Origin of the sequence: Aeriscardovia aeriphila (assembly GCF_002259595.1) — a bacterium.
Taxonomy (GTDB): Bacteria; Actinomycetota; Actinomycetes; order Actinomycetales; family Bifidobacteriaceae; genus Aeriscardovia; species Aeriscardovia aeriphila.
In genome coordinates this window covers 1-57,671 of sequence record NZ_MWWU01000003.1, presented here as the reverse complement: position 1 = coordinate 57,671, position 57,671 = coordinate 1, and the positions used below count along the sequence as shown (strand labels likewise).

The window sequence follows — 57,671 nt, the reverse complement described above, 5'->3', positions numbered from 1 at the left end:
CATCTGGCGAGCTTTCGTCTATAACTCACACACCGACTGGCGAGATCGTAGCGTAGACCGAGCTCGAGCAGCATTCGACAACTTCGCTGCACTCGACGGAAAGTTTGACGACAATGCTGTGCTCCAAGTGAAGTTTGGCCCTATCGATTTCCAAACGCGAGAGCCACTCAGCCCACTTCTGGCGCGCATGCAGAAAACAAACCTCATCATGGAGTTTGAAATTACTGCGGAATACCTCGGCCACCAGATCGATGTGAACTACGTACTGCCACAATGGATTGGTATGGCATCATGGCAAAGCCCAGAAGGAAGCATTCGTGAACGCTTACCACGTGTTGCCAGACAGCCGCAGTTCACTGGTTTTGCCGCCATCTCCAATGTGGGGATGGATGAGAATTGGACAGGAAATACCCTCGCCCAAGCAAACCTCTACGGTTATGCTCGCTTCTGCTGGAGCAAGAGCCTGACATCGCAGGAGATTGCCCATGAATGGGTAGGTTTGAGCTTCGAAAACTCGACAACAGCAACCAAGCAAGTGATCGAGTCGATCCTCAACCGCTCAAATAAGGCCTACGAAGATTACTGTGCTCCTCTGGGAGTGGGCTTCATGGTCAACCGAAACGGGCATTACGGGCCTGGACCTGACGATTATGAGTTTGACCGGTGGGGAACCTATCACTACGCCGACCGCGATGGAGTCGGCGTCGACCGCACGAGTGCAACAGGAACAGGGTTCGTCGGCCAATATCCATCCCTCTATTCCTCCTTGGAAAAGCCAGAAACAACTCCTGATGAACTTCTCCTCTTCTTCCACCACGTGAACTACACCTATCGCCTCCATTCTGGTGAAACAGTGATCCAACACATCTACAACACCCACTTCGCTGGTGTGGAAGAAGTCGAAAAATTCGTAGATGAGTGGAATAGCATCCAAGGCGATATAGAGCCACTAGACTGGGAAAACGTTGCTGAACGCCTTCGCAGACAGAAGGCGAACGCAATCAACTGGCGAGACCAGATCAACACCTTCTTCTGGAGACTCAGTGGCATCGCCGACGAACAAGGACGTTCTCTATACTCCTAAGGAGTAGCTATGTATATCCAGCCTCAATGGCTTGCCAATAATGCAATCATTCAACGAGACAAAGCGCTGATAATCTCAGGAAAAGCGCAAGCTGAACAAGAGATAGGCCTCTGGCTCGACGATGCCCTTGTTGACGACGTCATGAGCGATGAAGAAGGGCGTTTCTCACTCACCCTTCCTGCGCATGCAGCAGGAGGCCCTCACATCCTGCGGGTCGATAGCGGTGAAGAGAGCAGCGTTTACCGCGACATTCTCTTTGGTGATGTGTGGCTGCTCGGCGGTCAGTCAAATATGCAATTGTGGACTGGGAGATTAGAGTCGCGTTTCGGGGAGGAGTTCGAACAGGCGAGTGATTCTCAGGTTCGTTATTTGCGGATTGAGGAGGCTCAAGCTTGTGATGGGCCGAAGAGCTGCCTTCCACGCTGCCAGTGGGTGAGTGTAGGCAAGGATGATATTTCTCATGAGTCGGGTGTTGGTTTCTTTTTTGCGCAGTATATGAGGAAGGCCAGTGATGTTCCTCTTGCTCTGATTGAAACTGCGATTGGTGGGACGCCTGTGGAGACGTGGATTGATCGTGGCAGGTTGGAGCGTTTAGGTTATTTTCCTCAGTGGGCGGAGCAATATGCGCAGCCAGGTTATGCGAAAGCGTCTCATGAGGTGTATGAGAAGGCAAGTCGTGCATGGTTGGCATTGGTTGATCAGTATGACGCTGGGCTGAAGGAGGGGTGGAGTTCTGCTGACTGTGATGACTTCACGTGGAACAGTTCTGGGCTTGAAGCGCTCAATTGGCATAACCCTGAGTTTGCTGATGCGGGAGTTGTGTGGGTGAGAACGCAAGTCAGCATTCCTCAGCATGCTGTAGGGAAGCGGGGAATGCTTCACTTGGGTACGCTTGTTGATCAGGATGTTGTTTTCGTCAATGGGATCACAGTGGGAGAAACCGGGTATCGTTACCCTCCGCGTGATTATGGGATTGACAAGCTCGCGGAAACGATGACGATAGCTATTCGTTTGTGTATTGATGGTGAGCGTTGTGGTGGCTTTGCTGAGGGGAAAGAGCGAACTCTCAGCCTTGTTACTGACAGTGGGGAAGAGGTTCTCGTTGACCTGAATACTGTGCAGTGGAAGTACAAGCGCAGTGTGAGTGTTGAGCCTGCTCCTCAGCAGTTCTTCCTCTATAACGTTCCCTCTTCCTGCTATAACGCCATGATCGCACCTTTGCAGGGGATGAGCATTACAGGGATTGTGTATTACCAGGGTGAAACAAATGCCACTCGCACTCCTGAGGGGTATGCAGCGAAGATGATGCTGCTCGTGCAGAGTTGGAGAGAAGTTTTTGCTGATCCTTCTTGCCCCTTTATCGAGGTTCAATTGCCCAACATTGCTTTTGAGGCTGATGGGTGGGCACGTTTGCGTGATGAGCAGCGTCGCCTGTTGAGTATGGATCATACGGCTATGGTGACCTGTTATGACGTCGGTGAGAACAATGATCTTCACCCTGTGGATAAGAAGACGATTGGTTACCGTGCGGCGCGAGCAGCGTTGGCGATGAAGGATGTGAGTGGTGCAGAGGCGATGGGGCCTCTGGTTTCTCATGCTGAACTCACAGATGAGGGGATTCAGATTTTCTTTACTCATGTGGGGCAAGGGCTTGTTGCGAAGGCTGCTTTGAGTGTGGAGATTTGTCGCCCTGAAGGGTGGAAGAGGTTTGATGCAGCGGTTTCTTCTTCTTGCTCCTTGTATGTTGCTCTGCCTGCTGATTTTCACGTGAAACATGGGGATCTGCTGCGCTTTTTGTGGTCAGAAGCTCCGGGAATAGCGTTGGTAAATAGTGAGGGTTTGCTGGCAAGTCCTTTTGAAATTCGTGTGGATTGAGGTACATATGCGTCGGAACGTGCAATTGTGGGACCACTGGCAGGTTAAAGAAGAAGTGAGATGAGACGACCTCGTTCACACCAAGTGACCATGCTTTCTGCCATCGGCTACGGTTTGGGAGACTTCTATGCAGGAGGGCAGGGCGCTCTGGTTTCCACGTATTTATCCCTGTACTGGAACAAATTTTGTGGGCTGAATATTAGTTTTAGCCAGACAGTGCTGGGCTTGAGTGCTATTGTCAGCGCGTTTGTCGCTCTCGGCTTCGGTGTGCTCGACGATAACTTCTATCGCTTCGCCATCGGGCGCAGGTTTGGGCGTCGTCGTCTCTTTCTCTTTGTTACAGTGCCAGGGATTTTTATCGGAACCCTTTTGTGGATTCCTGGCTTATCTGCGTGGGCCTATGCCTGTGCTTATGTGCTGTGGATCGCACTCGTTCAGATTTTTGCCACTGCTTACGGTGCTCTTCCCGGAGAGATGACAGCTGATTTTAACGAGCGTACTCAGCTGTCAACTGCTCGGCTTTTCACAGCAACCGCAGCGAGTACGGGAATTCCTTTGCTTGGGGGTGTGGTACTGAGCTATGCCGGAGAGGAAAAGCCGGATGGCTACATGTGGTTTGCCATGGGTATGACTCTTGCTTTTGCTGTTGCTGTTTTCTTGTGTTGGAAAGCAACGTGGGAAATGACCCCTTCGCAAGCGGGGTTTTCAGCTTTTGAACACCCAGATTACGTCCCTATTCGCGTTGGCTTTTCCGGATGGGCGCGCCGATGTAGGAAAATGCTTCGCGAGTATGCTTCTACTGTGAAAATCGCGGAATTTCGCAAGCATCTCGTCACGTATGTGTTGTGTATGGTTTCGCAGGATACCTTCAGCCAGCTGTTCATGTTCTTCGTGATTTATAACTGGAATAAGACTGCTGCTTTCGGCTCGCTTCTGCTGTCGTGCACTATTATTTCCCTTCCACTTATGCCGGTTTTTGCTCGTATTATGGTCAAGCAAGGCCCGCGTAAGCTCTATGCGCTGAACTATTCGGCGAGTGTTATTGGCCTCATCTGGTTTGCTCTGTTGTGGGCAACGGCACAGTATTCACACACAGTGATATGGGTTATTTTTACGGTTGCTGGTTCGTTGTGGATGCTCTCTTGTAAAGCTTTGACCAACTACATTCCTTGGGCAGTTTTCCCCTATATGGCTGATATTGACCAGATTGTCACCATGAGATATCGGTCAGCAACGTTCTTGGGCGCGCAGACTTTTATCCGTCAATCGGCAGGCGGGCTGTGCTCTCTGCTGATCGGCGGGGTACTTTCTTTCAGTGGTTTTGATGCTACCCATCGCGTGCAAACTCAGAGTGCTCACATCGCGCTTGGGGCTCTCTTCCTCGGTATCTATGCCTTGTGCGTGCTAGTGGGCTGGCTCGCTTCTCGCACACTGGTGATTAACAGGAACACTGACAATCTGGTGCTTCAAGAAATTAAACGACGCCAAGAAGGTGGTGTTGCCACAGATATTGACCCTCAAGTGCGCCACACCATAGAAAAGATGACGGGTGTTGCCTACGAGCAGTGCTGGCAACAATAGGCAACCTTTCCGCCTTGTTGCCGCGTCCCGTGAATTCGTAGTTAGGCTGAAAGTAGCGAATACAGAGACGTACACACGAGTTGGGGTATACCATGCATCGACTAGCAGAAGGTTATGAGTTTGTGTGCAAAGTTGTGCTCACACTCTTCATCGCTCATATAGCTTTTCTCGTTCACACGCTGATGGGAGCTGTTGTTGTCGGTTTCTTCCCCTCGATTGCCGGTCTGTATTCTACTTTTCGCACGTGGGCTCTCGACGTGAGTGACCGGCACTGGACGGTGAAGCGCACGTGGAACACTTTCCATGAAGCATGGAAGCTCAATTTGAAGAGTGCTAACTTCGTCGGTTACCCGGTGTTTGCTGTTTGGCTGTTTCTTGTGTGGGAATACTGGATCGTCCAAAATAACCCGGTAGGTGTGGTAGGAATCGGTGTTTCCGGAGGCCTGCTGCTCGTCAATTTCCTTTATGGTATTTTTCTCAGTTTAGTGGGAGTGATCCAGGCGAACTTTGAGCAGTCGGCATGGTGGGTGATCAAGTATGCGGCCATGATGGCTGTGGTTCGGGTGAAGAATAGTTTTATTGTCCTTCTCATTTATGCTGCTACGTGGTGGTTTGCGTGGCAGTGGCCAGGTTTGATTCCTGCTTTTGGCTTCTCCATTCCTGTATTCCTCATTGTGCTGTCCACTTATTGTTATGGACGCATTCCTGGCATGGATGTTCATGTGAATGAGCCTGACATTGATGCGAAGAAAGCTCAGAAGAAAGATCAGAAGAAAGCAGCGAGGAAGAGTAGTGAGGGCTGGCCCCACAAGTGCTGAGGAGCAGTTTCGCCTTTCCTCAGTGTTCGCTTAGTTCTGAGGACGAGCAGTAGATTCGCGCTCTATCAAGCTGGTGGGGAGAACAACATGCATATCTGAATGCTCATGATTAGCACGGTTAATCACCATCTGTGTTGCAATTCCTGCCATCTGCTGAAGAGGCTGGCTGATGGTTGTCAACGGCGGATTCATGAAGGATGAGGTTTGCAAGTCGTCAAAGCCGACAACGGAGAGATCTTGAGGGATGCGTAATCCAACTTGACGAGCAGCTTCATACACTCCCATCGCTTGCAGGTCGTTGCCAGCGAAGATGGCTGTTGGTCTCTCTTGTGCAGGCAAATTCAGCAGTTCGAGGCCTTCTCTGAGGCCTGAAACCATGGTGAAGTCCCCTTCTCGTTTCAAGGCGGGATTAAAGCTGATGTTGCGGTCAGCGAGAGCGGCAATGAAGCCCTCTGTGCGAGCACGAGCGCTCAGCATTACTTCTGGCCCGGTGATCATGGCAATGCGCTGATGGCCGAGGTCAGCGAGGTGACGAGCAGCGAGCATGCCGCCATTCCAGTTGTCTGCTCGGACGGAGAAATCTTGCGGTTCTGGTTCACCGGAAGGGTCAAAGATGGAATAGAATATGTCGTTTTTGTCGAGTTCTTCTCGTTCTCGTGTGCTGAGGTGGGAGAAGACGAGCACTGCTCCGAGAGGGTGGCGGCGGACGAGGTCACTTGCCCAGTTTTCTGCGGGGTGGTTGCGGTCTCCCGATTCGGTGATGGTGATGCGAATATCATGCTGCGAAGCCGTGTTGAGAGCGCCTTTTACTACTTCGAAGGCCCAGAGGTTGGAGAAAGAGGAGAAGACGATATCAATAAACTCTTGGTGGCGGTGTTGGCGTGATTTGCGCCTATAGCCTGAAGCGGTGAGTACTGCATTAACTCTTTCTTTTGCTTCAGGAGAGATATCGCTTTGGTCATTGAGCACTTTGGAGACGGTAGAGATGGAATAGTTGGTCTGGCGGGCGATGTCGGCCAGAGTGAGATGTTGATTATGTGCGCTTGTCTGTTGAGCCATGATGTGCACTCCCGAAAGTTTCCGTTTCTGATTCGTGTGTGGTGAAGAAAAGCGTTGAGAAAGGGCTTCTTTGCGCCGTTCTGTGGAGTAATTCCGTTCGGCAACAATGGCAAACCGGAATTGCAGCAGTTCTTCAAATCAGATATCTTGATTATAGCGAAAGTTACTAAATGTTTCGTGAAAAAGGAACGAAACTTTCGTATTATTCGGCAAAGATGAAGGTAACGCAATGAAGCGTCAGGTTCGAATTCACTCCGGTATTGTGGAGGGTATTGCAGCCACAGACCCGGCTATCACCGTTTTCCGCGGAATCCCTTTTGCGCAACCTCCTGTAGGTGAATTACGCTGGCGAGCACCTCAACCTGTCACGCCATGGAAGGGAATTCTCGAAACTTTCGACTTTGCTCCTACTGCCATGCAACCTACTCCTGGCAACTCCAATGAGTTTTACGACAAAGAATGGGGAACAGACCCCAGTGTCGATATGAGCGAGGATTGCCTTTATGTGAATGTGTGGACTCCTGCACTGCGAGGTAACAGGCAGCAAGCTCACACTGTGGGAGAGAAAAAGCCGGTCATGGTGTGGATCTACGGCGGAGCCTACCAAACAGGAGGCACCTTCGAAAAAGAGTTTGATGGGCAACAGCTCGCTCGCCATGATGTTGTCGTCGTCAGTGTTGCGTATCGCTTAAACGTCTTCGGCTTCTTTGCCCACCCGCTACTCGGCAATGCAGCTAACTTTGGTTTCCTGGACCAGCAAGCAGGAATTCGATGGGTAAAAGAAAACATCGAAGCATTCGGTGGGGACCCCAATAACATCACTGTTTTCGGTCAATCTGCGGGCGCTGCAAGTGTGCTTGCTCAAATCTGTTCTCCAGGTAACACCGGTCTCTTCCACCATGCAATTATGCAGTCTGGCGGCGGCTTGGGTTACTTCAACGCTCATCTCGCTTCATTAGAAGAAATAGAAGCCAATGGGGTGAGGCTTTTCGACGCTCTCGGAGTGACCACCCTCGAAGAAGCGCGAGCAATCCCTGCTCGTCAGCTTCTCGAGGCTGCAGAAAACCTCCCTGTTCCACCAGAAAGTGGGCATGAAGGCGAATGGCCCATGCTCGTCAATTGGCAGCCGTGCATTGACGGCAATTTCCTGGATCGACAAGAACGGGACATTATTCGCTCTCATGATGCCGCAGATGTTGACGTCATCATCGGCAACACAACAGGAGAATTCCTAGAAACAGCGGATGATGGCACAGTTATCCCCGCTGGTCAGCTAGGAAACTTTGAGTTCATCGACGAGTGGATCGATGCCAAGTATCGTGCTCCCTACTACTACCACTTTGACATTTCCATGCCGGGAGATGACGCTGGGTCCTTCCACTCTTCCGACCTGTGGTTCGTATTTTCTACTTTGGGAAAATGCTGGCGTCCTTTCGAAGGCTGGCATTACGACGTCGCTCATGCCATGACGAGTTTCTGGGCTCGCTTTGCACATGATGGCAATCCTGATGTGCCAGCTCTACCAGAGTGGAAACATACAACTAAGCGTCATGAGTTTATGAATTTTGCTCGTCATATATCGATGAGCGCTGATCTTTCTCGCAAGAAGGAGGAGGAAGAATGATTATCAACCCGGTACTTCACGGCTTCAATCCTGATCCATCGTTTGTCCGCGTTGGTGATACGTACTATATTGCCAATTCTACATTCGAATGGTGGCCAGGAGTGCGCCTGCATCAGTCACAGGACCTCGTCCACTGGACGTTGCTCAACTCCCCGTTGACGCGGACGAGCCAAATCAACATGAGAGGCATCCCTTCCTCTGGAGGCGTGTGGGCACCCGACCTCAGTTACGCCGATGGCAAGTTCTGGCTGGTGTATTCCAACATTGAAGTGGTCAACGGTGCCTTTAAAGATGGCATCAATTATCTCATCACAGCTGATGACATTAATGGCCCTTGGTCGGAGCCTATTGAGCTGGATCGCACGGGTTTCGACGCAAGCCTGTTCCACGATGATGATGGACGTAAGTACCTTGTTCAACAAACCTGGGACTTCCGCCCCGGCCATCATGCTTTCGACGGTATTACCTTGACAGAGTATGACCCTGTCGAGCACAAGCTCCTTCCTTCCACCAGACGAACCTTGTGGCGTGGAACTGACGTCAAAATTGTAGAAGGCCCACACCTGCTCAAGAAGGATGGCTATTACTACCTCTTCTGCGCCGAGGGTGGAACTCAATATGAGCACCAAGAGTCTGTTGCGCGCTCGAAGAGCTTGGATGCACTCTCCTTTGAAGTGATGCCAGGAAACCCACTGATTACCAACTTTGATACACCAGATTTCCCCTTGCAAAAACAAGGACATGGACAGATTGTAGAAACCGCAGAAGGCGAGTGGTACTACGCCTCTCTCGTCTCTCGCCCATGGTGGCATGACTGGGACACTCGCCATGGTGTTCGCGGCTGGAGCACACTGGGACGCGAAACCTCTATTCAAAAGGTTGAATGGGATAGCGAAGGCTGGCCACGCATTGTCAGCGGACAAGCTGGCCAAGTTGAAGTCGAGCAGCCCAAGGATGCTCCACACATTGCAGATTCTGAAGAATTTGAGAATTCCGGCTACCAGCATGACACCTTCACTTCTCCTCAATTAGGCAAAGATTGGAATACTCTGCGTGTTCCCTTCTCTGAGAAAATGGGACGAGTGGGTGACGGCAAGCTCGTACTGAGAGGCCAAGGCTCTCTTGCTAATCTCTTCAATCTCTCCCTCGTCGCTCGTCGCTGGCAATCTCAAAACTTTGATGCAGAAGTCAGCTTGGAATTCGACCCGACGAACTACATGCAGATGGCCGGTTTGACGAATTACTACAACGATTTCAGTTGGTCGTGGATCTTCGTCACCTTTAACGAGAAAACGGGCAAACAAGAGCTGCAAGTCGCTGTAAACGATCGAAATGGCTATTCTGCTCCTGCGGCAAGTGTTGAACTGCCTGAAGGTGTTCACTCAGTTCGTTTGCGCACTCGAGTTCGTACACAAACCTACGCGTATGACTACTCTCTCGACGGTGGTTCCACGTGGAACACACTGGTTGAGGGACTCGACGCAGCACAATTCTCTGACGAATACATTGCAGCAAGCTATGGCGGCTTCTTCACAGGCGGTTTCGTTGGTTTGGCGTGCTGCGACGTATCCGGCTTCTATCAGGAAGCTACTTTTACTGATTTCCGCTATCAAGAAAGGTAATGCAATGACGCAATATCATGTTTCTCCTCAGGGCAAGGACAGCGCAGTAGGCGACGCCCAACACCCCTTCAAAACAATCTCGCGGGCAGCGCTGCTCGCGCAACCGGGCGATGAAGTGATCGTTCATGAAGGCACTTACCGGGAGAATGTTGACCCTGCACGCGGTGGTCTGGATGAAAACCATCGCATCACCTATCGCGCAGCAGCGGGTGAAGCTCGCCCTGTTGTCACTGGTTCTGAAGTTGTGACTGGCTGGGAGAAGGTAGAAGGTAACATTTACAAGCTCACCCTTCCTGATTCTTATTTTGGCGCTTTCAACCCGTTTACGACGAAGATCTTTGGTGATTGGCTTGCTCTGCCGCGTCCGGGTGTGGATGATCCGAAGCACATTGGTGAGGTGTTTATTAACGGTCACCAGCTCTATGAAGTGACGCGCAAAGACCAGCTTGATAATCCTGAGTTACGCGAAACGGTTGAAGACTACGTGACCAAGAAGCAGGTTCCTGTTTTCGATGCGAAGTATACCCAGTATGTGTGGATGTCTGAGCATGACGACGAAGCGGAAACGACAACTATTTTCGCGAACTTCAATGGCGAAGACCCCAACGAGCAGGTGACCGAGATTACCACTCGCCCCACATGCTTCTTCCCTTCGCATCATCACATCAACTTCATCACGGTAGAGGGCTTCGAGTTTAAGAATGTTGCCACTCAGTTCGCTCCGCCAACGGCTCATCAGGTGGGTGCAGTTGGCCCGAATTGGGCGTATAGCTGGCGTATAGTTAACAACGTCATTCACGATTCCAAGGCTGTGGGCATTAGCCTAGGAACCAGCGAAGAGACGGGCGATAACGAGTGGTACCGCACCGACCGCAAGCCGGGCTTCCAATACCAGTTTGAAGCAGTGTTCAAGGCTCTGCGCATCGGCTGGCGTAAGGGTGTGATCGGCTCGCATTACGTAGCAGGCAACACGATTTATGATTGCGGTCAAGCTGGTATTGCGGGCCATATGGGTGGCGCGTTCAGCTTGATTGAAAACAACCATATTTACCGTGCAGGCGCTCGTCGCGAGCTCTTCGGTTGGGAAGTTGCTGGAATTAAGTTGCATGCTGCCCTCGATACGCGCATTCGTCACAATTACATTCATGATTGCTCGCTGGGCATGTGGCTTGATTGGCAGGCGCAGGGTACGCGCGTGAGCTCGAACGTGTTTGAGAAGAATTGCCGTGACCTGATGGTGGAGGTGTCGCATGGGCCTCTGCTGGTGGATAACAACGCGTTCCTCTCACCATATACTTTCGAAGATTGGGCCGATGCTTCCGCCTTTGTCAACAACATTATTGGCGGTGTAATTCAGCCTCATCAGGTTCTCGATCGTTTCACGCCGAACCATTTCCCGCATACGACTGAGCCTGCGGGCGCGTCCTTCGTGTTCTCTGGTGACGATCGCTACATGAACAACGTTTTCCTCAACCCTGCTGGTGAGGAAGGCCAGATGGGCATGGCGGCCTATGAAACCTACCCGAGCAGTTTCGCAGAGTATCAGCAGCGCAACAGGGATGAGATTGCTTCTGGTAGGGTTCAAGGCGACCCTCGTCTGCCGGAGCCCATTGTTGCGGCTGGTAACGTTTTCACTGGTAATCTGCCGGTGTCCAAGCATGACAAGTCGGGCATCACTATGGCTGAGCACCTTGAGATTGCCACTGAGATGAAGGACGACGGTTTGCATATGCTCATCACCGTTCCTCAAGCTCTGGCTGAGTTTACGACGCCTCGTGTGGCAACTGTTGACTTGGGTGTGCCTCGTGTGGTGGAGGAGCGCTACGAGAACCCAGATGGTTCCGACATCGTCGTGGATACGGACCTTGCTGGCAAGCCGCGTCAGAAGCTGGATAATGCTGGCCCTCTGGCTGGTTTGCATGCTGGTGTCAACGACATTGTGGTATGGAAGAAGTAAGCGCTCAAGATTATCACCGCGCTTCTTCTCAGCGTTTTCTCTGTATTGCAGTGCTGTATGGTTTCCGGGTGTGAAACCTGGGGTGCTGGCACTCAAGATGAGTCAGAAAACTGAAGATGACTGAGAAAACTGAAGATAAAACGGAAGATGAGACTCATCGCATGAGTTGAAATAATGGCATCTGTTGAAGCTAGGCTTGGCGCTACCCTGAGGAAAGAGCGCTTGGCCAGGAGGCTTTCAGCAGATGCCATATTTTTCGAAGAGAACTTATTTCCCATTTTCGGAGAACATTCAGAAGGCTTTCAGGTTAAAGAGTTGAGATAATACCAGAACAAGAACGAGCGTAAGCGGCCGAGCAGGCCGCACACAACAGTGGCTCGCCAAGTCGCACATGAAACTGGCTTTGGCCATGAGAAACAACGGCTTTCCAAGCCACGTAAAGGAGAAACATGACGGATCAGAACATGAACGGGAAGAACCCGGATTTCTCGAATCCGGAGAATTCTTCTCACGAGCTTTTTAATGACAATTCTCAACTCAACACCAACAGCAACGACGAGAACGCTGCAACTGCCGATACCACGCAGACTCAGTCAACCAGTGTGCTGGCAACCGGCGAGCAAGCTACTGGCGAACAAGCTACTGAGCAGCTTTCCAACGAGCAGCCAACTGTTCCGCTGTCTACTTCTGGTGAGCAGGCTTCGGGTGAGCAGACTTCTGGCGAGCAATCTGGCAACTCTGGTCAGAGCGCTTATGGCCAGAGCGCTTATGGCCAGAATTCTTACGGCCAGGGTAGCTATGGTCAGAACGTCTACGGTCAGAATGGCTTGAGCAATCAGGGTGGCCAGAACTCTCAGAACGGCTACAACGCCAGCGGCTATGGCTATGGTGCGAACGGTTACAGCTCCAATGGTTATGGTTCCAATAGCTATGGCGCTGGCAATTACGGTTCGAACTATGGCGCTGGCAACTATGGTGCTAGTAACTATGGTTCCAGCAACAATGGCTCCAACGGCTATGGTGCAAATGGCTACAGCTCCAACGGCTACGGCTATGGTTCTTCCAACTCCAGCCGCAACCCTTACACACCAAGCTCGAGCTACACGCCCAATAACTCTGGTAGTGCAAACGACTCGGGCACGGAAAACGGCTCGAGCAGCGCAAACAGCGCAAATAGCCAAGGCACTGCGAGCACCCCTGGTACTTCCAATACACCAGGTAACTTCGGCTTCCGCGGCAACGCTGGAATGCCAGGTGCTCCAGCAGGCTCGCCAGTAGCAACCAAGAAGAAGAATGCCATGCCTCAGTGGGGTGTGGCTCTGCTGTCCGCAGGTGTGGCAGCAGCTCTGGCTGCAGGCTTGGTGTGGGGTGGAATCTCCTCCGGCTTCATCTCTGTTCCACGTGAAACGAGCATCAGCCAGCTGAGCTCTGGTAACGGCTCTGGCACCGCCAAGGTTCCTACCGGCAAGACCATCGACTGGCAAGCACTCAACAAGCAGGTCGCCGCATCGGTGGTCTCCGTCAAGGTCGCCGTGCAAAACGGCGTTGACCTCGGCTCCGGCGCCATCATCGATAAAGATGGCAACATCGTCACTAACAATCACGTGATTGAAGGTGCACAGAGCATCCAAGTCACGCTCAACAATGGCAAGGTTTACTCCGCCAAGCTCGTCGGTACCGACAAGACCACTGACCTCGCCGTCATCCGCTTGGAGAACCCTCCGCAAGACCTTCAGCCAGCCGATTTCGCTGACTCCGATCAGCTTGCCGTAGGCCAGCAAATTATGGCTATTGGTAATCCTTTGGGCTACGAAAATACTGCGACAACCGGCATCGTTTCGGCTTTGAACCGTCCAGTCGCTGTGTCGGATGAAAACAATAACAGTGAGATTGTCACCAACGCCATTCAGATTGACGCGGCCATTAACCCCGGTAACTCTGGTGGCCCGACCTTCGACGCGGCTGGCAAGATCATCGGCATCAACTCCTCGATCGCTACGGCTTCCCAGTCCAGTCAGTCTTCTGGCGGTTCTATTGGCATCGGCTTCGCCATTCCTGCCAATCTGGTGAAGCGAGTAGCCTCCGAGATTATCAAGGACGGCCATGCCACCCACGTGCAACTGGGCGTGACCATTTCCGACGGCTCGGCCAAGGTTGACGGCGCAACTGTCGAGGGTGCCAAGGTTGTGAAGGTGCTCAACGGTTCGGTCGGCGAAAAGGCAGGCTTGCAAACTGGTGATGTGATCGTTGGCTTCAACGGAAAGTCGGTCAGCTCGATGTACTCGGTGCTCGGCTCAGTTCGTGCAACGGCACTCAATGCGCAGGTCAAGCTCACTGTTGTTCGTAACGGCAAGACTTTGGAGCTCAACGCTACCTTCGACCAGAAGGAAGGCACGCTCAGCGACAACTCGAGCAGCAACAATGGCAACAATAATGGCAACAACGACCAGAACAATGGCAACGGCCAGAATGACCAGAACAACAACGGCAATAACGGAAACAATGGAAACAACGGCAACAATGATGGCAATGGCTTCGGCAATGGACTGATTGATCCATTCGGTCTCTTCGGTGGCTCTGGCTTCTGATCTGACTAGCCGGCCGGCTGACTGGCTGACGGATTGGGTTAATGGTTAACCGATCGGGTTAGCGGTTAACTGACCAGGTTAGCTTGCTCAGCTGTTGCCAGTTCGCTTATCAGTTCACTGAAATTGTGTGCACAGAGAGGGACTCTTCATCATGAAGAGCCCCTCTCTTTCGTGTGAATGCTGTCGTTATTAATGATTAATGCAACAAATTTTGCTCCAGAAGTCGAGAAAACTGAGTGAGTCCAACCCTCTGTAAATGAGTAATCTCATCCTTGATAGAGCGAGGTGGATGATTCTTTTCGCTGACTAATTCTTGGATGATGATGCTACTTTCTTCTGGGCTAGATTCAAAAAGATGGCATAAAAAGTTGTCGGGACTAATGGCTGCCACATGTTGTGTTGCAAGTTTTTCCTGAGGAAAGTGCTTTAAGTTATTAGTTACGATGAAGTTTGAATGTGACTGAATTGCTGCGGTAAGGACATGTTCATCATCTGGGTCTGGAAGAGAAATTGGGAATATCTGGTTAGCAGCAAGTGAGATGAGTGCTTCGGGGAAAGCCGAATTGATCGCTTGTAAAAATGCTGAGACTTTCTCTTTTGTAGCATGGCTCCATACTTCAGACAAGTGTTCTGTTACTTCAGCCATGATGACATTTGACCATACGGGTTGATAGAAATCTGCTTCGGCAAAGCTGAGAAGTGGATCAAGTGTCCACATGGAGAAGAAAAGGTTGGAGTCTAGGACTGCACGCATTGTCGTCCTCTACTTCTCGCTGTCATATCCGCCCATGCTGTCAGCCATGCTGCGAGCAGCGGAAAGGAGCTTGCGACGGTATTCAATCTTTTGTTGATAAGCCAGAATGTCGCGATATTTCACCATTCTATGGCCTGTGCCGTGGTTGCGATAAAAGGGAATCTGTCCTGCGTCGAGAAGACGAGCGACAGTTTTCCCACTGACATGGAGAATCTTTGCTGCCTCACCTGTAGTTAAGGTTCGTGAATCATCGGATATATTGTCGACGGCCTTCAATGCAGCAGTAAACTCTTCCTCGGTCAGCTCATAGGTTTTCCCATAACCTTGGATGGCGAAGCGGGAAGAAGTTGGAATTGTTTCTGAAGGGATTGCAAGTTTCATCTCAATTCTCCTCTCCGCGGTTGTCTTAGATTATCACAAACGGACAAAACGGACAAACTAATGAGAAAAAGAAGAACACAAAGCGCAGGATGATTATCATCCTGCGCTCAGGAGAAGAACATGCCCAGTAGTGAGCACCACGGCCAGCACCAGTCACATCTCTATCAAGCGTCAAAGCAGTGCCATCAGTGTTCTCATAACGCTGCCAAACTAAACGAGATGTTCCCAGCTTCTGCGTAGTGACAATCAAGCTTCTCAGCCATGTGCCTTTAGGCATGCTTTTCAATGAAGGTGAAAATCGTATCGAGTGTTTTCTGGCTCCAGAAGTCGTACTCATGGTCCGCGCCGCTCACGCGAACGAAACTGACGTCGACGCCTGCCTTCTTCATTGCCAGCGCCACCTTTTGCGACTGTTCATAGGGCACAAGGCCATCACTATCTCCATGGAGCAGCAAGAACGGCGGGTAAGTTCGCCCTTCGCTCTCGTGCTGCACAATGTGCATTGCGCTCAATTCGTTGATGCGGCTGGAGGCAAACGATGATTCAGAAAGGTCGCTAACCCCGAGCAGCTTGACCCAAATGCCGTTTAAATCTGCACTGAGATCCTCAGGGTGGGGAATCATATCGCGCGGTTCGCTGATGCCGAAGCAGTCAACGGCAAAGGCGACCTTATCGCTCATTTCGGCATGAGATCCGTCGTTATACATGTTGAGGCCTGAAGTGAGGCCCATGAGCAGAGAGGTGGTGCCGCCAGATGAGGTTCCCCATACGCCGATGCGCTCAGGGTCGATGAACATGTCGTCACTATGGGCGCGCAGGAATCGCAGTGCTGCTTTCACATCTTCCATGAAGGCGGGGAAGGGGTGGCCTTGCGTGCAATTGCGGTGGTTGACGGTGGCAATCACAAAGCCTCGGCGTGCGAGTTCGGCCAGCTGAGGGATTTCATAATTGCGGTCTGGGGTTTGGAAGGCAGAGCCTTGAATGAAGAGGACGGTCGGGAAGTGGGGATGTTCGCTGTTGGGCACTTGTGGCTGGAGAACATCCATCATGAGTTTTTCGCCGTCAATTTCCTTGTACACAATGCCGGGGTTGAGGCGCGCTAAGCCGGTGAGGCTCGGGTTGTGTTCGATTACTGTTGTCTGGATGATTTCGTCGAAGTGGGCGAGCTCGTCTGGGCTTATGGTTGAGCTTTCTGCGCTCGAGCTCTGCTCGTGGTTTGTTTCGTTCGTCATTCCTTCTCCTTGACGCTTCTTTGCGACAGTGGTGAGGCACGTGGTGCTCGCTTCTTTGTGTGCAGTCACTTCTATTCCAGCGCATCTTGCTGAATTTCTCCAGATTATCAGCCCCAAGCTACCCATTTCGAAACTTTAGAATTCCACGTGAAACAGTTTCACATAAAACAGTTTCACGTAAAACAACAGCGGAAGGTTCGCAACAATACCGACCAGGAAGGCAGCATCCGGTTTGCCAATCAGGAAGGCTGCATTCGATTTGCCAACCAGGAAGAGTACCCACACTGACAATCTGGAAAAGGCTAGTAGCGCGCCGCTGAGAAGAGTGACAATCTCACAGGCAAGAGAAGGAGAAACTAAACGAGGAGGGGAACGAGCCTACCCACCTGCTCGTCGCGCTCACCAACAGGAGCGACATTGCCTGCGTCTTTCTCCTGCTGCCAGGTCGTAATGCCACAAGCCAGGCGAAGCCACGTCCAATAATCCATCTCCAACACATCAGGAGGAGTGAGATTATGCGGATCAGAGTCGGGGCCAGGGAAAAGCTTAACCGCGGCGAAAGGCGGCACGCGAAGCTCAGTCGAGGGGCCAGGAACCGCGCGCTCCAGCACATTCAAGCTGTAACGAACCGCCATCGCAAGCACCGGGCGAGGCAGAAAATCAGGGTCAGCAGGGTCAGCAGGCCCCGTCAAGCCAGTGAGTGCAGAATTATCCGAGGTGCGCAAAGCTAAATGCTGCAACGCTTCCTGGCAGCGCAGAAAATCGCGACGGCCACGCTCGAGGTCTTTTTCTTTGATTGCAGGCATAGTGCCAGTTTAGCCTCGCTCGCCGTTCGCTTTTTGTAAATTCTACGGGAGTTGCAGTGTATGAGTTGCTCACATCGCGAAAGCCTCCCATAATGGAAGTAAGTGTCGCGATTTCCTAATATCGCGCGGCTGGACGTAGAGGAGCACAACCGTGCTCTGAGGCAAAGCAGCTTGCCGCCCACACGCTCATGACGGTGAAATGTCAGGGGCCAACGCGGGCGAAGGGTTCTTTGTCGGATGCGCTGGAAACGCATCCGCCCGGCTCAGTATCACAGAAAGAGCATATTGTGAGCGACGAAATCACTCGTGAGCAACTCAAGGACGAGATCATTGCTGCATTGCGTCATTCCCGCGGTGTGAGCCTCGCCGAGGCCAACAACGAGGATATGTATGTGGCGGTTTCTACCGTGGTGCGCAATCTTCTCGCTGACAAGTGGATTGAAACCCGTGAGGACACCCTGAAGGGCAACACCAAAGCTGTTGGCTACCTCTCTGCTGAGTACCTGCTCGGCACCCAGCTGCCAAACGCCATCCTCAACTCTGGTGTTCCTCAGAAGGTAGAAGCAGCTGTGAAGGAGCTCGGCTTCGACCTCAACGCTGTTGAAGATGTGGAAGTTGAGCCAGGCCTGGGCAACGGTGGCCTCGGCCGTCTCGCTGCCTGCTTCATCGACTCCTTGGCAACCAAGGCCGTTCCAGCAATCGGCTACGGCATTCGCTACACCTACGGCATCTTCCGCCAGGAGTTCGATAAGGACGGCAACCAGGTTGAGCGTCCAGACTACTGGCTGTACAAGGGCAGCCCATGGGAGCAGGCAAACTACCGCCGCGAACAGCGCGTTGGCATGGGCGGCGTTGTCGTCACCACTAAGGACGGCAAGCGCGAATGGAAGCCAGCATGGCAGTTCCGCGCCATTCCTTACGACTACATGGTTCCAGGCTATGAATCTGGCCGCGTCGGCACCCTGCGTTTGTGGAGCGCCAAGGCAGTCGACGAATTCGACCTGCTCACCTTCAACCGTTCCCAGTATGAGGACGCAGTCAAGGGCCAGACTTGGGCAGAATCCATCACCAAGGTTCTCTACCCAGAAGATTCCACCTACGTTGGCAAGCAGCTTCGCTTGGAGCAGCAGTACTTCTTCTCTGCAGCATCCCTGGCTGACGCCATCTCCCTGTTCTACCCAGGTGAAGAACACCCGGATATGACCACCTTCCCAGACAAGATCACCTTCCAGCTCAACGACACTCACCCGGTGATTGCCATCGCCGAGCTCATGCGCCTTCTGATCGATAAGTATGGTTACGACTGGGATACCGCATTCTCCATCACTCAGCGCACCTTCAACTACACCTGCCACACCCTGCTTCCAGAAGCACTCGAGGTGTGGGATGCCAAGCTGATGGGCGAACTGCTTCCTCGCCACCTCGAGATCATCGAGCAGATCAGCGACTGGGCAGCACACGACCAGGCCAAGCACGGCGCCAGCCCAGAGGCCATCGAGCGTATGCGCATCTACTCCAACGGCCGCGTGCGTATGGCTTACCTGGCAACCATGGCTGGCTCTCATGTCAACGGCGTTGCCGAGTTGCACTCTCAGCTGCTCAAGGACATCACTCTCAAGGACTTCGCAGACCTCTACCCAAGCAAGTTCACCAACGTCACCAACGGCGTCACCCCACGTCGCTTCATGCGTTTGGCAAACCCACGCCTGTCCGAACTGGTCACTAAGACTTTGGGCAGTGAAGAGTGGCTCAACGACCTCGAGCAGCTCAAGGGCCTCGAGAAGTATGCGGATGATCCACAGTTCTTGAAGAAGTTCGCCGAGGTCAAGCACCAGAACAAGGTGGACTTCGCCGACTGGCTCAAGCGCACTCAGGGTGTGGAAATTGATCCAAACTCCATGTTCGACACCATGATCAAGCGCTTGCACGAGTACAAGCGCCAGTCTATGAAGCTTCTGCAGGTCATCGCACTGTACAACCAGCTGAAGTCTGGCCAGAGGGATATCAACACCTTCCAGGCTCGTACCGTCATCTTCGGTGCAAAGGCTGCTCCTGGTTACGCTATGGCAAAGCTCACCATCAGGCTCATCAACAATGTTGCTCGTGTGGTGAACAACGACCCAGCATTGCAGGGCAAGCTGCGCGTGGTGTTCATTGAGAACTACAACGTCACCTCCGCTCAGCGCATCATTCCTGCCACCGACCTCGACGAGCAGATCTCGCTGGCTGGTAAGGAAGCTTCCGGTACCTCCAACATGAAGTTCGCCATCAACGGCGCTGTCACTGTGGGTACCTTGGATGGTGCAAACGTGGAGATCCGTGAGCGCGTTGGTGCTGAGAACTTCTTCCTCTTCGGCATGAAGGTCGAGGATGTCGAGAAGCTCGACGGCAACTACAACCCACGTAGCTATTATGAGAGCGACCCAGACCTCAAGGGTGCTATCGACGCTATTGCTTCCGGCATGTTCTCCTATGGTGATCCAAACACCTATAAGGAGTTCACGGAGAACCTCATCAACAAGGATCCATTCATGGCCCTTGCTGACTTCCGTGAGTACATGGACATTCAGGACAAGATCGAAGCTGCCTACCAGGATAAGCAGGCATGGACTCGCATGGGTGTTCTGAACACCGCGAACTCCGGCTTCTTCACTTCTGATCGCTCTATTCAGGATTACCTGGATCGCGTGTGGATGACGGGTTCTCTTCCTCAGCACAAGTGATCAGCGATAGTTGCTGAACTAGTAATCGCTTGAGATTATCAGTGCGATAAATAGCCTCCCATTGCTTGCAGTGGGAGGCTTTTGTTATAGGTCGAGACACACATACCTCAGGCTTGCAAGTGAGTAGCGCTTTCTTGCGTGAGAGTGCCATCCTGCAAAGAGAAAATTCTGTCGCAGTAGGGAAGAATACGCGGATCGTGCGTGGCAAGAATCAGCCCGTGGCGCTGAGAAGGATCGTGCGCCCAGTCACGCAGCAGGGTGATAATCTCATGCGCATTTTCATGGTCAAGCGCAGCAGTCGGCTCATCGGCGAGAATGATCGACGGCTCGTTGACCAGGCAGCGAGCGATTGCCACGCGCTGTTTTTGGCCGCCAGACAGTTGAGCGACGCGAACGTTTTCCTTACCTGCGAGGTTGACCTTGGCGAGAGCTTGCGAACACAATGCCTTCGCCTTGCGCCCATAGAGAGGCTTGGCGCGGTATTCCAGCGGTATCGCGACGTTTTGCCACACTTTATCGTGGTCGATGACGGCGTAATCTTGCCGAATATAGCCAAACACTTGGTTTCTCAAGCGCGCGCGGTGGGAAGAGGAAGAATCAGGAACTTTCCCGTTGACAACAACTTTTCCGTGGTCAGGCTGGAGAAGGAAGCCGCAAATGTTGAGTAGCGTCGTTTTTCCTCCTCCTGAAGGGCCCATAATGCACACTATTTCATGGGGGAGTAGCTCCAGATTAACAGTGTCGAGAGCGGTGATGACGCTATCGGCTTGATGGTAGCGGTGAGTGATTCGTTTGAGTTCCAAGAGTGGCTGATCCAGTGGCTGGTTCAGTGGCTGATCCATAGGAGTACTTTCTGGGTGTGAAGACGTGTTTTCGTGGAGCGAAGAGGTGATGTCTGGGAGTGAAGACGTGTTTTCAGTGGTCTTGAAAACGTTTGTGCTAATCATGAGATGCTCCTTTTAATAGTTCGCATGGTGGTGAGAGTGCATACCAGGAAAACGACCAGAGTGAAGGTGAGAATGATAATCCCGGGTATTGCAAATTGTTGTTGTGCTTGGTAGGCCAGGAGAGCTGAGGGAAGTACAGCCGGAACAACAAGAGAAAGCAGAAGGAAAGTAATCACTCGTATGCTCAAAGAGCCGAGAGTTGCTCCAAAGAAGTAGCGGATGCGCAGCTCGGTTAACTCTTCTCGTACCAAAGTTTTTCCTAAGGAGAAGAAGAGGAAGAAGACGAGGATAAGAAGAGCGAGAGAGGGAACAACATAACTGATAGTGAGTGCCACCACTTTCCGAAATTGTTCAGGAAGGCTCACTGATAGGTTTTGTGGGACGAGTGACATTCCCCAGCTGTAGCAAGAGTGCAAGAAGAGGGAGAGGTCGTCATCACTGATATGTGAAGGCTCTTTCATCAAGAAAATCGTGTTAAAAAGAGCGCGAGTCTTCTCTTGTTCATCCATACGTGATAGCGCGGAGGGTGGTAGAACAATGACGACGTGATGAGCCAGGCTTTCACCAAACCCGTGTGGAGAGAAGAAACTTGCGTGAGAGGGCAAGTGTTGGCTGGCTGTCAGATGGTAGCCGGCAATGGGAAGGTCGATCGATTTTTCTGGTAAATCTGCACCGAGGTAAGCTCGAGGTTTCGTGGACTGTGGATTGGGAATTCCAAATACAGCAAGGTTTGTCTTCTTGCCCATCACGATAAGCACGTGATGGCGGTTAGCAAAATCCTTGTTGGACAATTCAATGTTCGTATTCACATAGCTGACTGCGCTGCCTTTCGCAAGCTCAGTAGAAAGAATATGTATTGCGGACTGATCTTGTGTTTTCGGGACACTGTTATCGTAATACGCGCTGAAATAGACGGGATCATGTGCTCTCAGTTCTTGGCTTTGTTTGAGTGCAATTGCCTTATCGGTAACTGTGGAGAGGTTCATGCCGATGCTGAAGCAGACTAAACCCATTAACAGCATAATGGTAATGATCTGAACGAAATGGCGTGTGACGAGAGTAATCCCGTTTCTTATTTCGTGGAATAACTGACGCATGTGTAACCTCCTTCCTCTCTTACTTGTTTCGAGTAGCTGCGAATGCGACGTGTAGCTGGCTGAAAACGATGAGGAAGAGCATCAGTTCTACGATGATGCTGCTGACCAGTCCGCTCAGTAACAGCAGGCCGAGAAGAAACTGATTAATGTGGGCAAACTGCAATACGCAGTTTATAAGCAAGAAGAAGGCCGTACCTGCACCGCAAGAAATGATAACTGCAGGAAATTGATGACGGCTGTATTTACAGGCAATGCTGAAAGCAGTACCGCCACTATAGGTATGGATGACAAATTCAGGAATAAGCTCTTCTAACACACCGTTTAATGCCATGACGCATACCACAATGCTGAGCAGTGAGGCCAAGAGTGTGAAATCGATCTCCTTATGCATGATGAGCACGTTCTTCCACGTCATGCGAGGAAGGGGTTGAGGGTGAAGTGTGGCTTGGGTGAGTAATTCTTGTATGTGTTGAATTTTCTCAGGGTCTTGGGTAGAAATAACAGCTTGCCCTACTGGTGGGAGTTTTCCATCCAGGCCATGAATGAATTGATATGGTTCGCCTTGGAGAGAAGCATCAGGAGTGATGACTCCATTGATTGTCGAAATCGAGGGAGGAAGGTAAGGGTTTTTCTGCTTCTTCTCCCATAACTGTTGCGAATAACTTCCCTCAATAGCATAGGTTTGAGAGGGTTTCACTTTCTGAGCCCACGTGGTGGATTGAGGGTCGTATGTAATGATGCTTGGGCTGCCTTCTCCTTCTGCAGTAGCACTGATGAAGATGATCTTTTCTTGAGCTAAGTATTGCTGGAGTGCTATCAGTGCTTTTTCTTGTTGTTGTTTGCGTTCAAGGCTGGGATTATCCATTTGGGGAATTGACAGCCTCGTATATTCGCCGCGTATCCCCAGTGATTGATTATGAATATCAGTCACGGCTTGTGACACTGAAAACGCGAGAAAAGCGAGAATCAGTGAAAAGATAAAAGCGGATAACGAGGCTGTCAATTTCCTATGCATGAGATCGCCTTTCCGCAGGTGTGTTACTTCACCATAAGCACCGTTACTCAGGGAAGAAATCGATCTGATGAGAGAAGGACTTGAAGTTACACACCATGATACCGTACTTGTAATCGATTGATTGTGAAGATTATCAAGCTGGGGTATAGGCCGTCAGAAATGCGTTGGAATGAAGTGAAGAGAGATTAACAGAATCGAGAGAGGTAAATTCTCTGAAAGCAGTCAATTCCAAGAAAAAGGTGTGCCCTCGTGAGGAGAGCACACCGGGAAGCATGATATGAGCAACTGGGCTCATCGAAGCACGAATGGCTTACGCTTAGTGATAATCTGAAGCGTCAGTCAGCATCCTCATCAAGCTCGAGAGGGTCTTCGTCTTCTTCATCCTCGTCAGCGTCGGCAGGAGAAGATGCGTGAATCAGATCGATAGGAGAGGAGCTGTTCTTCCACGGCTTCTCCCAAGGATCGTACTCAGGGTTGTTCTGTTGGTGAACGTAATAGCACACCATTCCAGCCAAAGCTGCACCGAAGACGATGGCCAGGAACTTCCAGATTCCCGATGACTTCTTTTCCATAGTGGCTCCTTCGATTCAGTCGAAACGCTCAGCGTCTTGACTCCATCTTATGGCGAATAGCTGGGAAAAGCGAAAAAATCAGAAGAAACAGCGGACAAAAGGGGAGAAAAGGTCTGTTTTCCACAGGCAAATGAGTGATGACTTACTGCTGGGAGGCGAGCTTTGTAGTTCAGTCTTGTCAAGGCTATGTGCACAACTTCAAGTTTGTCCACATATGGAAGGCAAGGTGTGGATAAGCACTAGATCTTGTGTTTTGTTGATTTTTCAGAAAGAAAGCTGTGGATAACTTTACCGAGGAGCGCAGAGGCAGTGGAAAAGTGCACAAAGTTATCCACAGGTGTGGAAAACTCTGGTGATAAAGTACGGTCTTCTCAGTTAGAACATACGTTCTACGCCTGTAAGGCCTGGAATTTCAGGCAAGATCAGTGTGGATAAGTGAGCAGATACTGAATGACAGAGATGTGATTTATGCACAGGTGTGAATTGAAGTGTGGATAACTTCCTGAATCTTGTGGATAACTGTGTGTGGAAAACCACAGATGAACGCGTTCGCAACTCGCCGAGAGAACGCGCCGCTGAGGAAGTCTTGCTCATCACCAAGAACGCGTACGAAAGCGCGCTGACAACAGAAAAGAACTCTCGAGAGAAATCGGCTTGTGCCAGAAACAACTCATGAGCGAACGCGCAGAAGAGCAGTGAGAAAAATAAAAGCCAGACCCGAAGGCCTGACTTTCTTGTGCTGGTAACAGCACAGTGACAATCTTGAGAAATACCAGAGAGAAGGACGAGCTCAGTTCCACCACATGGTCATCAAGAAGCCAATGAGCATAATGACGAAACCAACGAGCAAATTCCAGTTACCGATAGCTGGGATGGGGTAGCCGACGCCGCCGGTGCGCTGAGTGTCGATGTAGTACACGACGACCCACAGCAAGCCCAAGATCATGAGGAAGCAGAAGAGCGGCACGAACCAGGAAGGATTCGTCTTCGCGCCCTTAATGGACTCCTCCACGCGCTTGTTATTTTCCTTTTCACGGGCGATCAGGCGCTGCATATTCTTCGGCAGATCCTTCTCATTGCCCTTTGCGTTCAAAAGCTTATCGACTTCGTTGAGATCAATCTCACCAGGCTCGCCCTGCTTGTCCTTACCTTGCTGGGCATCGCTGGTAGATTCCTCAGAAGCTGCTACGGCAGTTGCCTTCTCGGCCTCTTCGGTGCTCTTCAAGTCCTTCTTCTCAGCCATAGAGGCTCCTCCTTGTCCACTAACTCTCCCACTTTATCGACTAGAGTGGATTGCGTCGAGGTTTTTCTCCGCGAATTAAGGAGAAGTATGGAGCAACGAGGAAAGCATAGGCCACAAAAGCGCCGTCTGACAGCCCGAAGTGTGCAATCAGGCATCGTCCTTGCCCTCGTCTGTGCGGTGGTGGGCTGGCTTTTCGAAGTCAACGTGCAAGCCAATGGCTCCTCTCGCGTCTCCGAGGACACTGCTGGCCTGTTGCGCGGGCGAGAAAGCGAAGTTGCACACCTGCAAAAAGACGTCGATACATTATCCACCGAGATTGACACGCTGCGAAAATCACTCGGAGACACCAGCTCGAAGCCAGTGAAAAGCGAGGAAGACCAACGAAGCGTGCTCCCTGCCTTGAGCGGACCTGCCATCACAGTGACACTTTCTGACTCGCCACTGTGGAAAAACGCACAATCGGGCGACGACACTATCGGCGACCAAAACGTCAACGATTACGTCGTCCACCAGCAAGACCTCGAAGCCGTCATCAACGCCCTATGGGCAGGCGGTGCAGAAGCCATGACCATTCAAGGAGTGCGCGTCCAACAATCCACCGCCGTACGCTGCGTGGGCAACGTCCTGCTCCTGCAAGGAAAACAGTACGCTCCACCCTACGTAATCCGTGCCATCGGGCCACAAGCGCAGATGCAAGCAGCACTGTATAACTCAACCGCAGTGAAAATCTATTTGGAATATGTGGCTTCCATCGGCCTGGGTTGGAAAGTGAGCTTAGACGAGCAGCTGAACTTCCCCAAAACATCTGCCGCCACACAAGAGCTGAAATATGCGAGCGTTCTGCCGCAAAAGGATGCGGTGGAGAGCATATCGGGTGCGAATGTGGGTTCGGAAGAGAATATGGCTGGCTCTGGTGAGAGTACGAGTGACGGCACGAACGGGAGCGCGAGCAGCAACAGTACCGCTGGCCAGGCTGATAACCATTCATCGAGTAACAAAAAGAATTAAGCTGTACGCCGTAAACTTTCAGGTTCAGAGGTTACTCTGTGCCTATAAGTAACGGTGCCCAGAACGTGCCTATATGGATGTACCTATGAGGGATGTGTCTATGAGAGATGTACCAATGCGAGATGACGCCTCGCAGGCCGGTGGCTCGCAAGCTGACGGCGAACTTCCGTCGTTCAGCCCCGCGGGTCACGATTGGCAGACGAGCACGCTGCCACCTATGCCAACAGCTCCGCGGGCTCAGAGCATGGCCGCCGCGATGCCACCAAGCCATCGCGCGCGAAAGAAGGGACGCAACTGGTTCCTGGAAGGCCTGGGCTTTGTGGGAGAAATCTGCCTGACCATTGGCCTGCTCCTGGTAATCTATGTGGTTTGGCAGTTGTGGTGGACCGGCGTGGTGTCCGCGCAAAGCCAAGCCCAGCAAGTCAAATCCTTGAGCTGGACGGCGCCTGCCGTTACCACCGGCGGAAACTTCAAGATCGCCCAGCCACAAAAGGGTGACGTCCCCGTCGACCCGCAGCCAGCCTACGGCGATGTGATTGGCCAAATGTACGTGCCGCGCTTCGGCTCAACCTACCGATCTCTCGTCGTGCAAGGCGTCGGCCTCGACCAGCTCGCCCGCCACGGAGTCGGCCACTACACCGAAACCGTCATGCCAGGAGGGATGGGTAATTTCGCCGTCGCAGGCCACCGTTCCGGCTATGGTGAGCCGCTTGCCGATGTCGACAAGTTCCACAAGGGCGACCCGATCGTCTTCCGCACGAAAGACCACTGGTACGTCTACGAAATGGATAGCCACGAGATCGTCGACCCGAGCGAAGTCTCCGTCATCTACCCCGTGCCACACCAGGCGGGAGCTGAGCCGAAAGAGCGCCTCCTGACGCTCACCACGTGTACTCCGCGCTACACGCCGGGCTACCAGCGTTGGATCGTCTATGCGAAGTTCAAGTACTGGGCTAATGTTTCCGACGGCATCCCTCAAGAGCTCGCCTCGAAGAGCTCGACTGGCCAAGTTTCCTTCACTCAAAGCTCGCCAACGACTGCTGCTCAAATTCCTTCCACTGGTGCGTTGCTGCTCTACCTGATTTTGGCTCTGATCAGCGTCATCCTTGCCGCTGCCTTCACCTGGGGTTGGCCAGCTTTGCGTCGCGACCGTGAGATCCGCGCGAACGGTGGCAAGCCAAACCACGCGCTCTCCCTCTACGGCCTGCTGTGGCGAGTGCTGCCCGGTATCCGTTCGGTGCGCCTGCTTCAGCTGGTTTTGATGCTTCTGATCGTGGTGGCCGTGATGTTCCAGTATGTGTGCCCGTGGCTAGTGCAGAACGTGCCTTACCTGCAGCTGATGAGCAACTACTCCAACATCTCGGGTGGCGCGATGTAGTCGCTGGGGCGGAAACCGCATTTCTTGAGATTATCAGCGTTAGTAGCGAACGAAAGAGGGGCTGGCATCGTCTGATGCCAAGCCCCTCTTTCATAACTCTCAACTCAGTGGTGCTAGGTTATAAGCCGCCTTGAGTGTTTCTGGTGCTGCCGGCGTTCTCCAGTGCTCTGATGCCAAGCAGCTCACTTCTCGGCGTTCTGAGCGACCGGTGCAACTGTGGTTTACTCGCCGGAGTGTGAACCCGACTTGTCTGCGGAATTATTATCGCCCGTCTGCGGCTGGCCGTTATCCACAACTGGCTTCGAACCGAAGACGGTAATGGTCGAACCCTTATCCACCGTGCCACCGTTGGTGATGTCCTTGCCGTTAGCGTCCGTCACCTTCACGTGAACATAATCGGACTGTGTACCGTTCGCCAGCGTCACCGTCACACCACGGTTCGCGAGCATATTCATCGCATCAGCAACCGTGGAAGCGGAGGCCACTGATGGCAAGCTCACCTGGTCAGGGCCAGAGGAAATCACCAGAGTGATCATCGACTTCTGGTCCACCGTGTTACCTGCAGCAGGGTCCGTGCTAATCGCAGAATCCTTCGCAATATCCGAGCTGGACTGGGTTTGAATGGTCAGCGAGAAGCCCATATCAGTCAGAATCTTCTGAGCCTCATCCTTTGGCTTACCCGACACATCCGGAACCGTCGTCCTACCCGTAGAAATGTAGAGAATGATCGACGAGCCCTTCGGCTGCACAGAACCGATCTTCGGGTCAGTTCTGGTAATCATATCCTTCTCAATAGTCGGGCTATCCTCCGAAGTGGTCGAACCCACCACGAAACCAGCCTTCTTCAAAGCTGCTGTTGCCTCAGCCTGGCTCATTCCTTGAACATCAGGAACAGCAGACTGTGCCGGCCCAGCAGAGAACCAGACCTTCACTGTCGAACCCTTCTTCAGCTTGGTGTCACCCTGCGGCGACTGCCTGGTGAACATGCCCTTCGCCTTCGAAGAATCAGTATCCTGCTCCGCCTTAAACACGAAGCCGGCCTTCTCGACGAGCTGCTTGGCTCGCGCCTCGGTCATATCCTCCGTGATGGTTGGCACCGTGCCAATCTGAGCCTCAGAATGGTGAATGAGCTGGATAATGCCGAAGGTGAGAGCGAGAAGAGCAATCAGGCCCGCAACAACAGACCAAATGATAATCTTCTTTTTCTTAGCCTGCTTGGCGCGAGCTTCAGCGCGGCTTGGCTCAGCGTTACCCACCGGCTGGGCGCCAATACCCGTCGTATCAGTAAACGGGTTAAACTGCTGGGTTGCCGGGCCCGCGTCAGCCAAAGCGGCCTGCGTATTCGGGTCGAGAACGGCAGTGCGATCGCCCAAAGGCTGGTTGCTCATCACGCGCAGAATGTCGTTCTTAAACTCAGCGGCCGTTGCGTAACGGTTCTGACGCTCCTTAGCCATCGCGTTCGCAACAATCTGGTCCCACACGCGAGGCAGGCCAGGAACGAGCTGGCTTGGCGGGGTGGCCGTCTCCGAAACATGCTGGTAAGCAATAGCCACCGGAGAGTCGCCGACGAATGGCGGGCGGCCGACGAGCATTTCATACAGCACGCAGCCGGCAGAGTAGAGGTCGGAACGCATATCGACCTCTTCGCCACGAGCCTGCTCAGGGGAGAGGTACTGAGCCGTGCCCACCACACCTTGCGACTTGGTCATCGTGGTAGCGGAATCGTCCATAGCGCGCGCGATACCGAAATCCATGACCTTGACCACACCCTGGTCGGAGATCATGATGTTACCCGGCTTGATGTCGCGGTGCACAATTCCCATGCGATGCGAATACTCGAGGGCGTTAAGCACGCCGAGCATAATCTGCTCAGTGTCGTGAACGGAGAGCGCGCCGTTTTCCTTGAGAATATCGCGAAGAGTCTGGCCCTTCACATACTCCATGACGATGTACGGCACGTTATGCGTCTCGCCGTCGGCATCCTCAACCAGTTCCTCGCCCGTATCGTAAATAGAGACGATGTTGGGGTTGTTGAGCATAGCGACAGAGTGCGCTTCACGACGGAAGCGAGAGAGGAAGGTCTTATCCTCAGCAAAGTCCGCGCGCATGATCTTGATAGCAACCTGGCGGCCCAGACGGGTATCCGTTCCCAGGTGCACTTCTGCCATGCCACCGTGACCGATGGAAGCACCGACGGTATAGCGACCTTGTGCGAGCTCGGTCGGGATCTCTTGATTCATCTCTGACCTCCAGTTTCGCCTGTTCTCTCTTTAGAGTAGCCTGCCCTCTCTCCAGCCTGTTGGGAAGGCTCCACACTACTCAAACGCTTGCTATTACTTGAATTTTGCCGATTTTGCGGGGGTATAACCTGCGCATTTTCCTCGCCAGGCGGTCCAACTATCACATTTTTTGACCATGTTGGCTTGCTGGTAATCACACGCCGGTGAGGTTGACGAGTTTCTTGAGATTTCCACTGCGCCATATCACCGTCGTTCCTGCTCTCCCCTGCGACAGAAACCTGAGGAATCGGCGGAACGAAAGGCGTTCTCGACACCGCTTGAGAGCGAACGCCACTGAGCGAGTCACTCGGCGGGGCCGGAGCCAAGGAACGCGAATCGGGGCTCGACACAAACGGGTTGGAAACCAGCGGGTTAACCTCAAAGGGCACAGAAACATAAGGGCTCTGCCCACGCTCCAAATTTGTGCGCTGGGAGGCTTCCTGCTCGTCAGAAGCGTTGGGCATATTGTCAGAGCTGTCACCCAAAGAGTTAACGAAGGGGTTGACCAAGCTCAGCCGGCCAGCAGAAGCAAAGGTGGACTTCCACGACGAAGCGGGGGAGGAAGAAGGCGCAGAGGTGCGTGCATGCGCAGCTGGTGACACAGAATAATCCTCTTCACCATTTTCCTGGCGGATCAGGCGATTTTCGATCTGTGACAATCTCGTGGCAACCGAGACGGCTGTAGCAGGGCGCTTATGAGGGTCCTTCTCCAGCATCTGCATCACATACTGCACGAGTTCCGGGTCAAGGTCGTGAGGAAGCGGGGGAACAGGGTCATTCACCTGGGCAGCAGCAATATCCACCGGCGTCGCACCAGTGAAAGGACGATGGCCAGCCAAGCCCTCATACAACACGACTCCCAACGAATAGATGTCAGACTGTGGGCTTGCATGCTCGCCCTGCGCCTGCTCCGGGGAAATGTACTGGGCCGTGCCCACTACCATGCCATCCTGGGTAATCTGAGCCTGATTAGTCGAATAGCTCACACCAAAATCAGTGATCTTCACCAAACCCTGGTCGCTGACCATAATGTTGCCCGGCTTGACATCGCGGTGAATGACGCCATGCGCATGAGCCAAGTGAAGCCCGCGAGCCACCTGCTCAATAATCGGCAGCAGCTCGAGAGTAGGGATGCGCTTACGCTCCTTGTAAATGTCGGCCAGCGAGCGAGCGTGCAAGAATTCCATGACGAGGAAGCCAAAGTTGTCGTGCTCGTAGTACTCGAAAAGGGCAGCGATGTTGGGATGCGCGAGATTAGCAGAATTATGAGCCTCTGTGCGCAAGCGTTCGAGACGAGAAGAATCGTTAATCAGATCGGAGCGCAGAGCTTTCACTGCAACCTCATGGTTGAGAACCATGTCAGTAGCGCGCCACACTTCGCCCATACCACCCTTGGCAATGCGCTCGTCGAGGCGGTAACGTCCGTGGATAATCTGGCCTTCAATCAGTTTCATTTGAGATAGGCCTCCATCAGACTTTTCATAATCGGACCAGACGTGTCGCCGGCAAGCGAGGGAATATCCTGCAGCCACACGCACACAGCAATCTTAGGGTTATCAGCTGGAGCAAAACCAGTAATCCAACCACTGACGAATTGATTTCTCGTTCCCGACTGCGCAGTACCCGTCTTCGCAGCAACCTTCACCCCAGGAATCTGAAGGGCAGGCCACGCGGTGGTAATCATGCCTTGCATCATCTCATTGAGCTTGCTTGCAGTATCTGAGCTGAACGGGTGGCTCAAAATCGACGGCGACGTTTGCGAGATAACCGACAAATCAGAGCTTCTCACCGTATCGACCAAAGTAGGACGCATGAGCGTACCAGAATTCGCCACGGCAGCAGAAACCATCGCCATTTGCAAAGGAGTCGCAACCGTGTCGCCCTGACCAATGCTTTGCAAAGCTAATTTATCATCGCTGACGGGCTTCGGGAATTGCGACTTCACCGACTGGTACGCATTCGAACCCGGGCCGCGGTCAATGCTAATTTGCGTGCCGAAGCCTAACTTGGTGGCAATCTCGTTGACCTTGTCATAACCCAATTTCACGCCTAACTGCGCAAAAGCAGTGTTTGACGACCACGCGAAAGCCTCACGCATCGGCATCTTTCCATCAGCGCGGTACATCCACGTTTCCGCATTTGTCAGCTTGTAGTTTGTGCCAGGAAGAGTCCACTCTAAAGGTGCAGGAATAACGCTGTCCGGGTTGTATTCTCCCGATTCAAAGGCAGCTGCAGAAACGATGATCTTAAACATGGAACCTGGAGCGCCCACCTGAAGCATCGCATTGTTATTCAACGGGCTCGGAGAGACGCTGGCAAGATTCGAATAGTTCTGAGCAGCAGCCTTCGTATCATGCGTGGCAAGATCATTCGGATTGTAGCTGGGCATGCTGGCCATGGCCAAAATACGTCCTGTCGACGGCTCGATTGCCACCACAGCGCCCGTTTTACCTTGCAACGACTGGTAAGCGAGATTTTGCAGTTTGGTGTTGATGCTCGTTTCGATAGTCGCGCCTTGGTTGGCTTGACCAGTAAAAGCAGACTTCAACTTTTGCAACCACAACGAATCAGTTTCGCCCGTCAGCAGCGAATTTTCCGAGCTCTCAATGCCTTTACCGGCGCGCGAGACGACGGAAAAGTAGCCAGTGATAGGCGCATACAGTTCAGGCTGCGGGTACTGACGCTGGTATTGGAACGCATCCTTCGACGGTACTGATTGCGCCAAAATAGTGCCATCAGACGCCGTGATTGCTCCACGGGGAACAGCGAACTCGTGGTAGAGGGCTCGTGTGTTTCTCGCGTCGGCGTTGAGCTCGTCAGCGCGGAAAACCATGAAGCTTGAGGTGGACACCACCAACACGAGGAAGAGGGCAATAACGGCAATAAAAAGCTGATGCAATGAACGATTCATGCCTTTTCCTCCTCTCCCAGATTATCAGCGCGGTTCTCTCCTGCTTGTTGAGCTGCCTCTTGAGCTGCATCGTGTGCGGCTGGCGTCAAAGGTGACGTTGCCGGCGCGACAGGCTGCATTGCGGATGCGACAGGCTGCGTGGCAAGCGTTTCAGGAGTGGAAGGTGACGTTGAACCGGCTGACGCAGCAACCGCAGCAACCGCTGGCTGGTGATCGCGCGCCTGGCGGGCAGCGCGAGCTGCTAATTGCTCTTGCAACTTCTGAGCAAGAATCGTGTCCGGATCATAAATCTGAGAATCTCGAGGCGTATTGGCATGAGAAGAGATCGCCACCACAAGCGAGGCCAACAAAATGTTCGCCATCAGCGACGAGCCACCAGCAGCAAGGTACGGCAAGGTCAAACCCGTCAAAGGAATGACCAAAGTAATGCCGCCAACAACAGTAAACACCTGGAAAGCCATGGAAAATGCTAATCCTGCTGCCAAAAGCTTGCCAAACCCATCGCTCTGAGCCATGCCAGCAGTAAAACCACCAGCAATAATCACCAAATAGAGCACCAAAATGAGGAGCAAACCGAGAAGCCCCACCTCTTCACCCAGCGAGGTGTAAATAAAATCAGAATTTGCAAACGGTGTAATGGCAGGGTGACCATTGCCCAAACCCGTACCCAACATGCCGCCAGAAGCCAAACCAAACAAGCCCTGAACAACCTGGTACGTACCGCCATACTGACGCTGATAGAGAGCAGGATCGAAAGGATGCAACCAAATGTTCACACGGTTAGCAAAGTTCGAGAATACGCGAGCAGCCACCACAACACCAGCCATGAAAGCGACAAAACCAATCACCAGCCACGACTTACGCCGAGTAGCAACAAAAAGCATGCCCACAAACATGGCAAAGAACATCAACGACGTACCCAGATCATGCTGAAGCACCAAAATGCCTAAGCTGACCACCCAGACTACAGCAATCGGCCCCAAATCGCGCATACGAGGCCAGCGCACGCCCAACACTTTCTTTCCGCCGACAGCCAGCTGATCCGAACGATCAAACAAATACGTCGCAAAGAAGATCGCCAAGAACAATTTGGCAAACTCAGCAGGCTGAAGGGAGAACGGACCAAAGTGAATCCAAATGCGAGCACCATTGATCTCTCGACCGATAACAGGCAACTCCGGAGCGAGCAGCAGCACCAAACCACACGCCATGCACACGTAAGAAATACGCCGCAAAATACGGTAATCACGCAAGAAGAAGAGCACAACAATGGCAACAGCTGTCGACACCGCAAGCCACATCATCTGCCGCTGGCCTGAATTCGATGAATAGCCCAAGGTGCGCTGAGAATAGTCGATGCGCGTAATCTCGGTGATGCCAATCAGCGCGAGCAAACTCATAGCAGGAATAATCGTGCTCGACGCATATACATGACGAACCTGGATTACCACCTCGAGTACCACCAACAGTGCAATATCAATGCCCAGCGGCAGCCAGTACTGACGCGGAACTGTGCCCGTCACACGCAAGGACATCTGCACGAAGGCGAGCAGGCCGATGGCGATGGCCGCGAGCAGCAGCAGAATATGGCGGGTGCGCAGGCCGGCCAGTGAAGTGACCTTGTTGGCCGGCTTAGCGCTGGCTTTGGCGCTGGTGTGAACGCTGGCTCGCCGAGCGGCAGCATCAGCGGTGTGCGATCGACGGCTCATGCTGCACCTCCGTCTTTCGAGGTGTTCGCTTGGCTTTCGAGGTTATCCTTCGGGTTTGCGCTGCTGGCCGACGTCTTCGAATCTGAGCTGTTCGAGTCGCTGGAGTCCTTGGAGCTATCCGCCTTCGCCGCGTCCTTCGCAGCATTCTTGGCCTCCTCAGCCTCCTGCTTCTTCTTTTTCTCCTGCTCCTTGGCCTGCTGGCTGATCTTGAGCGCGCGAGCCAAAGCATCCGCTTTGTTGTCCGCCTTCACGCCCTTACTCAACTGGGTCTGCCAATCTCGAGGCAAACTCGACACCTTCGTGTCCGTTTCTTCTTCGAGACGGTTCAAATTCAAGCCGAAAACTTGGGTAGGAACGCCCTGGTAAATGGCGATTTTGCCGTTGTTCATGCCCACGTACCATTGCGACATGGCCCAGTGGGTGAGCAAGGTTGCGCCACTGGCCAGCGCAGCTAGCACCATACAGATTGCCACGACCCAAGCGATAATACGACGCTGCTTCTTCTTCGCAGCGGCCGCTTCCTGTGCAACCTCCTGGGCTTTGCGCTCGCGGGCAGCACGCTTGACGGCTGGGTCAGAAGGGTCGGCGGTAATCGTGCCATTCTTCTTCTGCACGATCGGAATTTCGCCGGTATCCGTCATCTGCTCGTCGGCGGCATCATCACTGTGCGTCGGCTCGACAAGAATTTGGTCGTCGCTCAGCTGGCTTTCGCTCACGGGCTCGTCACTCACTTTGTGTGGCGCAAGATTATCACCGTGCTCACTCGAAACCGCATCAGCGTGAGGCGCAGCCGCCTCATCAGCAGGCGAAGATGCGGGTGCAGGAGAGGAGGCGGACTGATAATCTGGAGCGTCACCTTGAGCCAAAAGAGCAGCCTTTTCTGCCGGCGAAGACTGCGACTTGAGCTTTGGAGCAGTGGCAACCGGGCGGTGAACCACGTCGGCAATGGAATGGATGCCAGCCTCAGCAGCACCAGCCACCAGAGGAACCTGCAGGCCTGCGTTGGGGTTGAGCAAGCTCCAGTTCTCGCGCGGAGCATACTGGGCGTCAGCAACCACGGCAGTGACGTTATCGGTAGAGCCAGCCTTCAAAGCGGCGTTGACGAGCAGCTGCGCGCACTCTTCACGGTCAGGGGTGGAGAGCATGATTTCGCGAATCGTCTCATCTTCCAACGGGCCGCACAAGCCGTCGGAGCACAGCAGCCAGCGGTCGCCAGCCTGGGCACGACGAATGGAAATATCAGGGTGAGGGTCGATGTCAAAATCGCCCAGAACGCGCACCACCACGTTCTTTTGCGGGTGATTGCGGGCCTCCTGCTCGCTGATGCGGCCGGTGTCGACCAAATGCTGAACGTAAGAGTGGTCTTTGGTGACGCGGATGAGCTGGTTGGAGCGCAGCAGGTAAGCGCGAGAGTCGCCAATATGGGCGAGCACCCACCAGCCGCGAGTCAGCGCAACCGTGTCAACAGTGGTTCCCATGCCGGCGAGCTGGTGTTCCTTTTTCGCGCGGCCCACAATGGCGTCATGCGCGGCGAGGATCGACTTTTCTAGCGTTTGCGCCATGGAGAGCACGGTTCCGTGATGTTCGCTGCGTTCGATGTGAGCAAGCGTGCGGATGGCGATGGTCGATGCGGTGTCGCCGCCCGCGTGGCCGCCCATGCCGTCAGCCATGGCGATGATGCGCGAGCCGGCGAAACCGGAATCTTGGTTGTTGGCACGCACGTAGCCGACGTCGGAGAGGACGGTGGAAAGAAGCCTGAGTTTTCGTTCTGCCATGCGCTTACCTCAATTCGAAGGTGGTAGCGCCGATGCGAACCGGCACGCGGGGCCTGAGAACTGCGCGCCCCGGCATTCGAGATTCATTGATGTACGTGCCGTTGGTCGAACCGAGGTCCTCGACAACCCATTGGCCTGATTGAGGGTCCTGGCAGACGCGGGCGTGATGGCCGGAAACGTATTCGTCGTCGAGCACGATGGTGTTGTGCGTGCTGCGTCCCAGCGTGATGTTGCCTTGGTCAAGCGGGAAGGTTGCGCCTGCGTGCGGCCCGTCGATGATGACGAGCATGGTCGCGGCTTGGCTAGGCATGGCGGAGCGCGCTGTCTCCTTGGTAGTGGTGGCGCTCACGAGATGAGCAAGAGAGTTGATGTCGCCAGCGGCACCGGAAGCTGCGGCTTGTGCGGAAGCTGGGCTGCCTGCTGCAGGTGATGGAGTAGTTGGGCTGCCTGTGCCTGCTTCGTTGCTTGCGCTTGCTGGAGCGGGAGCAGGAGGCATCGGTGTGCGGCCAAATGGCTGTGGAATAGCGTGGTGAAGAGCAGGGGAATCCAGCGAATCAGCAGGATCAGCGCTCGGGTTAGCAGTCGGGTTGCTTGCGCTGGCTGGATTTGTTGCACCGGTTTGACTGGTTGCACCGGCAGAAGGAGTCAGCGGGAACTGAGAAGTTGCTGCAGGCTCCGATTCACCAGACTGATAATCTTGCGCCCCAGGCTGAGAAACAGGCTCGTTTCCGGGCTGAGAAGCGAGCGGAGAAGGCTGTTGAGCAGCGCTTTTGCCTACGGAAAGCTCGGAAAGTTCTGGGTTTGCCGAGTAGGAGTCGCCCAACAGCGGCTCGGGCGTGCCAGGGGTGAGAGGCCCACCGCCAGCCATCGGTGCCACAGGCTCGCTGGCCAGAGATGAACCGGCTACAGGGGCCACAGGCTCTCCCGCCACAGGAGCTGCCGCCGCATTCATCGCGTCGAGGGGGCTTGCGGGAGTAGGGCGCAGAGGCGCTTGAGCAGGCATCACGGGGACTGCGCGACGACGACTGCGCTGCTTGCGCTCCAAACCCTCTGTCACGTCACGATGCAGTGAGCGCACAGCGAGCCATACGAAAATCCACAAGGCGATTAAAAAACCGTACTTGAGGATGGCGAAAGTCAGTTCAGTCATGCAGGTATCTTCTCAGTAAAATCAGGGCTTTTGCGCCACAAGCTTTCAGTTACGAGGTTCTGAGCCTGCCCAGAATAGCATGCGAGTACGGCCGATCGTGATGGTATTGCCATCGATCAGGCTTGCAGCAGGAACGAGGTGACCCTCCACATAGGTGCCGTTGGTCGAGCCCATATCGCGAGCCACCACATGCTGAGGGGTAATTTCAATCTCAACATGGTGACGGGAGACGCCCGGGTCATCAATGACGATGTCGCAATCAGAACCGCGGCCAATCACCGTCTTTGCGGCGGTCAGCAGGTATTGACGGCCCGAGATTTCCAGTACAGGGAAGTCGCGTGGGCTGGACTTATCGTCCGTCACGGGTGCGATCTTACCCTGAACAACCTGCGAGCTGACCTGCGGGCGGCCTTGTGGAATATCGGTGTTCTCTTCGAAAATCACCACGACAGGCCCGGAGAAGGAGTAGTGCTGCTGCTCGGCGTAGTTGGTCAGCTTGTCGGAAAGCTCGTTGGCAAGGGCTTCCGCACCCCACTTGATGACTTGGTCGAAGTCAGGAGTGCTCATGGAAAGGCGATACTCGTTCGGAGCCATCGTCTTTTCTTGATCAATTTGCGTGGCCTTGTCGTTAATCTCGCGCTCGAGCAAGCGCATCAGATCAACAGGCTGAATGTTCTTTGAGCCGAAGCGGGAGAAAACGGAATCAACGGTCTTCTCAATCTTGCTCTCGAACCCATCAAGAAATCCCATGATGCCTCCGATGCTGAAATTCAGGTGGTGCGCCTGAATGCGTCACGTTCACTACCTAGTTCACTACCTACTGGTTTTAGAATACCGTTTTTATCAGCCAAAGCACGAGATTTTCAGGCTGCGAGAGGCTCTTGTGTACATTTTGACCACTTTGTTACGCACTTGTTCCGTGCTTCGCAGTGTGCTGGCCCGCCCGCCGCCTTGCGCGGGCTTCCTGTTTCGCTCTTGTGACGAAGTAGCCGGCGGGCAAGAGTTTTTGATAATCTGGAGAAGTATGTCAGGCGGCGCCGATCAGCGTCGCTACGAATGATGACCGCGCAACGAAAATGGTGCGAGGTTCTCAGCCGTAACGCTGAGGAATACCTATGATCATGTGCCTTTTCGTTGACTACTCCGCGGCAAACCAGAGGGAAATTGATGACCTCCGAATCTGATGTGACCTATAAGCAGACAGGTGAGCTGGATCGCGATCCTTCGCTTATGGCCTTTGACGATGTTCAAACGGCTCTTCATACTTCCATGGCGAAGGGTTTGAGCAGTGATGAAGCGGCTCGCCGCTTGGAAAAGTTCGGCCCCAATAAGCTCAAGGGTAAGCCTCCTGTTCCCAAGTGGAAGAAGTTCTTGCAGCAGTTCCAGGACCCCATGGTCTATTTGCTGATTGCTGCAACGATTATTTCTTTCATCGCCTGGATCGTGCAAAATAACATGGCTGGCGGGGAGAAGGAAGCTGTTCCTGTTGACGCTCTCGTCATTATTTTGGTGTTGATCGTCAACGCAGTGTTGGGCTACCTTCAGGAAGCCAAGGCGGAGCAGGCTGTAGATGCTCTGGCTCAGATGACGCAGCCGACATGTGCGGTGCTGCGCGATGGGCATATTCAGCGCATTGATACGGCTGATCTGGTTCCTGGCGATATTCTTGTGCTCTCCGAGGGCGACACTATTCCTGCGGATGGCCGTTTGTTCCAGGTGGCGAGCTTGCGCGTTGCTGAGGCGAGCTTGACGGGCGAATCGGTGCCGATTGCGAAAGCTCCTGCAACCTTAGAGAAGGCTGCAAGCTTGGGTGATCGCAAGAACATGATCTTTAACGGCACCTCAGTGACCCAGGGTACCGGTCGCGCGATTGTGACGAGCACTGGCATGTTCACTCAGGTGGGCAAGATCGCCGACATGCTCAACCAGGACGAAAGCGGCGAAACTCCTTTGCAAAAGGAGATGGCTCGCGTCTCCAAGCTGTTGGGTATCGCCGTTATCATCATCGCCGTTTTGGTGATCGCAGTTCTCTTCTTCTCGCAGGGCTTCCATTCGTTTGAAGATGGAATTAACTCGCTTTTGTTGGCAGTTTCCTTGGCTGTTGCTGCTGTGCCAGAGGGTATGGCAACAATTTTGACTATCGTTCTGGCTTTGGGCGTGCAGCGTATGGCCCAGCATCAGGCCATCGTGCGCAAGCTCAGCTCGGTGGAAACCTTGGGTTCTGCCTCGGTTATTTGCTCGGATAAGACGGGCACTTTGACGCGTAATGAGATGACGGTGGAGACGATTATTTCTCCGTCAGGACGTACTCATCTCACTGGTACTGGTTACGCTCCTGTTGGTCAGCTCACCGATTCTCAAGGCCAAGAGATTAGCAATGACGATGTGTTGCGTCACGAAGCTCGCGTTGTTCTGGGCGTGGGATCATTGGCTAACGACGGCCACCTGGTGAAGGCGACCGACGAAAAGGGCAAAGACGAGTGGAAGAGTGAGGGTGACCCTACTGAGGTTTCCGTCATTGTTGGCGCTCGTAAGATCGGCGCTTACCGTGCTGAGCGTTTCCATCGCGTCGCTGAAATTCCGTTTACCTCGGAGCGTAAGCGTCAGTCGGTGGTGATGGCAGATGACTCTAATGATGGTCGTCTCCGCGTGTTCGCTAAGGGTGCTCCTGATGTTCTTCTCGACTACTGCACGCGCATCGCTGTGGGCGGTCAGGTTCGCCCGATGACAGAAGGTGACCGTCAGGACATTATCGCTTCGGTGGAGGCCCTCTCTTCTGAGGCCTACCGCACCTTGGGTATGGCGTACCGTCCGTTGGGTGATGCTCGCTCTTTGGATGAGATTGAAGGCGCTCACATCAACGCTGCTGGTGATGCTGCTGAGCTTTCCGAACATCCTGAGATTATCGAGAAGGACATGATCTGGGCTGGTATGGTCGGCATCATTGATCCTCCTCGCACTGAGGTTCGCGCTTCTGTCGCCCAGGCTCACCATGCCGGCATTCGTACCGTCATGATCACTGGCGATCACCCGCTGACTGCAGCTCGTATCGCTACTGACTTGGGTATCGCTCAGCCTGGTGAGCAGGCAGTAACCGGCGCTGAATTGGATGAGTTGGAAGGTGCTGCTCTCGATGCGAAGACGGCTCAGGCTCATGTTTACGCTCGTGTTGCTCCGGAACACAAACTCAAGATTGTCAAGAGTTTGCAACGTCAGAACAATATCGTTGCCATGACTGGTGATGGTGTGAATGATGCACCTGCTGTGAAGTCTGCTGATATTGGTGTTGCTATGGGCATCACGGGTACCGAGGTGACCAAGCAAAGCTCGACCATGGTGTTGGCTGATGACAACTTCTCCACCATTGTTGAGGCGGTGAAGGAAGGCCGTGGAATTTTCGATAACATCAAGAAGTTCCTGCGTTTCCTGCTCTCCTCCAACATGGGCGAAGTGTTCACCGTGTTCGCTGGCGTGCTGTTGGCCGGTTGGATTGGTTTGCGTGAAGAATCCACATCAGGCATTGTTGTTCCGCTCCTCGCGGTTCAGCTGTTGTGGATTAACCTTCTGACTGATGCTGCACCTGCTCTGGCTATGGGCATGGATGTGGAAGGCGATGAGGTTCTCAACCGTCCACCACGTAACGTGAAAGACCATGTGATCGACGCAGAGATGTGGGGTGACATCATCTTCGTGGGCATCATCATGGCTGCTGTCACTTTGCTCGGTATGGATCTGTACCTGCCAGGTGGCTTGATTAACGATTACGCCTTCAAGCCTGCTGCTAAGGCATATGACCTTGAACTGGCTCGTACGATGGGCTTCACCATTTTGGTGTTCACTGAGCTGTTCAACGCTTTGGCATCGCGTTCGGGTGAGGAATCCGCCTTTAAGCGCATGTTCACTAATAAGTGGTTGTGGATGGCATTGGCCCTCTCGCTCGTGTTGCAGATGGCCGTCATTTACATTCCATGGTTGAACACTGCCTTTGGTACTGTTCCGCTGCCATGGCATTCATGGTTCGAGGCCTTCGCTCTCTCCTCTGTCACTTTGTGGCTGACCGAGTTGAGAAAGGTGTTCTTGCGCGCTCGTTCGCGCAGGCGTGCAGCCAAGGCTGCTGTGACGAAGTAAGTGCTGCTAGGTGCAGTTACTCGCTGAGCTGATGAGGACCGGAAGCAATTGCCTTCCGGTCCTTTTTGTTTATGCTGAGCAACGGAGTGATAATCTGCCTGCAAGAGGCTGAGCCCAGCCAGTTTCCCCTCGCCACTACGAGAGTGGGAGAGCGAGAAGCTGGGCGAGAGAGCCGGGCGAGAAGCCGGGCGAGAGGAGAGACGATGGTCAGTGCACGCGGTTCGTACAAGCAACCCGATGGCAAGCTCATTTCAGCGACGATTGCCGCGGAAAGCCTGGCAACGCCCGTCATCAGCGAGGTGAGTTTCGACGGCGACTTCTTTGCCGACGACGATCTCGGCGGTGACGCCAGCCTCACCCCTGTGGAGCACGCACTTTCCGGCTTGCCCCTCACATGGAGCCTTCAAGATTATCAGGAACGCATTGCAGCAGCCATCCCTGCCAATCTGCATCTGGAAGGCACGGATGCGAGAGCTTTGGCACTGGCTGTGCGCCGAGCAGCGGGAAAGCTTGTGGGCGAACAGGCTCAAGAGAGTGTGGCGAGTGAAGCGGGCACAGGAAAGAAGCCTGGCTTGCCTCAGGATGCTTTCGATACTGGTAATCTCACATCGTCAAACTTGAGCTGGGACGAGCTGAAGAGGCGCTGGAATTCCCTCGATTTAGCCATTGTTGAGCCGCAGACTTCCGCCCAGCAGCCTTTTGAGCCCGCGATGCAGATGGCCGTCGACGAAGTGATTGCCGAGCGGACCAGGAAGGGCGAGATGCCGGCGCTGATTCGCTTCTGGGAGTGGGCAAGCCCGGCCGTGATTATTGGGCTTTTCCAGTCGCTGAGCGCAGAAGTCAACATGCAAGCGGCTCGTGAGCGCGGAATCACAGTGGTTCGGCGCATTACCGGCGGCGGGGCAATGTTCGTCGAGCCAGGCAACACGATCACCTATTCGCTGACTGTTCCCCGTGACTTTATTGAAGGTTTGAACTCTGAAGATGCGTACCGCCTGTGCGAGGCGTGGGCGATTGGAGCGTTGCGAAGCGTAGGAATTAAGGCCGCGCACGCACCTTTGAACGATGTGGTGAGCCCGGCTGGCAAGATCGGTGGCGCTGCGCAGAGAAGGTACCCCAAGAGTGAAGCGGGAGCTGGAGTGCCGGGTTCCGTGTTACCGGGAGCGGTGCTGCACCACACGACCATGGCTTACGACATCGACGCGGTTGCCATGACGCAAGTTTTGCGACCACACCAGGAAAAGCTTGCCGCGCACGCGGTGAAGTCTGCCGCGAAGCGCGTCGACCCGATGAAAAGCCAATCAGGTATGAGCAGGCGCGAAATTATGGAAGCGATGGCCCGTTACGCACATGAGTTCGTTCCGGGTTTGCGCTCATACCAGCTGCCCGAAGATGTGTTGAAAGAGGCTCGCGAACTCGCGCAGAGCAAGTACAGTAATCCTCAGTGGACCGGCCGAATCGCGTGAGCGTTCGCTCAGCAGGCCGCGCGCGGAAGCTGAGTGAAGGCGGTTGCGGAAGTTTGATGACCAGCGAGGAGTAGGTGTGAGTGAAATGAGTGAGCAGGTGAGCAGCCCTATCGTCGGGCGCTTCGCACCCAGTCCCACAGGGCGCTTGCACCTCGGTAACATCGCAGCCATGCTGCTGGCGTGGCTGGCCGCCCGAGCAGCTGGCGGATCTATCGTTTTGCGCATTGAGGACATCGACTACGAGCGCATGATGCCCGACGCAGACCGCTGGATTATGGATGATCTTTCCTGGCTGGGATTGGATTGGGATGGTGAACCAATCTGGCAGTCGCAGCGCACGGAGCTGTACCGCGAGGCGATGAAACAGCTCATAGAGTTTGATGTGAAACAATTGCCTGCATTGGGCTCGGATCGCTTGATTTACCCGTGCTTCTGCTCGAGGGCGGATATTCGCGCGGCCAGCGCGCCTCAACGCGGGGATGGTTTCGTGATTTACCCAGGGATCTGTCGACATTACTCCCACGAGAGCGGCGGAAGGCTCACGCCTGACGGCGAGCTCGTGGCAGACCCGCGGCCTGCAGCTCGCCCGCGCACAGCGCGAGAAATCCGCAAGGGCATCGCTGGCGAGCTGCGGCAACACAGCCTGCGCATTGCTGTGCCGACCTCGAGCACATGCCCGGAAAGCGTGGTGAGGTTCACCGATGTTTTGTGCGGGGCACAAAAGTGGAACCTCACCACGGATGTGGGGGACACGATTGTCAAACGCGCAGACGGACATTACGCCTACCAGTTTGTCGTTGTGTACGACGACCTCGCCCAAGGGGTGAATCAAATTGTGCGCGGGCGCGATCTTGATCGCTCTACCGCGGTGCAAATCTGGATTCGTCAAGCTCTTCTCGCCAGCAATGCTGTTGACATGCCGCATTCGAGTTCGGAGAACGGTGAGAGTGATGTTCGCTCAGAAAGCGAGCGTGGTGAGGTCTTAGCGCGCGTTGAGAGTGGTGCGAACGGTGAGAGTGATATGCGCGAACAGGCAAGCCCTACGGCGAGAAACCCGCAATATTGGCATATTCCGCTGCTGACGGATGCGGCAGGAAAGCGGTTGGCCAAGCGTGATAAGGACCTCGAACTGGCCACTTTGCGATCCAAAGGGGTTAAGCCCGAAGCGGTGTTGGGCTACATTGCTGGGATTTTGGGCATCGGGGATGGTCAAGATATCAGTGCAGATGATCTCGTGAAACAATACCGATCCTTCCAAGCTGAAAATCTGGCGAAAGCGTTGCGCCAAGCGGGAGAGCAGGACCGCACCGTCGACCCAGCCGACCTTGAAGTGCGCTTTTCCATCAGTTTGTGAGCAACACGATGTGAGGGGTGGAGCCGTCGTGGCGACACGGGCTGTGTCGGCCCGTCGTGTGGATGAAGGCGAGTTTGGACCGTCGTGGCGAACAAGATGGTGTGCTCCAGGCGATGGAGACGGTTACGCGCGGTAGGCCTCATTTCGCCGGCGCTGCCACTCATCCGGCGCGAAAAGTAGGCTAGAGGCCTGAGGAGGAGCGATGGTCGCATATTTGGAGCACAAGGATCTGACGAACGAGGTCATTACACCACAGCGCGAGCAGGAAATCCGCGATGGTGTGGCGCGCGTGCGCGACGAGGTTGCACGGGCGTGTGCAGCGAGCGGTCGAGATGAATCCGAAGTGACAATCTTGGCGGCTACGAAAACTCGCGATGTCGGCGAAATTCGAGTGGCTCTCCACGCGGGAATTCGCGCGATCGGCGAGAACCGGCCGCAGGAAATCCAGATCAAAGCGCCCCTCCTGGCTAGTGACATCGAGCAGCTGGGCGTCGACTACCACCTCATTGGCCAGCTGCAGAAAAACAAGATTAACAAGGTTTTAGGCATCGTCTCGACCATCGAATCTGTCGATAGCGCTCAGCAGGCGGCTCAGATCGGCCAGCGTTTTGTTTCACGTGGAATTACCGGTGCAGCGCAGAAAGTGTTCCTCGAAGTCAACGAGTCGGGCGAAATGTCAAAGTCGGGGTGCGATCCCGCTCAAGCCTACGAGCAAGCCCTCGCCATTGCGGCGACGGAAGGTGTTGAACTCGCCGGTTTGATGACGGTGGGAGCTCACGTTTCTGACGAGTCGCGCGTCAGGGCTGGCTTTGCCGCGCTTCGCGACTTACGCGACAAGATTGTCACTTCCGAGCAGCCAGGAACGCAACACTGCACGGAGCTTTCCATGGGAATGACTCACGACATCGCTTGGGCCATCGCTGAAGGCTCTACTCAGCTGCGCATTGGCACGGGTATTTTCGGGGCGCGCGCGTTTATTTAACGTTTCGAAGTCGCTTGCAGACGGGTTGAAGTCTGTATTGCATTGGTCGCTAGTGAGTTATGCATGATGCGAGGATGGAACAAGCTTGTAAAACAGCAATCCTGTATCTGGTAAATCTTCAAAACCGAAGCGATGGTAAAACTGCGCTGCAGATTCAGATACAGGTTCTACGACGAGAGCGCGTGAGCCTACATGGGAAGCCACTGATAGAGACCGTAGGACGGCATTGTGAAGGAGTTTCCAGCCGAGCCCTTGAGATTGAAACTCTTGGTCTACTCCTAGCTGGCCGAGAAGGATTGTTGGAATTTGTAGTGGCGTATTCCGGGCTAGCCAGCCATGGACTCGATGTCGAGCAATGCTGTATGAACTGAGGCTATAAAAGCCCGCGAGTTTTCCCGATTCGCTGAAGGAAAGGTACGTGATGGCAGCGTCGCTTTTCAGTGATGAGAATGCTCTGTGATGAAGCCAATCATCGATTTCGATGACACCGCAGGAGAACTCTTCGAGATTGTCAGTTCTCTCCAGCTTGCGAGGCTTAGTGAACCTTTGATCTTTCACAGCCATTCCGGGGCTCTTTCCAAAAGTGCTTGAGCAGCACTTGATGGTGGCTCATCGAGAAGTTCGAGAAACTTTTCAAAAGACTCGTTGGAGATATATCGAATCGTTTGTTGCTCAATCTCGCTTTGAGCATCTTCAACAAGGTGCTCAATAGCCCATTGAGAAAGGGTCATACCCTTGAGCTTTACAGCTTTATCAATAATTTCGCGCTGTTCACTGCTCAGCCGCATGTTGATGCGCGAAGTATGGGGTGATTCATGTGTGTTTGTCATATGAAAATTGTACATCACAATGACGTACATTTTTGTCTGGAAGAAGGTGGTGCGATAAAGGGCAAACATGTCAGTGATGTAGCTAGATGCGGTTGACTTAACAAAAGGGGCCTTGACCGGGAATAAGAATACGGCGAACACTGTTAGCTATGATATCGAACAGATGTTCGAAGAAGGAAGGGAAGCAGTTGAGCCGTATTCAATTAAAATATGAAGCTCCCAGCGGCGGAAACAAGTCCGTTACTGAGAGTTTCGACCTCAGTGATGGTGAAGAACAAGTCATTATTGAAGAGGATCGACGTATACGCGCTCAACAGGAACATTGCGCGCTTTCTCAGATCCCGCCTCGTCGCATTGAAGAAATTCTTCATGAAATATGGGCTGAAGAGGAACGTGCCTGCCATCACTTTTTTCGGACAGATTTAAAGGGAAGAGTTGCTCTGTGCTCGTTTGAAGCTGAAGAAGAAGTAGCTGGCCCCATTGCAGATAAAGAGAGTCTTAACCCTCTTGAAATGCTGGAACGCGAAGAGGAAAGAGAAAGGATTACCAGTCTTCTTCATGAAATGTTCGTTGTGTTTCCTCAACTCACTCAAGAGCAACAGGAAATTCTCCGAGCAATCTACTGGGAAGGAGAACGAGCAGCTGAGATAAGTAGAGAAAAAGGGGTCTCTCGAGCAGCGATTTCTCGGCAGCATTCGCGCGCGCTCGCAACTTTGCTGCGTGAAATGCGAAAACAAGATGCTGGAATTTCCTTTTCCTGTGATTAAGAAAATTCTTTTCTGATAGACGGTTAACAAACCTCAATGTTGCGGCAGTGATAGTGAGAGGGCATCAGTTCTCTCCAGTCAACCTACGTCTACAGAAAGGCTTACATATGACTGACGAAATGGTACTTCGTACTCAACAATGGCTCAACTCAACATATCGGCAACACAGGAACTTCGGCTATGTTGACGAAAATGGTCATACAGGACGGGATACCATCTGGGCTTTGACCAGGGCCCTCCAGATTGAATTGGGAATCAGCCAAACAGCTGATAATTTTGGCCCGTCAACTGAGCGTTTGTTTATGAGTCGTTGGCCTTCTGGAATTCATGCGCAAGCAGATTCAGATAAGAACGAATCTAATGTTTACGCCATCATCCAAGGCGCATTGTGGTGCAAAGGTTATTCGACCGGTGCTTCGGACATTACTCAACATTTCTATGGCGGTACCCAGGCTGGCGTGGAAAACCTGCAGAGGGATATGAATATTGCAGCTGATGGTGTCGTCACGCTTGAAGTGATGAAGTCACTATTGAGCATGGATCAGTTCCGACTTGTGAATCACACGGATCAAGGGAATAAGCTTCGTATTATTCAGCAGCATGTGAATGCTCAATATCGCAGGTATACGGGCATCATCCCTTGTGATGGTGTGTATGGTCGTCAAATGAATACTGCACTGATTCAGGTATTGCAGTCGTTGGAAGGCTATTCTCCTGATGATGCTACAGGATATTTTGGCAGTGGCACCAAAGCTCACCTGCTGACGATCTCTGCATTAAACGCTGAAAACTACCCTGAATGGCTTTGGCTTGCTCAAGCAATGCTCGTGTGCAATGAGTATCCTGTGGAAATTGATGCAGAGCACTGGAATGGTGATGTATATACTGCGCTCCTTCAGTTCCAGAAGGATTATGGCTTAGCTCAAACCAATCGCTTTGATATTGATACTTGGATGAGCCTCTTTGTTTCAACAGGAAACCCGGACAGAGAAGGTAAAGCTTGTGATTGTGCCACGATTCTTGATGATGAAAAGGCAAAGCAGCTTGTTCAGTCAGGCTATACCCACGTTGGCCGTTACCTCACTGGTTTTGTATGGAATGAAGCCCTGCAGAAACAAGTGAGTAAGGCTCTCACGCCTGATGAGATTTCCTCTTTGATGGCTGCAGGGCTTTCTGTGTTCCCGATTTACCAAGATGGAGGTGAAAAGAAGAGCCATTTCGTTGAATCTCAAGGATATAAGGATGCTCAGCGTGCTATTGAAGCAGCTCTTCGTTGTGGTTTTACCAAAGGAACGGTAATCTACTTCGCAGTAGACAGCGATATGTATGAGTATGAAATCAACTCATTCGTTGCGCGCTATTTCCGCGAAATCAGGCTCTTCTTTAATAGCAGTAGCAACCTTCGTAAGTATCGAGTAGGCGTGTATGGTACCCGTCTGCTATGCACTCGCATGCATGAATTGGGCTATACGGACCTTTCCTTTGTGGGTGACCTTTCCACGGGGTTCGCTGGAAACCTTGGGTATCCATTGCCGAAGAATTGGGCATTTGACCAGTTCCGAGAATTTGATTCTTCGAAGGGAGAGTACTCTTTTGACCTCGACCGTGATGCTTATTCTGGACGAGACAAAGGTACTCAGGAATTCTTCCCCATGCCGTATGTCAAAATCTCTGATGGCTTCAAGGACACGAGTGAAACACTTCGGCAAGAGTATGCTCAAAAGTTCTTTGAAGCACTGGGAATGAGCCAGCGATTCCTGGGAGTGGAATGGACGTTCAACTCTCAGTTCTATGTTCGGACGATTACTGCTCCAGGAATTAAGTTGGACATTTATGGGGAGATTTCTGATAGCGTTTCTCACGAAGGCATCTTTTCTCAGAAATTCAATGTCAATAAAGATATGAAATCTGGGAAAATCTCTAGTGACACAAAGGAACAAATCTCCACTGAAGTTTCTCGGCTGGGTGTGAAAGGGACTTATTCCAGTGATAGTCTTCTTTCCACATTGGACGAGGTTGCCATGGCTATCCCTGAAGGTAACTTGAGCTACTCGATATCCGTTGGAGCAGGATATGCGAATATCGCTGTTACAGTTGATATTCTTCCGTCAAACGAAGAATCGTCTGTATCTGCGCAAACTTCTCTCTCGGTGATCTTCAAGTTTACTTTTTCTGGATACACCCTGAACTTCGAGAAAGTAGCAAAACAACTTCTCGTTTCTCAATCAGCGGTTCAAGTTGTTATTGCAACTTTGCTCACAGGAGTAATTCAATTTTTCGCAAGCCTTCAACAATCAGAAGTAGATACACAGAAATTCAACCCAATCGTCGGAGAAGCGCCTTTGATGCTTCTTGGAGCTGCTCTCGGTATTTTGCTAGCAACCGCATAAGAAGTTAACTTATGTGAACAGTTTCTCGTGTTGTGTGTTGTAGAGAGATGCTCTTTCTATGACACACAACACGTGATTACTTCACCAGATTCATCATTGCGAATGGATTGATGGCTACAGCAGTCATATAGAACAGGTATACCTCAAGCATGTAATACGTAATGTTCATCCACCTAGGGCGGAAGAAACCATAGGAATTGGCGATGGGAAACATGACGGATTGAGGGTTCAACTCGTCAAAAGTGGCGAAATGATGATTGTGAAAGCGCTTTTTGGTATGTTGTACCTCAAAGCGAACATACCAAGAGAGAATCAGTAAGTTTATTGCTACATATTCCATGAATTTATATAAGAAAACATGATCTGTAAGCATGACACCAAAAACATGGTGGTTCGCAACATCATTCTCCCATTGAGGGAAGAATGCGTACGGAGAGATAAAGTAGATACCGCTGAATACGCAGAACAGTGAAATAAAGCCTGATATATCAAGGCGTAGAGCTTGCTCGAGTCTCGCTTGAGAAGAAGTAAAAGCGCGAGCTTCGTAAAGAGAAAAATACCAACGTGCCTGTGTATTGAAACGCATGATCGCTTCTCCTAAGAAACTATAATCGGAGCGTGCATCCATAACGCAGCTATGCTCAGAGCTGCTGTATGGAAAACAATCGAAGCAGCACACAACCCCAGAATAAAGATTGTCATACTGCACAGTAGCGTGTTAGAGAAAAGTCTCGGTTGGCTGCGATGAACAATCTTCGAATAATGGGAGCAAACGAGCCAAACAATGAAGCCAGCTATTGCGCAGAGTAAGAAATACAGCGTGCGAGAGGGCAGTACCAGGAAATGACGAGTCTCGAGCAGTGATAATCTTTCGCTGAACTCATGGGACGTGAGTAGTGCCAACCCTTCTGTAGCGGCTTGAGCCATAAAAAAGAGGCCCAACCACCAACAGAAAACCGAAGAATAGTAAGAGTGAGCTGCGAGGGAAGGCTTTACAGCTTGACGCGTATTATGAGGCATGGAACAAGAATACCGCTTCTGAAGGTTAGCTATGGTTACTGATCGCGTCGCAGAAAAGAAAAACGGAAAAACTAACTCCTTGAGAGGCGTTCTTGCTGTTCTCTTGATACTTGAGCTCATGGCGCTCGTCATGGCAGGGCGCACGTCTCTCTATCCGCAAGTTGCTGCAGCGCAAAGATTAGCACAGACTCAACAGCAGCAACTCGGTGTGGTATACCTTCCTCAGCAGTCGATAATCGCAATGTTCTCCCGAAGACGGATTCGAATAACAGTATTTCGCTATCGAGGACGAATTTACGTCAACGCGAACAGCATGGATGACTACAAGAGAGTCATTCAGCAATCTGTACCCGACAATGTTCCACTCGACCCGCATTCCATTTTCGTGAAGTGGGATATGCCTGAAGTAGATCGCATATTCGGGATTCCGGTAAACCCAGAGACAGCCTACGTCTCCTTCGGAGGAACGCGTCCATTGGTCTTCCATCTAGCACAGGCCCATATGTGACGTGCATCTCCAAGGTTCGCAGTTAGCCAAGCGTTCCAACTAGAATGAGAAGCATGAGAATTGCTCGCTTTGTGAAAACCGGTGAAAAGGCAGATAGCCAGCCGCGCTACGCCTTTGTGAACACCGATAAAACTGATGGAAAAGACTACCTGATCGAACTCAACGGCTACCCGCTCTCCACCCAACAAGTCAGCCTGACAGGTAAGCGCTACCCCGTAGAGGGCGAAGGAATCCGCCTGCTTGCACCACTTCTGCCGTCCAAAGTGTACGGCGTGATGAAAAACTACCGCAAACCGAGCAGCGAACAAGCTGGTGGCCAGGCTCCAGCCGATAGTGAGCAGCCAGTCGCGCAAGCCTCAACTGCTGAAGAGCCTGCCGAGCGGATGCTGCTCTTCATGAAGCCGTCCACTTCAATTTGCGGACCAGATGATCCCATCGTTTTCCCACACTGGGCAGGAAGCATTCATTTTGAAGCCGAAGTCTGCGCGGTCATGGGCCGCATGGCTCGTAACGTCAGCGAAAAAGACGCTTTGAAGTACGTTCTGGGCTACACCTGCGTCAACGACGTCACCGCTTACGACGTGAAAGGTGACGACCCCTTCCTCGTGCGTTCGAAAGGTTTCGACACGGCCTGCCCAATTGGCCCATGGATTGAAACAGACCTCGACCCTACCAATGCTGACATTTCCTTCAGCCTCAACGGTGAAGATCAGCCTGCAGCACGAGGCAACACTGCCCACCTTCTCCATTCCATCGCTCAACAGGTCAGCTTCATCTCTCAATTTGCCACACTGCTGCCTGGCGACATGATTCTCACTGGTTGCGCAGACCCTACTGGCGAGCTCCACCCTGGTGATGAAGCAGTCGTCACAGTCGCAGGAATTGGCTCTCTTCGCAATGTTGTTGTCGCTGAACGTGGCGACGACGAAGAGGACGACGACTTGATTATCAGTGCACCCACCTCTCCTGCGAAGGAAAATGACATGCGCATTTTCCACCCTCGCCAGCCACTGACTACTTCACGGCTCGTGCTGCGTCCAATCACCGTCGCTGACGGGCTCACACTCTACGAGTACATGAAAACAGACTGGTATGGTCTCCTTCTCACGGGCGTACCTGTGAGCATCACAGACCATGGTGTTCAACTGCCATGGTCTGGTGACGAGGTGAAACAGGCTTACCAAGGCTTCGCCGCAGACGAGCAGCGAGCGATGTTTGCTATCGTCCTCCATGACGTTGTTATCGGAGAGGTTGTTCTCAACGATTATGACGCTGAGACCAACAGTTGCAACCTTCGCGCGTATATTGCCCCACAGTGGCGAGCGCAGGGCTACGGGCGAGAAGCGTTAAGTGCTCTGATAGCTTACGGTTTTGAACGCGGGCTGTCCCTGATCAGCCTCGAAGTGTATGACCATAATCCCACAGCACGCAAACTCTACGATCAACTAGGTTTCCTTCCTGTGGGGTATGAGAGTGAAGCATTCGAGTTTGCGGGCCTTACTTATGGCTCTACCTCGATGCAGCTGACGCGAGCAGATTTTCTTGCGCAACGCACAGCTGTTGAAGAGTAGAGTGTGCGCAGTGGAAATCTGGAGTTATCCTGTCACCTTGCTCACAGCTATGCTCAAGCTCCGACGCAACACATTCACCTCATGCTGCGTGACTTTAACCGCGACCATTTTGAGACGAAAGAAAGCCACGAGCTTGCCGTGTGGTTGACAGACCAGGGAAAGCTTGTTGGAGGAGTGTATGGCGAGGTTTTTGGCCAGTGGCTTGAGGTGGAATACCTTGTTGTAGCAGCTGAGTACCGTCAGCAAGGATGGGGCTCGCTTCTGCTTGAGCGTATGGAGAAAGCTGGTCAGCAGGCAGGAGCTCGGCACGTTCTGCTCAACACTTTTGGCTTCCAAGGCAAGCTTTTCTACCCTCGTTTCGGTTATCACGAGATTGGCAGAATTGAGAATTACCCGCTCACTGGTTCACAACACTGGTTTGTTAAACGGTTGAACTAACAGCGTGGTATGCACAATAAGCATGTGGTGTGCACATCTGAGCTGTGCTGGTTACTTTACAGGCTGCGCTGCTGGTTACGTTTCTTGGCGAACTTAGGGTTGGGTTCCAACACGTGAATATCCATTCCTGGCAATCTGGCGAAAGAATAAACGACCACGACAACGGCGAACAGCGGGACAGAGGTGCCAAAAGCAAGAGCTAAACCAGGCCATTTCGCGTAACTGAACAGCACCAAAAGCAGCACAATCATGAGCATCAGCGAGCACAGTGGCCGAACGATGACCAAAGTCAGCGTTTGCTTGAGAATCCAGAAGAAATCCTCATCGAAATTCGCGCGAACAACCCACACGAGCGTTGCGAATAGCGAGTACACCACGTTGAGCAGCAACAAGATTCCCGACACAGCATACGTTGGCGCGCCCAAGTAATTGTTGTTGACCAGCATGTAATCGACGAAGAGAAAAACGGCGATCAAAGTGAGCGGATAGCCGAGAATATTCGCCCACACCAGGTCGTCTTTCCAAAAACGGAAGAAGAGTTTCCAGGTTTGCTTGACGCTCCAGCGCCGATCTTTCACGTCCCTCACCCAAGCTCGATACGTCGCGATAGTCGCGGAAAAGGCTGGGAAAACGCCCAAGATTACCAGTCCGGCGAGGCTGAACACGAGAAAAGCAATGTGAACCACGAGAACAAGAAGAACCACGCGGCACGCAAATTCATACATCTGAGCAATGCGGCTCATCATTCACCTCACTGTGAATTGGAAGAATCGTCAGCATTCGAGGAAGTAGCAGAAGAAAGGCCTGCGAAGTATTCCATCGCTGCACGCGGAAGCTGCTTTCCTTTCTGCACATTGGCAAAAATAAACACGGCATTCTTCGGCCCATCAATGCTTTTCCACACTGCAGTGGTATCCAAAGCAATAGCCACGGCTTTGTGTGAACCTGTTGTTGAAAGCTCGTGCGTGAGCTTTCCCTCAGCATCGAGTAACAGCCCAGATTGGGAAAGTTCCTGCATTTGCTCTGGCGTTGCAACTTCGGCAATGGGAGTGAGAAGTTTGTTGCCTGCAGTGACGTCGAGATTACTCGAAGGAGTCAGGAAAGCGTTGACTGAGCCGGAGGCAACCATGGCAAACAGCTTCTCCGATTGAGCGACATCTTGAGTAGATTGCGGGGAAGCAGAAGTCGTCAAAGTAAGTTCCGAATGGATTTCTGCATGCACTTGGGGAAGCTGTGGCGTGCTGGTAATCTTGCGGTTTAAGCCTTTTTCCAGAGTGGAAACTTGCTTGCTTGACAGCTGCAAATCAAGAGTTTCAACACCGAGAGAAGACTTGTGGTAGTTGATGACGAGTGTGGCAATGATTGCTGCAGCAATGAGGATGAGCGTTGCAAAAAAGCCTACAGCAAGCACAACCTGATGGTTTTTCGCCCACCTCTTCCACCGTGGTGTGCGCGGAGGGGTTGCCGAAGCAAAAGTGTCGACCAGAGCTTGCACTGCTTCATCGGAAGATTCGGAATAGACCATGACATCTGCTCATTTCTGTGCCCGAGGCTTCGTAGACTCACCAATACTCAAGTTGAAACCTGTGGCAACGGCCTGAAAATCTCAAGGAATGCGAGAAAGGCTAGCTCTCCGTCGCCTCACCCAAGGTCAAGGCAGCGCGGTGAACAGCGTCACCTGCTTCGCGGCTGACAAACTCACGAATGATAATCTCAGCAATTTCAGGAGAATGAGCTTCCAAGGCGAAATGGCCGCCGTCAATAGGGAAGACCTGCGCGTTTCTATCGTCTTTGGCAAAGGCGTAAGCTCCCGGCATTGTGTACGCAGGGTCATTCTTACCAAAGATTGCCAGAACGCGAGGCTGGTAGTGACGAACATAATCTTGCATGCGCTGATAGTTCATCAGGTTGGAGCGGAAGTCAAAGATGAGGTCATTCTGAGCGTGAGCAAAGTTGCGGTGACGCAGAGAATAGAACTCGTCCAAAGACCACCCATCGGGGCTGATAGAACCTGGCTTTTCCCCAATTTCGTAGTAATGGCGAATAATGTTGTCTGAATACGCATGTTCGTAGCGTCGCCTTTTCGCAGGAGTAGGGTTAGCCCAATAATCCTTGAGTTCAGTGAACAGTTCGCCTAAACCTTCGACGTAAATCGTACCGTTTTGCACGACGATGCCGTCCACAGCATCGGGGTGACGGGTGGCAAACTCAAAGCCAATCGGAACAGAATAGTCGAAAACGTAGAGGTAGAAGTGCTTCAGGCCAAGCTCCTTGGTGAAAGCTTCGGTGAAGTTCACCAGATTATCAAAGGAGTAGATAAAACTTTCCGGCTCGATAGTCTGACCAAAACCAGGAAGGTCAGGGGCAATGACGTGGAAATGCTCAGACAGAATAGGCATGAGCTTTCTAAAGTAATGGCTAGTGCTCGGAAAACCGTGCAGCAGCAAGAATGCCGGTTTGTTCGGGTCACCAGCTTCGCGGTAGAAAATGGTAAAACCGTTTTTCTCTACAACGTTGTAGCGCATAATTCACCTTTCAATAAAGGTTTCTCTCTTCTGCGGGCAGAATTGATGGAAGGGCACCGCGAAACCCTTATCGTACAACATTGTAAATGAGGCAAAGAAAAAGCTCCCTCACATTTCCCTCTGGAGTAACCCGAAGAGAAAGAAGGGAGCTGAAAACGTGCGACGCTGTGAGCTCACGCGCGCAGGCGAGTGAAAGCTGTGAGGCTTACTCAGCTTTCGATCTTGTTCACGGCCTGAGCAGAGAGCGGGTCGTCAGGCATGGAAACCAGCGTGAGCTTATCCTCGTCAGCTGTGTGGTCCACAAACACGGTGTCGCCATCGTGGATCTGGCCAGACAGAAGCATAGTTGCTAACTGATTGCCAATCTGAACTTGTACCAAGCGACGCAGAGGACGAGCACCGTAAGCAGGGTCGTAACCCATCATCGCAAGCCACTGCTTTGCAGCTTTGCTCACCGACAACTTGATGCGACGATCCGTCAAATGGCTAGCCACTTGAGCAACCTGCAAGTCGACAATAGCCGACAAGTTTTCCTGCGTCAGAGGCTTGAACACGATCATCTCATCCAAACGGTTCAAGAACTCAGGCTTGAAGTGAGCGTGAACAGTGTCCATCACAGCCTTGCGCTTCGCTTCCTCATCCATATCGTCACGAACCAGGTACTCAGCACCCAAGTTGGACGTCATGATGAGAATAGTGTTCGTGAAGTCAACCGTGCGACCCTGGCCATCCGTCAAACGGCCATCATCCAACACCTGCAACAGAAGGTTGAACACTTCCGGGTTTGCCTTCTCCACCTCATCGAAGAGAACAACAGAGTAAGGACGACGACGAACAGCCTCAGTGAGCTGACCACCTTCCTCATAACCGATGTAGCCAGGAGTTGCACCGATCAAGCGAGACACAGACGCCTTCTCCATGTACTCGGACATATCGATGCGAACCATGGCCTTCTCATCATTGAACAAGAAGCCAGCCAAAGCCTTTGCCAATTCCGTCTTGCCAACACCAGTAGGGCCCAGGAAGAGGAACGAGCCAGTAGGACGATGCGGGTCGGAAACTCCAGCACGAGCACGACGAACAGCATTCGCCACCGCCTCAATTGCTTCTTTCTGACCGACAACATGCTTGGCCAGTTCAGCATCCATATGAAGCAGCTTTTCATCTTCACTCTGGTTAAGCCTTCCCACAGGAATGCCTGTCCAATCAGAAACAATCTCTGCTACCGATTGCGCATCTACATGGTCAGGAACCATCGGCTCTTCTTGAGGCGCACCTTGAGATGCGCCGTTGGAAGCGTGTTCGCTGGAATCAGTGCTGTTGCCAGTGCTGGAATCAGTGCCAGAGGTTTGCTCTTGAGCTTGCTGCAACTGCTTCTGAATCTCAGGAATTTCACCATAGAGAATGCGCGAAGCAGTGCTCAAATCACCCTCACGAGTAGCCTTATCGGCCTGAACGCGAGCAGCGTCCAAGCGTGCACGCAAGTCGCCTACCTTTTCGCGTTCGCCTTTTTCCTTTGCCCAACGAGCATTCAAACCAGCGAGCTTCTCCTTGGTGTCGGCAAGCTCTTGTTCGAGCTTTTCCAAACGCTCTTGAGAAGCAGGGTCAGTGGCCTTCTTCAACTGCATTTGCTCCATTTGCAAGCGCGTGACAGTGCGAGAAAGCTCATCAATCTCCTCTGGTTGACTGTCAAGCTCCATGCGCAGGTGTGCAGCAGCTTCGTCGACGAGGTCGATGGCCTTATCAGGAAGCTGACGGCCGGTGATGTAGCGGTTTGACAGTGTTGCTGCGGCAACAAGAGCATCGTCGCCGATAGTCACCTTGTGGTGAGCCTCATAACGACGCTTCAAACCGCGCAGAATGGCGATAGTGTCCTCCACGCTAGGCTCGCCGACGAAAACTTGCTGGAAGCGGCGCTCCAAAGCGGGGTCCTTCTCAATGTTTTCGCGGTATTCGTCGAGGGTTGTTGCGCCGATCATGCGGATCTCGCCACGAGCGAGCATCGGCTTGAGCATGTTGCCAGCGTCCATCGAGCCTTCGGCAGCGCCTGCTCCCACAATGGTGTGAATCTCATCGATGAAGGCGATGACGTTACCATCCGACTGACGGATTTCGTTGAGAACAGCCTTGAAACGCTCCTCAAACTCGCCACGGTACTTGCTGCCTGCCACCATCGAACCCAAGTCGAGAGCGACCAGACGCTTATTCTTCAAGCCGGTCGGAACGTCACCGGAGACGATACGCTCGGCAAGGCCTTCCACAACGGCGGTCTTACCAACGCCTGCTTCGCCGATGAGAACAGGGTTGTTCTTCGTGCGGCGCTCGAGAATTTGCATGACGCGGCGAATTTCACGGTCGCGGCCGATCACTGGGTCGAGCTTGCCTTCACGTGCCTGCTTGGTCAGGTCGGTGGAGTATTTCTCCAAAGCCTTGTACGTGCCTTCCGCATCCGGGCTGGTGACGTGAGCACCTCCACGAATAGAGGGTACAGCCTTGCGAAGCTT

General features: G+C 52.8%; 43 protein-coding genes and 3 pseudogenes (1 of these 46 running past the window's edge). 21 read left to right on the top strand and 25 right to left on the bottom strand.

Features of this window, described 5'->3' with window-relative positions; genetic code table 11:
* The 4 genes from AEAE_RS05580 to AEAE_RS05565 form a co-directional block, all read left to right on the top strand.
* Positions 1 to 1,084 carry the 3' portion of an alpha-glucuronidase gene (locus AEAE_RS05580; RefSeq protein WP_244569653.1) on the top strand. Its footprint begins 749 nt before the window's first position, so the window shows 1,084 of its 1,833 coding nt (coding positions 750–1,833); its start codon lies off the left edge, out of view; its stop codon occupies positions 1,082 to 1,084.
* Positions 1,085 to 1,093: 9 nt separating this feature from the next.
* Positions 1,094 to 2,959 carry a sialate O-acetylesterase gene (locus AEAE_RS05575; protein WP_094690173.1) on the top strand — a complete coding sequence of 622 codons (1,866 nt, stop codon included), beginning with the start codon at positions 1,094 to 1,096 and terminating at the stop codon, positions 2,957 to 2,959.
* A 60-nt stretch (positions 2,960 to 3,019) separates the two neighbouring features.
* Positions 3,020 to 4,540: an MFS transporter gene (locus tag AEAE_RS05570; RefSeq protein WP_094690172.1), complete on the top strand. Its 1,521-nt coding sequence runs from the start codon at positions 3,020 to 3,022 to the stop codon at positions 4,538 to 4,540.
* 92 nt (positions 4,541 to 4,632) lie between these two features.
* The gene (locus tag AEAE_RS05565; RefSeq protein ID WP_094690171.1) at positions 4,633 to 5,358 is read left to right on the top strand and encodes a YesL family protein; all 726 of its coding nucleotides are present in this window, start codon (positions 4,633 to 4,635) and stop codon (positions 5,356 to 5,358) included.
* 30 nt (positions 5,359 to 5,388) lie between these two features.
* On the opposite strand, the gene AEAE_RS05560 is transcribed toward AEAE_RS05565, so the two are convergent.
* On the bottom strand, positions 5,389 to 6,417 hold the full coding sequence (locus tag AEAE_RS05560) for a LacI family DNA-binding transcriptional regulator (RefSeq protein WP_094690170.1): 1,029 nt from the start codon (positions 6,415 to 6,417) through the stop codon (positions 5,389 to 5,391).
* A 229-nt stretch (positions 6,418 to 6,646) separates the two neighbouring features.
* Here AEAE_RS05560 and AEAE_RS05555 point away from each other — a divergent pair, with 229 nt between their 5' ends.
* Genes AEAE_RS05555 through AEAE_RS05545 form a run of 3 tightly spaced genes read left to right on the top strand, consistent with a single transcriptional unit; the run spans position 6,647 to position 11,620 of the window.
* Entirely contained in the window at positions 6,647 to 8,041 is a 1,395-nt protein-coding gene (locus AEAE_RS05555; protein ID WP_094690169.1) for a carboxylesterase/lipase family protein, read from the top strand.
* Positions 8,038 to 9,663: a glycoside hydrolase family 43 protein gene (locus AEAE_RS05550; protein ID WP_094690168.1), complete on the top strand. Its 1,626-nt coding sequence runs from the start codon at positions 8,038 to 8,040 to the stop codon at positions 9,661 to 9,663. The genes AEAE_RS05555 and AEAE_RS05550 overlap by 4 nt, the downstream gene beginning before the upstream one ends.
* 4 nt (positions 9,664 to 9,667) lie before the next feature.
* Positions 9,668 to 11,620: a right-handed parallel beta-helix repeat-containing protein gene (locus AEAE_RS05545; RefSeq protein ID WP_094690167.1), complete on the top strand. Its 1,953-nt coding sequence runs from the start codon at positions 9,668 to 9,670 to the stop codon at positions 11,618 to 11,620.
* Between the two features lie 92 nt (positions 11,621 to 11,712).
* Here AEAE_RS05545 and AEAE_RS07095 read toward each other — a convergent pair.
* Positions 11,713 to 11,910: pseudogene (locus tag AEAE_RS07095) on the bottom strand (hypothetical protein); the annotation flags it as partial.
* 159 nt (positions 11,911 to 12,069) lie between these two features.
* Here AEAE_RS07095 and AEAE_RS06960 point away from each other — a divergent pair.
* Positions 12,070 to 14,208, top strand: a complete 2,139-nt coding sequence (locus tag AEAE_RS06960; protein ID WP_244569652.1) for a trypsin-like peptidase domain-containing protein — start codon at positions 12,070 to 12,072, stop codon at positions 14,206 to 14,208.
* Between the two features lie 196 nt (positions 14,209 to 14,404).
* Here AEAE_RS06960 and AEAE_RS05535 read toward each other — a convergent pair whose 3' ends face one another.
* The 4 genes from AEAE_RS05535 to AEAE_RS05520 all read right to left on the bottom strand — a co-directional run bounded on the left by AEAE_RS05535 (position 14,405) and on the right by AEAE_RS05520 (position 17,381).
* Positions 14,405 to 14,962, bottom strand: a complete 558-nt coding sequence (locus tag AEAE_RS05535; protein ID WP_094690166.1) for a PIN domain-containing protein — start codon at positions 14,960 to 14,962, stop codon at positions 14,405 to 14,407.
* Positions 14,963 to 14,971: 9 nt separating this feature from the next.
* The gene (locus AEAE_RS05530) at positions 14,972 to 15,343 is read right to left on the bottom strand and encodes a helix-turn-helix domain-containing protein (protein ID WP_094690165.1); all 372 of its coding nucleotides are present in this window, start codon (positions 15,341 to 15,343) and stop codon (positions 14,972 to 14,974) included.
* 269 nt (positions 15,344 to 15,612) lie between these two features.
* Positions 15,613 to 16,575, bottom strand: coding sequence for an alpha/beta hydrolase (locus AEAE_RS05525; RefSeq protein ID WP_158520537.1), 963 nt, complete (start codon positions 16,573 to 16,575; stop codon positions 15,613 to 15,615).
* 356 nt (positions 16,576 to 16,931) lie between these two features.
* Positions 16,932 to 17,381 (bottom strand): sterol carrier family protein, encoded by a 450-nt coding sequence (locus tag AEAE_RS05520; protein ID WP_094690163.1) that lies wholly within the window; start codon positions 17,379 to 17,381, stop codon positions 16,932 to 16,934.
* A gap of 287 nt (positions 17,382 to 17,668) precedes the next feature.
* On the opposite strand from AEAE_RS05520, the gene AEAE_RS05515 reads away from it, so the two are divergent.
* The gene (locus tag AEAE_RS05515; RefSeq protein ID WP_244569651.1) at positions 17,669 to 20,104 is read left to right on the top strand and encodes a glycogen/starch/alpha-glucan phosphorylase; all 2,436 of its coding nucleotides are present in this window, start codon (positions 17,669 to 17,671) and stop codon (positions 20,102 to 20,104) included.
* A 107-nt stretch (positions 20,105 to 20,211) separates the two neighbouring features.
* Here the strand turns inward: AEAE_RS05515 and AEAE_RS05510 are convergent, their stop codons facing one another.
* The 5 genes from AEAE_RS05510 to crgA form a co-directional block, all read right to left on the bottom strand.
* Positions 20,212 to 21,051 (bottom strand): ABC transporter ATP-binding protein, encoded by an 840-nt coding sequence (locus AEAE_RS05510; RefSeq protein WP_094690161.1) that lies wholly within the window; start codon positions 21,049 to 21,051, stop codon positions 20,212 to 20,214.
* Positions 21,048 to 22,148: a hypothetical protein gene (locus tag AEAE_RS05505; RefSeq protein ID WP_094690160.1), complete on the bottom strand. Its 1,101-nt coding sequence runs from the start codon at positions 22,146 to 22,148 to the stop codon at positions 21,048 to 21,050. Before AEAE_RS05505 ends, AEAE_RS05510 begins: the two co-directional genes overlap by 4 nt.
* A 19-nt stretch (positions 22,149 to 22,167) precedes the next feature.
* Complete coding sequence (locus AEAE_RS05500; protein ID WP_094690159.1) at positions 22,168 to 23,163, bottom strand: hypothetical protein; 996 nt, start codon at positions 23,161 to 23,163, stop codon at positions 22,168 to 22,170.
* A gap of 335 nt (positions 23,164 to 23,498) precedes the next feature.
* On the bottom strand, positions 23,499 to 23,735 hold the full coding sequence (locus tag AEAE_RS05495; RefSeq protein WP_094690158.1) for a hypothetical protein: 237 nt from the start codon (positions 23,733 to 23,735) through the stop codon (positions 23,499 to 23,501).
* A gap of 790 nt (positions 23,736 to 24,525) precedes the next feature.
* Positions 24,526 to 24,978, bottom strand: coding sequence for a cell division protein CrgA (gene crgA, locus AEAE_RS05490; RefSeq protein ID WP_094690157.1), 453 nt, complete (start codon positions 24,976 to 24,978; stop codon positions 24,526 to 24,528).
* 87 nt (positions 24,979 to 25,065) lie between these two features.
* Between crgA and AEAE_RS05485 the strand changes: the two genes are divergently transcribed.
* Both AEAE_RS05485 and AEAE_RS05480 read left to right on the top strand, forming a co-directional pair.
* A complete protein-coding gene (locus tag AEAE_RS05485) occupies positions 25,066 to 25,986 on the top strand; it encodes a DUF881 domain-containing protein (RefSeq protein ID WP_094690156.1) in 921 nt (306 codons plus the stop codon).
* A gap of 100 nt (positions 25,987 to 26,086) precedes the next feature.
* The gene (locus AEAE_RS05480; protein WP_158520534.1) at positions 26,087 to 27,364 is read left to right on the top strand and encodes a class E sortase; all 1,278 of its coding nucleotides are present in this window, start codon (positions 26,087 to 26,089) and stop codon (positions 27,362 to 27,364) included.
* Between the two features lie 221 nt (positions 27,365 to 27,585).
* On the opposite strand, the gene pknB is transcribed toward AEAE_RS05480, so the two are convergent.
* The 7 genes and pseudogenes from pknB to AEAE_RS05440 all read right to left on the bottom strand — a co-directional run bounded on the left by pknB (position 27,586) and on the right by AEAE_RS05440 (position 37,938).
* Positions 27,586 to 29,604 carry a Stk1 family PASTA domain-containing Ser/Thr kinase gene (pknB, locus tag AEAE_RS05475; RefSeq protein WP_094690154.1) on the bottom strand — a complete coding sequence of 673 codons (2,019 nt, stop codon included), beginning with the start codon at positions 29,602 to 29,604 and terminating at the stop codon, positions 27,586 to 27,588.
* A 593-nt stretch (positions 29,605 to 30,197) separates the two neighbouring features.
* Positions 30,198 to 31,097: pseudogene (locus AEAE_RS06955) on the bottom strand (serine/threonine-protein kinase); the annotation flags it as partial.
* Positions 31,094 to 32,554, bottom strand: a complete 1,461-nt coding sequence (locus tag AEAE_RS05465; RefSeq protein WP_094690152.1) for a peptidoglycan D,D-transpeptidase FtsI family protein — start codon at positions 32,552 to 32,554, stop codon at positions 31,094 to 31,096. The pseudogene AEAE_RS06955 and the gene AEAE_RS05465, both read right to left, overlap by 4 nt.
* Entirely contained in the window at positions 32,551 to 34,164 is a 1,614-nt protein-coding gene (locus tag AEAE_RS05460) for an FtsW/RodA/SpoVE family cell cycle protein (RefSeq protein WP_420809208.1), read from the bottom strand. Before AEAE_RS05460 ends, AEAE_RS05465 begins: the two co-directional genes overlap by 4 nt.
* Positions 34,165 to 34,259: 95 nt before the next feature.
* A complete protein-coding gene (locus AEAE_RS05455; RefSeq protein ID WP_094690150.1) occupies positions 34,260 to 36,038 on the bottom strand; it encodes a PP2C family protein-serine/threonine phosphatase in 1,779 nt (592 codons plus the stop codon).
* Between the two features lie 4 nt (positions 36,039 to 36,042).
* The gene (locus tag AEAE_RS07090; protein ID WP_420809197.1) at positions 36,043 to 37,188 is read right to left on the bottom strand and encodes an FHA domain-containing protein FhaB/FipA; all 1,146 of its coding nucleotides are present in this window, start codon (positions 37,186 to 37,188) and stop codon (positions 36,043 to 36,045) included.
* Positions 37,189 to 37,233: 45 nt separating this feature from the next.
* A complete protein-coding gene (locus AEAE_RS05440) occupies positions 37,234 to 37,938 on the bottom strand; it encodes an FhaA domain-containing protein (protein ID WP_094690149.1) in 705 nt (234 codons plus the stop codon).
* Positions 37,939 to 38,355: 417 nt separating this feature from the next.
* Between AEAE_RS05440 and AEAE_RS05435 the strand changes: the two genes are divergently transcribed.
* From AEAE_RS05435 to AEAE_RS05420, 4 genes are all read left to right on the top strand, one after another.
* Complete coding sequence (locus tag AEAE_RS05435) at positions 38,356 to 41,316, top strand: cation-translocating P-type ATPase (RefSeq protein ID WP_094690148.1); 2,961 nt, start codon at positions 38,356 to 38,358, stop codon at positions 41,314 to 41,316.
* A gap of 203 nt (positions 41,317 to 41,519) precedes the next feature.
* Positions 41,520 to 42,782, top strand: a complete 1,263-nt coding sequence (locus AEAE_RS06945) for a lipoate--protein ligase family protein (protein ID WP_158520532.1) — start codon at positions 41,520 to 41,522, stop codon at positions 42,780 to 42,782.
* Between the two features lie 85 nt (positions 42,783 to 42,867).
* Complete coding sequence (locus tag AEAE_RS06835; protein WP_244569659.1) at positions 42,868 to 44,136, top strand: glutamate--tRNA ligase family protein; 1,269 nt, start codon at positions 42,868 to 42,870, stop codon at positions 44,134 to 44,136.
* A 202-nt stretch (positions 44,137 to 44,338) separates the two neighbouring features.
* Positions 44,339 to 45,118: a YggS family pyridoxal phosphate-dependent enzyme gene (locus tag AEAE_RS05420; RefSeq protein WP_094690146.1), complete on the top strand. Its 780-nt coding sequence runs from the start codon at positions 44,339 to 44,341 to the stop codon at positions 45,116 to 45,118.
* A 57-nt stretch (positions 45,119 to 45,175) separates the two neighbouring features.
* Here AEAE_RS05420 and AEAE_RS05415 read toward each other — a convergent pair whose 3' ends face one another.
* A complete protein-coding gene (locus AEAE_RS05415; RefSeq protein ID WP_094690145.1) occupies positions 45,176 to 45,682 on the bottom strand; it encodes a GNAT family N-acetyltransferase in 507 nt (168 codons plus the stop codon).
* Positions 45,673 to 45,948, bottom strand: a complete 276-nt coding sequence (locus tag AEAE_RS05410; protein ID WP_158520530.1) for a type II toxin-antitoxin system TacA family antitoxin — start codon at positions 45,946 to 45,948, stop codon at positions 45,673 to 45,675. The genes AEAE_RS05415 and AEAE_RS05410 overlap by 10 nt, the downstream gene beginning before the upstream one ends.
* Positions 45,949 to 46,136: 188 nt before the next feature.
* On the opposite strand from AEAE_RS05410, the gene AEAE_RS05405 reads away from it, so the two are divergent.
* Together AEAE_RS05405 and AEAE_RS05400 are read left to right on the top strand one after the other, a co-directional pair.
* The gene (locus AEAE_RS05405) at positions 46,137 to 46,715 is read left to right on the top strand and encodes a sigma factor-like helix-turn-helix DNA-binding protein (protein ID WP_158520528.1); all 579 of its coding nucleotides are present in this window, start codon (positions 46,137 to 46,139) and stop codon (positions 46,713 to 46,715) included.
* A gap of 107 nt (positions 46,716 to 46,822) precedes the next feature.
* Positions 46,823 to 49,105, top strand: coding sequence for a glycoside hydrolase domain-containing protein (locus AEAE_RS05400; RefSeq protein ID WP_094690142.1), 2,283 nt, complete (start codon positions 46,823 to 46,825; stop codon positions 49,103 to 49,105).
* A gap of 76 nt (positions 49,106 to 49,181) precedes the next feature.
* Here the strand turns inward: AEAE_RS05400 and AEAE_RS05395 are convergent, their stop codons facing one another.
* Complete coding sequence (locus tag AEAE_RS05395; RefSeq protein WP_158520525.1) at positions 49,182 to 49,814, bottom strand: hypothetical protein; 633 nt, start codon at positions 49,812 to 49,814, stop codon at positions 49,182 to 49,184.
* Between the two features lie 342 nt (positions 49,815 to 50,156).
* On the opposite strand from AEAE_RS05395, the gene AEAE_RS05390 reads away from it, so the two are divergent.
* The 4 genes and pseudogenes from AEAE_RS05390 (at position 50,157) to AEAE_RS05380 (ending at position 52,642) form a co-directional block, all read left to right on the top strand.
* On the top strand, positions 50,157 to 50,633 hold the full coding sequence (locus AEAE_RS05390) for a hypothetical protein (RefSeq protein ID WP_094690140.1): 477 nt from the start codon (positions 50,157 to 50,159) through the stop codon (positions 50,631 to 50,633).
* A 53-nt stretch (positions 50,634 to 50,686) separates the two neighbouring features.
* Positions 50,687 to 51,541 (top strand): annotated as a pseudogene (locus tag AEAE_RS06940) (fumarylacetoacetate hydrolase family protein); the annotation flags it as partial.
* 75 nt (positions 51,542 to 51,616) lie between these two features.
* Positions 51,617 to 52,204 (top strand): GNAT family N-acetyltransferase, encoded by a 588-nt coding sequence (locus AEAE_RS06935; RefSeq protein ID WP_275542016.1) that lies wholly within the window; start codon positions 51,617 to 51,619, stop codon positions 52,202 to 52,204.
* 81 nt (positions 52,205 to 52,285) lie between these two features.
* On the top strand, positions 52,286 to 52,642 hold the full coding sequence (locus AEAE_RS05380) for a GNAT family N-acetyltransferase (protein WP_094690138.1): 357 nt from the start codon (positions 52,286 to 52,288) through the stop codon (positions 52,640 to 52,642).
* 56 nt (positions 52,643 to 52,698) lie between these two features.
* Here the strand turns inward: AEAE_RS05380 and AEAE_RS05375 are convergent, their stop codons facing one another.
* From AEAE_RS05375 to AEAE_RS05360, 4 genes are all read right to left on the bottom strand, one after another.
* Positions 52,699 to 53,388: a YesL family protein gene (locus tag AEAE_RS05375; RefSeq protein WP_244569650.1), complete on the bottom strand. Its 690-nt coding sequence runs from the start codon at positions 53,386 to 53,388 to the stop codon at positions 52,699 to 52,701.
* A gap of 5 nt (positions 53,389 to 53,393) precedes the next feature.
* The gene (locus AEAE_RS05370) at positions 53,394 to 54,167 is read right to left on the bottom strand and encodes a hypothetical protein (RefSeq protein WP_094690137.1); all 774 of its coding nucleotides are present in this window, start codon (positions 54,165 to 54,167) and stop codon (positions 53,394 to 53,396) included.
* A gap of 100 nt (positions 54,168 to 54,267) precedes the next feature.
* Positions 54,268 to 55,167, bottom strand: a complete 900-nt coding sequence (locus tag AEAE_RS05365) for an alpha/beta fold hydrolase (protein WP_094690136.1) — start codon at positions 55,165 to 55,167, stop codon at positions 54,268 to 54,270.
* Positions 55,168 to 55,376: 209 nt separating this feature from the next.
* On the bottom strand, positions 55,377 to 57,671 hold a 2,295-nt coding region (locus AEAE_RS05360), incomplete at its 5' end, for an ATP-dependent Clp protease ATP-binding subunit (RefSeq protein WP_094690211.1).

Bases quoted from the DNA above. Each gene is read 5' to 3' on its own strand.
- AEAE_RS05575 (WP_094690173.1), top strand. From the start codon at position 1,094: ATGTATATCCAGCCTCAATGGCTTGCCAATAATGCAATCATTCAACGA.
- AEAE_RS05570 (WP_094690172.1), top strand. From the start codon at position 3,020: ATGAGACGACCTCGTTCACACCAAGTGACCATGCTTTCTGCCATCGGC.
- AEAE_RS05565 (WP_094690171.1), top strand. From the start codon at position 4,633: ATGCATCGACTAGCAGAAGGTTATGAGTTTGTGTGCAAAGTTGTGCTC.
- AEAE_RS05560 (WP_094690170.1), bottom strand. From the start codon at position 6,417: ATGGCTCAACAGACAAGCGCACATAATCAACATCTCACTCTGGCCGAC.
- AEAE_RS05555 (WP_094690169.1), top strand. From the start codon at position 6,647: ATGAAGCGTCAGGTTCGAATTCACTCCGGTATTGTGGAGGGTATTGCA.
- AEAE_RS05550 (WP_094690168.1), top strand. From the start codon at position 8,038: ATGATTATCAACCCGGTACTTCACGGCTTCAATCCTGATCCATCGTTT.
- AEAE_RS05545 (WP_094690167.1), top strand. From the start codon at position 9,668: ATGACGCAATATCATGTTTCTCCTCAGGGCAAGGACAGCGCAGTAGGC.
- AEAE_RS06960 (WP_244569652.1), top strand. From the start codon at position 12,070: ATGACGGATCAGAACATGAACGGGAAGAACCCGGATTTCTCGAATCCG.
- AEAE_RS05535 (WP_094690166.1), bottom strand. From the start codon at position 14,962: ATGCGTGCAGTCCTAGACTCCAACCTTTTCTTCTCCATGTGGACACTT.
- AEAE_RS05530 (WP_094690165.1), bottom strand. From the start codon at position 15,343: ATGAAACTTGCAATCCCTTCAGAAACAATTCCAACTTCTTCCCGCTTC.
- AEAE_RS05525 (WP_158520537.1), bottom strand. From the start codon at position 16,575: ATGACGAACGAAACAAACCACGAGCAGAGCTCGAGCGCAGAAAGCTCA.
- AEAE_RS05520 (WP_094690163.1), bottom strand. From the start codon at position 17,381: ATGCCTGCAATCAAAGAAAAAGACCTCGAGCGTGGCCGTCGCGATTTT.
- AEAE_RS05510 (WP_094690161.1), bottom strand. From the start codon at position 21,051: ATGATTAGCACAAACGTTTTCAAGACCACTGAAAACACGTCTTCACTC.
- AEAE_RS05505 (WP_094690160.1), bottom strand. From the start codon at position 22,148: ATGCGTCAGTTATTCCACGAAATAAGAAACGGGATTACTCTCGTCACA.
- AEAE_RS05500 (WP_094690159.1), bottom strand. From the start codon at position 23,163: ATGCATAGGAAATTGACAGCCTCGTTATCCGCTTTTATCTTTTCACTG.
- AEAE_RS05495 (WP_094690158.1), bottom strand. From the start codon at position 23,735: ATGGAAAAGAAGTCATCGGGAATCTGGAAGTTCCTGGCCATCGTCTTC.
- crgA (WP_094690157.1), bottom strand. From the start codon at position 24,978: ATGGCTGAGAAGAAGGACTTGAAGAGCACCGAAGAGGCCGAGAAGGCA.
- AEAE_RS05485 (WP_094690156.1), top strand. From the start codon at position 25,066: ATGGAGCAACGAGGAAAGCATAGGCCACAAAAGCGCCGTCTGACAGCC.
- AEAE_RS05480 (WP_158520534.1), top strand. From the start codon at position 26,087: ATGAGAGATGTACCAATGCGAGATGACGCCTCGCAGGCCGGTGGCTCG.
- pknB (WP_094690154.1), bottom strand. From the start codon at position 29,604: ATGAATCAAGAGATCCCGACCGAGCTCGCACAAGGTCGCTATACCGTC.
- AEAE_RS05465 (WP_094690152.1), bottom strand. From the start codon at position 32,554: ATGAATCGTTCATTGCATCAGCTTTTTATTGCCGTTATTGCCCTCTTC.
- AEAE_RS05455 (WP_094690150.1), bottom strand. From the start codon at position 36,038: ATGGCAGAACGAAAACTCAGGCTTCTTTCCACCGTCCTCTCCGACGTC.
- AEAE_RS07090 (WP_420809197.1), bottom strand. From the start codon at position 37,188: ATGACTGAACTGACTTTCGCCATCCTCAAGTACGGTTTTTTAATCGCC.
- AEAE_RS05440 (WP_094690149.1), bottom strand. From the start codon at position 37,938: ATGGGATTTCTTGATGGGTTCGAGAGCAAGATTGAGAAGACCGTTGAT.
- AEAE_RS05435 (WP_094690148.1), top strand. From the start codon at position 38,356: ATGACCTCCGAATCTGATGTGACCTATAAGCAGACAGGTGAGCTGGAT.
- AEAE_RS06945 (WP_158520532.1), top strand. From the start codon at position 41,520: ATGGTCAGTGCACGCGGTTCGTACAAGCAACCCGATGGCAAGCTCATT.
- AEAE_RS06835 (WP_244569659.1), top strand. From the start codon at position 42,868: ATGAGTGAGCAGGTGAGCAGCCCTATCGTCGGGCGCTTCGCACCCAGT.
- AEAE_RS05420 (WP_094690146.1), top strand. From the start codon at position 44,339: ATGGTCGCATATTTGGAGCACAAGGATCTGACGAACGAGGTCATTACA.
- AEAE_RS05415 (WP_094690145.1), bottom strand. From the start codon at position 45,682: ATGGCTGTGAAAGATCAAAGGTTCACTAAGCCTCGCAAGCTGGAGAGA.
- AEAE_RS05410 (WP_158520530.1), bottom strand. From the start codon at position 45,948: ATGACAAACACACATGAATCACCCCATACTTCGCGCATCAACATGCGG.
- AEAE_RS05400 (WP_094690142.1), top strand. From the start codon at position 46,823: ATGACTGACGAAATGGTACTTCGTACTCAACAATGGCTCAACTCAACA.
- AEAE_RS05390 (WP_094690140.1), top strand. From the start codon at position 50,157: ATGGTTACTGATCGCGTCGCAGAAAAGAAAAACGGAAAAACTAACTCC.
- AEAE_RS06935 (WP_275542016.1), top strand. From the start codon at position 51,617: ATGCGCATTTTCCACCCTCGCCAGCCACTGACTACTTCACGGCTCGTG.
- AEAE_RS05380 (WP_094690138.1), top strand. From the start codon at position 52,286: ATGCTGCGTGACTTTAACCGCGACCATTTTGAGACGAAAGAAAGCCAC.
- AEAE_RS05375 (WP_244569650.1), bottom strand. From the start codon at position 53,388: ATGATGAGCCGCATTGCTCAGATGTATGAATTTGCGTGCCGCGTGGTT.
- AEAE_RS05370 (WP_094690137.1), bottom strand. From the start codon at position 54,167: ATGGTCTATTCCGAATCTTCCGATGAAGCAGTGCAAGCTCTGGTCGAC.
- AEAE_RS05365 (WP_094690136.1), bottom strand. From the start codon at position 55,167: ATGCGCTACAACGTTGTAGAGAAAAACGGTTTTACCATTTTCTACCGC.